Here is a 57,671-nt window from a genome sequence, read left to right on the forward strand (position 1 = left end):
GGTCCATCGGACGCTTGGTCAGCGAGGCATCACCGGTCAGCTCGGTGTCGAAGGCCTGACCGGCCAGCAGACCGGCGAACAGGCGCATCGCGGTGCCGGAGTTGCCGACATACAGCGGGCCCGGCGGCTGCTTCAGGCCGTTGAGACCCACACCGTGGATGGTGACACGCCCCTGATGCGGGCCCTCAATGACCACGCCCATGTCACGGAAGGCCTGCAGCGTGGCCAGGCTGTCTTCCCCTTCCAGGAAGCCTTCGACTTCGGTCACACCGGTCGCCAAGGCGCCCAGCATGATGGAGCGATGCGACATGGACTTGTCGCCCGGCACACGAATGCGCCCCTGAACCTGCCCACCCGGCAGTGCACGGTACCGCACGTTCTGCTGTTCCATGGTCTGATAACTCGTCTGTTTCAAGAGGGTATTGAAGTAGTGTCGGGCGTGGCTTGCGCGGGTGAATATCCCCAGCATCGCCTCACCATCGCCCGCGGTCACGGCAGCGCGCACCCGCGCTACCCCGGCCTCGAATTCATCCAACGCCTCCAGCACCGCATCGCGGTTGGCCAGATAGACGTCGCGCCACATCACCGGGTCACTGCCCGCGATGCGCGTAAAATCACGGAAACCGCCCGCCGCGTAGCGGAAGATCTCCAACCGCTCATCCTGGCGCGCCAGGCTGTCGACCAGCGAGAACGCCAGCAGGTGCGGCAGGTGGCTGGTGCGCGCCAGCACTTCGTCGTGGCGCGCCACGCTCATGCTCAGAAGCTGAGCGCCACATACCGACCACATGGCCGCCACGCGCGCCACGGCCTCGACATCGCTGTCCGGCTCCGGCGTCAGGATCACCTTGTGATCGCGATAGAGCTCGGGGTTGGACGCCGCGACACCGCTCTTCTCGGAGCCGGCGATCGGGTGACCGAGCACCAGATTCGGCGGCATGCGACCGAAGACGCCGAGCGCCGCATCGCGGATCGCGCCCTTGGTGCTGCCGACATCGGTGATGACGGCGTCATCCTCCAGCAACGGCGCCAGTTCGGCCATCACGCTCTGCATCGCCATCACCGGCACGCACAGCACGATCAGCGAGGCACCCGGCACCAGCGCCGCCAGTTGCGTGCTGCCACCGTCGATCAGCCCCATGCGCTGACCGAGGCAGATCTCGTTGGAGTCACGATCACAGGCGAGAATCTCGCCGCGATGGCCCGCCGCGCGCAATGCCGCCGCCAGCGAGCCACCGATCAAGCCCAGTCCGACCAGCAGGATACGCCGCTCGCCGGCCAGGCGCTCCGCTGACGGCAGCGAGGACAGCAGGTCTGACGGCGCAGCATGGCGCGTGTGGTCAACCTCGCTCACAGCACACCGACCGGGTAGGACCCGAGCACCTTGACGTCCGCCGCGCACTGACGCAGCTCTTCCAGCGTCGCCGTGATGAGCGGGTCATCGCGGTGGCCACGGAAGTCGATGAAGAAGACGTAGTTCCAGGCACCGGAGCGCGATGGGCGCGTCTCGACGCGGGTCAGGTCGATCTGGTGGCGGTGGAACGGCGCCAGCAGGTCGTGCAGCGCCCCCGGCTGGTTGCGCATCGCCACCACGATGGAGGTCTTGTCATCGCCGGACGCCGGCACCGAGCTGTCACCGATGATCAGGAAGCGCGTGGAGTTGTCGGGGCTGTCCTCGATCTTCTCCTCGACCTTCTCCAGCTCATAGAGCTTGGCCGCCATGTCACCGGCAATCGCCGCACTGTGCCACTCGGTGCGCACCTGACGCGCGGCCTCTGCATTCGAGGACACCGCGATGCGCTCGGCGTGCGGGAAGTGGGCATCCAGCCACTTGCGGCACTGGGCCAGCGACTGGGCGTGGGAATAGATGCGCGAGATCTTCTCGCGACGCGTATTCGGGCCCACCAGCAGGTGGTGGTGAATGCGCAGCACCACTTCGCCGGAGATCTTGAGCTGCGAGCCCATGAACGAATCCAGCGTGTGGTTGATGACGCCCTCGGTGGAGTTCTCCACCGGCACCACACCGTACTGCACCGCGCCCGCCTCCACTTCGCGGAACACCTCGTCGATGGCGGCCATCGGCTTGGTCACGGCGCTGTCACCGAAGTGCTTGAGCGCGGCCTGCTGGGTGAAGGTGCCTTCCGGGCCGAGATAGGCCAGGCGGATCGGCTGTTCCAGCGCCAGACAGGCGGACATGATCTCGCGGAACAGACGCGCCATCTCCTCGCCTTTCAGCGGGCCGGGGTTGTTGGCCATGATGCGACGCAACACCTGGGCTTCGCGCTCCGGGCGGTAGAACTGCACCTGGCCATCCTCGCCCACGTCACCGGCCGCCAGCTTGACCTCGGCGACCTGCTGCGCGCAGCCCGCGCGCTCGCTGATCAGGTTCAGCAGCTCGTTGTCGATGGCGTCGATGCGCTGACGCAGGTCGTCCAGCGTCACCGCCTTGCCCGCCGCCTGCGGCGCAGGGCTCTCCTTGGAATCCGACATCTCACCTCCTCCCTTAGCCGTGACGGCGCGCGAAGTCGCCCATGAAGTCCACCAGCGCAGTGACGGCAGCTTCCGGCACGGCGTTGTAGAGGCTGGCACGCATGCCACCGACGCTGCGGTGACCGGCCAGATTCAAGAGACCCGCCGCTTCGGACTCGGCGAGGAAGGTCTTGTCGAGACGGTCATCGGCCAGCACGAACGGCACGTTCATGCGTGAGCGGTTCTCGGTGACGATCGGGTTGGAATAGAAGTCGCTGCCATCGATGGCCGCGTAGAGTGCCTGCGCCTTGCGATCATTGATCGCGTTCATGGCGGCGAGGCCACCGACCTCGTCCTTGAGCCACTCGAATACCAGCCCGGAGAGATACCAGGCGTAGGTCGGCGGCGTGTTGAACATGGAGTTGGCCTCGGCGGCCGTCTTCCAGTTCAGCATGGTCGGGCAGTCCTTGCGGGCACGATCGAGCAGGTCTTCGCGCACGATGACCAGCGTCAGACCCGCCGGACCGATGTTCTTCTGGGCGCCGGCATAGATGACGCCGAAACGGCTGACATCCAGCGGGCCAGACAGGATGGAAGACGACATGTCACACACCAGCGGCACGCCATCCGCTGCCACCTCGGGGATGTAGTCGAACTCGAGGCCGCCGATGGTCTCGTTGGCGGTGTAGTGCAGATAACCCACATCGCCCGAGAGCTGGATCGCGTTCTGGCGCGGCACGGCGATCAGGCCATTGCTCTCGCTGGAGGCCGCCACGTGGCTGCCCACCGCCAGATGCTCGGCTTCCTTGATCGCCTTCTTGCCCCAGATACCGGTATACAGATAGTTGGCACTGCCGCCCGCGCCCAGCAGGTTCAGCGGCACACCCGCAAACTGGGTCGAGGCGCCACCCTGCATGAACAACACGCGATAGTTGGACGGAATCTCGAGCAGTTCGCGCAGGTCCGCCTCGGCCTTCTCGGCGATGGCCACGAATTCGTCGGAGCGATGACTCATCTCCATGACGGACAGTCCGCGGCCCTGATAATCCAGCATCTCGGCGCGGGCGCGCTCCAGGACAGCGGTCGGCAGTGCAGCAGGACCGGCGCAGAAGTTGAACTTGCGTGTCATGTCGTCTTATTTCCCGAAAGTGAAGCGACCGCCCCGAAGGCGGTCGCAATCCAGCGTCTTATTCCGCGTCTGTCGGCGGGGTATCCGTCGACTCGGCGTCATCTCCCGCCTGCACCTGTTCGTCGGTGCTCAGCGCCTCTTCGTCCAGCTCATCCTGCACCACGACGACCTCTTCCGGCTCGTCGACACGCACCGTCGTCACCAGACGCTCCTCTTCCGCGGTGCGGATCAAGGTCACGCCCTGCGTGTTGCGCGAGGTGGTGGACACCTCGGCGACGCGGGTACGTACCAGGGTGCCGCGATCGGTGATCAGCATCAGCTCGTCGTTGTCGCTGACCTGCACCGCGCTGACCAGGTCACCGTTGCGCTCGCTGGTCTGCATCGCGATCACGCCCTGGCCACCACGGCCACGCAGCGGGAACTCTTCCAGACGCGTGCGCTTGCCGAAGCCATTGGCGGACGCGGTCAGGATGTAGCACTGCGGCACCTCACCGCTGGCGACGCTGTCTTCCGTCACGCCCTCGGTGGTCGCCACATCAGCGCTCTCGACGCCTTCCGCCGTCGCGTCCGCGGCGTCATCGACCTCGATCTCGTTGTCATCGATCGCGGTGGTGCGCGGAATGATCAGGCTGATGACCTGTGCATCGTCGAGCAGACGCATGCCGCGCACACCACGAGCGGTACGGCCCATCACGCGCACGTTCTGCTCTTCGAAGCGGATCGCCTTGCCGTTGGAGGACACCAGCATGACGTGGTCGGAACCGGACGTGATGTCGGCACCGATCAGGCGGTCACCTTCCTCGATGTCCAGCGCGATCAGGCCGACACTGCGCGGACGCGAGAACTGGCTCAGCGCGGTGCGCTTGACCGTGCCGTTGGCGGTGGCGAAGAAGATGTAGCTGTCGGCGGCGTAATCGCGCACCGGCAGGATGGTGGTGACCCACTCGCCGTCGTCCAGCGGAATCAGGTTGACCAGCGGCTTGCCGCGCGAGCCACGTGACGCCTGCGGCATCTCGTAGACCTTGAGCCAGTACACCTTGCCCTTGTTGGAGAACAGCAGCACGGTGTCGTGGGTCGAGGCGACCAGCAGGTGCTCGATGACATCCTCGTCCTTCATCGAGGTGGCGGACTTGCCGCGGCCACCACGCTTCTGGGCCTGGTAGTCAGACAACGGCTGGGTCTTGGCATAGCCGCTGCGCGAGACCGTCACCACCATGTCTTCCTCGTTGATGAGGTCTTCGATGGTCAGGTCACGACGGCTGGTCATGATCTCGGTGCGGCGCTCATCGGCGTACTGGGCACGCACTTCGCGCAGCTCTTCGCGGATGACTTCCATCAGGCGGTCGGCAGAGGACAGGATCTCCATCAGCTCGGCGATGCGCTCGAGGATGGAGGAGTACTCGGCCAGCAGCTTCTCGGTCTCGAGACCGGTCAGGCGATGCAGGCGCAGCTCGAGGATGGCCTGAGCCTGGGCCGGCGACAGACGGTAGTGCTTGGCGTCTTCAGACAGCCCCAGACCTTCCGGCAGATCTTCCGGACGGCAGGAAGTGGCACCGGCGCGCTCGAGCATCTCGACCACCTGGCCCGGCTGCCATTCGCGATCGATCAGCTTTTCCTTGGCTTCCGCCGCGCTCGGCGAGCCCTTGATCAGCTCGATCACCTCATCGATGTTCGAGATCGCCACCGCCAGACCTTCAAGAATGTGGCCACGTTCACGCGCCTTCTTGAGTTCGAACAGGGTACGACGGGTAACGACTTCACGACGGTGACGGATGAAGGATTCCAGAATCTGCTTGAGATTCAGGATCTTCGGCTGACCTTCGTGCAGCGCGACCATGTTGATGCCGAACACGGTCTCGAGCTGGGTCTGGGAGAAGAGGTTGTTGACGACCACTTCACCGGACTCGCCACGCTTGGTCTCGATGACCACGCGCAGACCGTCCTTGTCGGACTCGTCACGCAGCTCGGCGATGCCCTCGATCTTCTTGTCCTTGACCAGTTCGGCGATCTTCTCGATCAGACGCGCCTTGTTCACCTGGTAGGGAAGCTCGGTGATGATGATGTGATCACGGCCGTTCTTGTCGTTGTGCTCGATGGTATGCACGGCACGCACGTAGATACGACCACGACCGGTGCGGTAGGCATCGAGGATGCCGGCACGGCCGTTGATGATACCGGCGGTCGGGAAGTCCGGCCCCGGAATGAATTCCATCAGCTCATCGATGGTCAGATCGCCGTTGTCGATCAGCGCCAGACAGCCGTCGATGACCTCGCCCATGTTATGGGGCGGGATGTTGGTGGCCATGCCCACGGCGATACCGGAGGAGCCATTGACCAGCAGGTTCGGGGTCTTGGTCGGCAGCACGGCAGGAATGCGCTCGGTGCCGTCATAGTTGTCGACCCAATCGACGGTGTCCTTCTCGAGGTCGGCCAGCAGCTCGTGCGCCAGGCGCGCCATGCGCACCTCGGTGTAACGCATCGCCGCGGCGCTGTCGCCATCGATGGAACCGAAGTTGCCCTGACCATCCACCAGCACATAACGCATGGAGAAGTGCTGGGCCATGCGGACGATGGTGTCGTAGACCGCACTGTCACCGTGCGGGTGGTATTTACCGATCACATCGCCGACGACACGGGCAGATTTCTTGTAGGCCTTGTTCCAGTCATTGTTCAGCTCGTGCATCGCGAACAGTACGCGACGGTGAACCGGTTTGAGGCCATCGCGAACATCCGGCAAGGCACGCCCGATGATGACGCTCATCGCGTAATCGAGATACGACTGCTTGAGCTCGTCCTCGATGTTGACTGGCAGTATCTCTCTGGCGATCTCACCCATGATTCGTCAAATCCTTGAACTCAACTGTTGGCGCCACTGCAGCAACGACGCATGCTCCGTCGGTACTGCAGCGCGGCAGTGGCGTGAAGCAGACACGGGGTGCCAGCTCCGCGGCACCGAAGTGGCGGCATTATATCACTTGCGAGCGCGCCTAGCAGCTCACACGACGCCGCAAGGACACCTCAGTACGGTAGTACGGCCGTCAATATGCGCGGCCTGCTGGCTCATGCCTCGCCGCTGAGGGCGATCAGGCCGTTTCTTCACTGACCAACGCGCCCAGCAGCGCGCCGATCTCGCCGTCCAGCGGCATGGCGCGACCGGTGTCGGTATTCATCAGCACGAAGGTGAAGTCGGCCCTGGAAACCAGCGCCCCGGAGCGCGGATGCACCTCGCCCATGCGCCGCTCGCCCAGATGGATCTCCTGGCGCATGATCATCTTGCGGCGCCCGAGCTCGGCCAGCCGCGTGGTGATGACCAGCTCATCATGCACGGTGGCGGGATAGTGCCAATCCAGGTTGAGGTTGACCGCCACCATCGCGATGCCTTCGCGCTTGAGTGCGGCCAGATCGAGATGCGCGAGCATGAACTCCCAGCGCCCTTCCTCATAGAACTCCAGATAGCGGGCATTGTTGACGTGCCCATAGCCATCCAGATGATAGCCACGCACCGTCAGGGTCGTGCGACTGACGACGCCTGCGTGATTGCCGACGTCTGTGTGAGTGCCGACGTCTGCGTGAGTGCCGACGTCTGTGTGACTGCCGTCCGCTGCCTGCGGTGGATTGCTGTCGTGTTGCATCCCTGCCTCCCGTCCGTGAAACGATCGCGCCGTGTGGCCATCGTCAGCTGATCTTATGCCGGTGACGGACAGAAAAACAAACGCTTGGCTGAATGATGGCGCCTGCCCTGCTCGCCATCCCGGCAAGTCGGCTACTCGCCTGGCGGACCCTGCGGTGGCCTCTCGCCGCCCTCCTCGTCGAGGAAGTGCCCCTTCTCGCCCATGAAGCAGCCGAAGATCTGGTTAACCCCCGGCGCGGAGGCATGATAGTGATAGCCACGCACCGGGTCGCTCTCGCCTCCACACTCGTCCAGGTCAGCGGGAATATTGCCGTCCTTGTCCTCTCTGGCATAGATGGCATAGCCATCCAGCGCATAGCCGATCATCGGCGAATGGCCATCTTCCTGAATGCCGATCTCGGAGCAGCCAGTGGCGGTGTGATAGTGATAGCCCTCATGCGGATTGGCATGCGCGCCACAATCATCGAGCACCCCCAGGGTTTGAGAGCTCAGGATCAGCTCCAGCGGCGCCGGCGGGCCGAACAGCACGCCATTGAGCGCCACGCCGGTGTTGGAGCGGCCGGCAAGCGAGGTCGGCTCGGCGGCCGGCACCGGCACCTTGGGAATCACGACAGTCTTCTCGATGCCACCGCCCAGTTCCTCAAGCGGGCACTCGAGACAGAAGTTGTCGAAGCCTTCGATGGGGTTCGGGTTCCCCGCCACCTCGCAGCCACGCGCGCCGTCGATCACGGTGATCTCGCCCGTGTTGACGTCGTACATCTGCCACTCCTTGTCCTTGTAGAGAGTGGCCAGATTCTTGATGAACTCGCCGTCCACCTGATAGAGGGTGCCCTCACCATCCATCCAGGTGCCGCCTTCCTCCTCACCGGAGTGGATATTGGGCGGGCAGAAAGGCCCCTCCGGCGAGGTTTGCGGGTCCGCGGGCGCACCGGCCACACGGAACTGATAGCAGGTCGTCTGCGTGCCGCCGCTCAAGGTGCAATCGACGGTCTCGACCTCGCCGACGATCGCGCCCTCGGCAAACATCTCAGGCTCCAGCCCGAGCGCCGCCGGCCCGGATTCGCCGTCAGCGGCTGCCTCTTTCGTGACCGTTGCACTGGTCTCGGCCGCGCTGGCCGCCTTGTCGTGGGCGTCATGCTCCCCGCTGCAGCCGAACAGCAGCAGGGTCAGCGCCGCCAGCGTCAGTGGTCGTGCCCGTTTCAGCGCGCTCGCGTCCGAAGCTCTGCTCTCCAAAACATTCTCCACAGCAGTCTCCACAACAACGTCGTCGATCACTCTGCCGCCCTCCGCGTCTCAAGTCTGATGGTCTATGCCTGCGGGTCGATGCCTGCTGATCGATATCTACTGGTCGATGCCTGCTGGTCGATATCTGTCGAGCGATACCGCAAACCGCCAGACCGCGCACCGCCAGGTCGACTCAAGACTAGCGCCACAGCGTGCACACAGTATGTCTTTGCGCTCGCGCGCGATGACCGGCAACCGCAGTGTGACGCAGGGTCACGTCCACGGCGGATGACCCGCCGCATGAGTTTCGCCATAATATGCGCCATTCAGACGGGCAGCCCCCGTTCACCGGACTCAAGGACTGGTCGCATGTGGTTCAAGAACCTGCAACTGTATCGCCTGCACGATAGCGCACCGCTGGAAGAGGGTCGTCTCGCCGACGCCCTGCCGGAGCATGTCTTCCGCCCGGTCACCGGCGTCGAAGCCAAGCGTATCGGCTGGGTGGCACCTGGCGGTCGCAACAGCGACCTGCTGGTACACGAGATTCAGGGCCATTTCCTGATCAGCGCCCTGCGCCAGGAGCGCGTACTGCCCTCCGCCGTGGTCAAGGAAGAACTCGAGGAGCGCGTGGCCGAGCGCGAGACCGCCGAAGGCCGTCCGCTGCGTCGCCGCGAGAAGCTGACTCTCAAGGAGCAGATCTACGAGGAGCTGCTGCCGCGCGCCTTCACGCGCTCCTCGCGCACCGACCTGTGGTGGGACAGCCGGCGCGGCCTGATCGCCGTCAACGCCTCGAATGCCAAGCGCGCCGAGGAAGTGCTGGACCTGCTGCGCCAGACACTGGGCACGCTCAAGGTCACGCCGCTGGCCGTCGCACAGCCGCCTTCCCAGGTGATGACCACCTGGCTCAAGGATGTCAGCTCACGCCCGGAAGACCTGATCGTCGGTGATCAGGTCGAACTCAAGGCGCCGGGCGGCGAAGATGGCGTGCTGCGTGCGCGCCAGTTCGACCTCGACGGCGAGGAAATCCAGACGGCGCTGAATCTGGGCCGCGTGGTCAGCAAGCTGGCGCTGGAAGTCGATGGCCGCGTCGCGCTGGTGCTCGGTGAGGACATGGCGCTCAAGAGCCTCAAGTTCGCCGATGCCGTGGTCGATGAAGCCAACGCCCAGGATGACGGCGAAGACCCCATCCTGCGTCTGGAGACCGACTTCGCGCTGATGGCCCAGGTGCTGTCCGGCGTGATCGAGCAGATGACCGCCTGGCTGGGTGGTGAAGCCCAGCCCGCCAGCTGAGCCTTGGGCCCGCTGCCGACCTTCTCTTTTTTCAGAATGACAAACCCGGATGACGTGCGTCGATGACTGACACTGCAACACCCAAGCCTGCCACGACCAGCGAACAGGACCCGTTCGCCGATATTCGCCCCTACCACGACGACGAGGTAGCGGAGGTGCTGGTACGCCTGGAGCAGGACCGCGAGCTGCTCGACACCCTGACTCGCTTCCGCCTGCCGGGCCTGACCCAGCGTTTCCCGTGGCTGGCACGCCAGATCGCGCGCCTGGCCATCAAGCGCGAGATGATTGGCGTCAAGGATGTTGCCAGTTTCCAGAGCCGCATCGCTGTCTACATGGCGCGCATGATCCACACCACCACCACCAGCTTCGAGACGGTGGGGCTGGAGCGCCTGTCCCCGGACACGCCGTATCTGTTCCTGTCCAACCATCGCGACATCTCGCTGGACCCGGCCTTCGTCAACTACGCCCTCTATCGTCACGGGCGTGACACGGTACGCATCGCCATCGGTGACAACCTGCTGCAGAAGCCCTTCGTCACCGACCTGATGCGCCTCAACAAGAGCTTCATCGTGCCGCGCTCCGCCAAGGGCAAGCGCGCGATGCTGGCCGCCTATCAGTCGCTGTCGGGCTATATCCGCCATTCGCTGACCCACGACCAGCACTCCATCTGGCTGGCCCAGCGTGAAGGGCGCGCCAAGGACGGCCGTGACGGCACCGAGAGCGCCATCATCAAGATGCTGACCATGGCGGCGCGCACCGCCGACAAGACGCGCCCGTTCAGCGAGGCGGTCAGCGAGCTCAACATCGTGCCGGTGTCGATCAGCTACGAGTTCGACCCCTGTGACCTGCAGAAGGCGCGCGAGCTGGCGGCCGTCGCCAATGAAGGCCGTTACGAGAAGGTGCAGTACGAGGACATCAAGTCCATCGCGGCGGGCATCAGCGGCCACAAGGGGCGCGTCAAGCTGGTGTTCGGCGAGCCGCTCAAGGGCGACTTCGAGACCCCGGAAGACGTGGTGAAGGAAGTCGACCGCCAGGTGCTGGCCTACTACACCCTCTACCCGAGCCATCAGCTGGCACTCGAGAAGCTAACCGCCAGCCGCCCGCAGCTGCGTGAGGAGCCGCGCCTGGCCTCGGCGCTGGATGTCTCGGCGATCAGCGGTGCCGAGCGCGCCACCTTCGAGAACCGCCTCGCAGAGGTGCCCGCAGAGCTCAAGGACTGGTGGCTGGTGCAATACGCCAACCCGATTCTCAACCGCGAAGGGCTCTCCATCGATCTCGATGAGAAGCTCGATGCCGCCGAGGCGACGGACGGCGAGAAGGTCGCGCAGTAAGACGGCGCTGCGGGACAAGACACATCGCCCCCGCACTTGGCACGACCAAAGCCACGAAAAAGCCACCGTCAATCGACGGTGGCTTTTTCGTGGGTCGCTACTTGCGCCAGAAGCTGGGCGAGAACAGCACCAGCACGGTCAATATCTCGAGACGCCCCATCAGCATGCCGATGCACAGCAACCACTTGGCACTGTCCGGCAGGCTCGAGAAGTTGCCCGCCGGGCCGATGATCTCGCCCAGCCCCGGGCCGACGTTGGTGACGGCCGTGGCGGCGCCGGTCACCGCGGTGATCAGGTCCAGCCCGATGAACGACAGCGCCAGCGCCAGGCCACCGATGGTGATGAAGAAGAAGAACGAGAAGGCGATCACGGCGCGCACCACCTCATCGGGCAGCGCGCGGCCGTTGTAGCGCTGCGAGAAGACGCCATTGGCATGGATCAGCGAGCGCAGATGGTTGCCGAGCATGATCAGGCCGATCTGCAGGCGGAAGATCTTCATGCCGCCGCTGGTCGAGCCGCTGCAGCCGCCGACGAAGGTCAGATAGAAGAAGGCCACCACCGCAAAGGGCCCCCAGGCACTGTAGTCGTCGCTGGCGTAGCCGGTGGTGGTCACCACCGAGATGACATTGAAGGTCACCTGGGTCAGTGCCGTGAAGATGGCCTCGCCATTGACGACGCGATACAGCGTCAGCAAGGCGATCACCCACCCCAGCAGACGCAGGAAGCCGCGTACCTGGGCATCACGCCACAGGACGCCGGTCTGGTCCTGCCAGGCGCGGATGAACAGCACGAAGGGCAGCGCCCCCAGCAACATGAAAGCCGAGGCCATCCACAGCAGATAGGGCCGGTCGGAATAGACGCCCATCGAGCTGTCGTAATTGGAGAAGCCGCCGGTGGCCAGCGACGTCATGCCATGCACCAGCGCATCCAGCCAGTGCATGCCGCCCAGCCAGTAACAGACGATGGCCAGCAAGGTCAGCCCGACGTAGACCAGCCCGATGGCCTTGGCCACGCCACCGGCACGCGGCAGCACCTTGTCGGACCAGTCCGAGGATTCGGTCTGGAACAGGCGCATGCCGCCGACCTTCAGAAACGGCAGGATCGCGATCGCCATCACGATGATGCCGATGCCGCCGACCCACTGCATCAGGCCGCGCCACAGCTTGAGGCCATCCGAGAGCCCTTCGATGTCAGACAGCACGGTCGAGCCGGTGGTGGTGATCGCCGACACCGATTCGAACACGGCATCGGTCACGCCCAGGTGGGTGGCACCGAAGATCAACGGCAGGCTCGAGTAGGCCGACACCAGCACCCAGCTCAGCGTCGTCAGCACGAACATCGCACGCGGCTTGAGCTGCAGCTCCACCTTGCGCGATACCGTCAGCATGATGGCCGCCGAGCCGAGCGTGATGCCCAGCGAGATCAGGAAGGCGCTGGCATCCGCATCCGCTTCACCGAGCAACACCAGCAAGGGCGCCAGCATCATCAAGGCCACCACGCACAGCAGCAGGCCGAGTACCCGGACGACCGGCAACCACTCCGAGAGCGAAAGAAGGCGCATCAGCGCCTGCGAGTGCGCTCGGGTCGCCTGCCCTGCGTGAGCCCGTCTACGCAGCAGGTCCCGCGAGCCACCCTTCATGCCACCGACCTGTTGATGACCGTCATCATTGTGCGTCCTCAGCGTTTTACCCCATGACGCCCCGGGCGCCAGTCTCAGTGCGGCGATACCCTACACCCTCTTCCGCCGCTGTCCAGCGCCGCCACAGCGGTGACCCGCCGCAGGACATCACGCCCCGGCACCTCACGTAAGGCGCCTTGTACCGCCCTGCAAGCTGCTATCCTGCCAACTACACGCGTAGCCACGCCGCCTGCTCAGTGCCAACACGCCTGAGTCCGGTTGGGCTGCCCAACCCCTGTGCGGTACACTGAGACCCCAATATGGCAACGATGCGTTCACGGACAAGAACCTCATGCGTCTGACTGATTGGCGAGCCTGGCAGGCGAGTGCGACCCGCACCGCCCACGACAGCCGCGTAGATATCACCCCCTCCCCGCGTGCCGAGCAAGTCCCGGCCATGCAGCGTCGTCGACTCAGCCCGGTCGGCCAGGCCTGCTGCAAGCTGCTGTTCGCGCTCGACCCTGACGCCGACCTGCCCATCATCCATGCCTCGCGCCATGGCGATACCGGCAAGATTCTCGCCCTGCTGGATGCCGCCACCCAGTCCGACGAAGCCCTGTCACCGGCGCGCTTCTCGCTCTCGGTGCACAACGCCGTACTGGGTATGTACTCGATCACCGGCAAGTCCCATCAGCCGCTGGAAGCCCTCGCCGCCTGCGGCAACGAATTCGAGGCGCTGATGAGCGAGGCGCTCGGCTATCTGAGCGAGCGCGAGGACGTCATCGTGCTGTTCTCCGATATCGCCGCACCGGAGGCCTTCCTGCACCACGGTGACTACCCGGCCTGCTCCAGCGCCGTCGCCCTGCGCCTGAGCCGAAACAGTGACGATGACAGCGCATGGACACTGAGCGCCACGCCTGGCGAATCGTTGACGGACAGCGCCCCGACGCCGCTTGAGGTCATCGCCTGGCTCGAGCAGGCCGGGGCTGAGACGCTCGCCTGTCGTCGCCATCACTGGCAGCTGAGCCGCGCTCACGCCGCCTCACCGACGCCGCCAGCAGACTGATGCCACGCATGCTGTCGTCACCCCTCGGACGCCTGTGGCGTGGCATCGCCACGGCCATCAGCTTCCTGACCTTCGGGCTGGGCGGCTTGCTGGTGGGGGGAATGTGGCCCCTGCTGACACTGGTGGTACGCCGCCCCGAGAAACGGCAGAAGCTCGCGCGCAGCATCATCCATCACTGCATGCGCGGCTTCGTGGGTCTGATGCGCGGCCTGGGCGTGCTCGACTATCGCCTGCACGACTGCGAGCGCCTGCAACGTCCGGGCCTGCTGGTGCTGGCCAATCACCCGACGCTGATCGACGTGATCTTCCTGCTCGCGCTGATTCCCCACGCCGACTGCGTGGTCAAGGGGCGGCTGGCACGCAACCCCTTCACCCGTGGCCCCATCCGCGCCGCGGGCTACATCACCAATGAAGAGCCGCAGGGCGTGCTCGAGGCCGCCGGCGCGAGCCTGGCGCGCGGCAATGCCTTGATCCTGTTTCCGGAAGGCACGCGCAGCGTGCCCGGGCGCGCGCTGAAATTCCGCCGCGGCGCCGCCAACATCGCGCTGCGCACGCCAAGCGAGATCACCCCCGTGCTGATCGACTGCCAGCCCAGCACCCTGACCAAGGGCGAGCCCTGGTATCACATCCCGGCCCGGCGGGTGATGCTCAATATCAAGGTGCTGCCGGACATGACGGCACATGTCGCACCGCCACCGGCAACAGAGGATGAGGTACCGCTGTCACGCGATGCCCGCCAGTTGACGCGCCGCCTGGCCAGCGACTTTGCCGCTGAACTGGCCGCCTTTCAGCAACGGATTCGCGAGTCATGACGACGCGCGGCGCCGTACTGCCCTGATCTTGATGTTGATCAGATAGCGAGAAAAACGGATTAAGATATTCGGCCTTCCCGCCGTTAATAAAGCCTGCTGCCATTCATACCGGCCATTATCGGTACGCCGACACGAGGAATACTCATGAGCGATAGCGCCAAGCTGGAACTGGAACTCAAGCAACTGATCATCGACACCCTGGAGCTTGAGGACATCACGCCGGACGACATCGTCGCCGATGAGCCGCTGTTCGTGGACGGCCTGGGGCTGGATTCGATTGACGCCCTGGAACTCGGTCTCGCGCTGCAGAAGCAGTACGGCATCACGCTGGACGCCGAAGCCGAGGACACCCGCGCGCATTTCGCCAGCCTCAATGCCCTGCGTGAACTCGTGGAGGCCCGTCGTGAGCGCTGAGCAACAGACCGCGTCCCGCGAAGAGATCTATGCCCATGTACGCAGCACCCTGATCGAGCTGTTCGAGATCGATGCCGCTGATATCCACCCCGAGGCGCTGCTCTATGAAGACCTCGACATCGACAGCATCGATGCGGTGGACCTGGTGGTCGAACTCAAGAAGTTCACCGGCCGCCGCATCGAAGCCAATGACTTCAAGAGCGTACGCAGCCTCGATGATGTCGTGACCGCCGTCGAGCAGCTGATGCAGCGCCAGGCATGACGTCATTGTCCTCTGGTCGAGGGCGGCGCCCGTCACTGCCAAGGCTGCTGCTTGGCGGGCTGGGCGTCGTGGCTGCCGTGTGCTGGCCACTGCTGGTCTATGCCCTGCTCTCGCGGCTGACGGCAGACCCGGCGGGCGACGCGACCAGCGGGCATGTCTCGTCCTGGGTGTGGGCGCTGATCGCGCTGGGCGCCTTGCTGATCCAGCGTCTGCCCCTGCCCTTGATCCTGCGCCTGTCGCTGGCCGCGCTGCTGATCGCCATCAGCCTGCTCAGCGAGGCGGAACTGGGGCTGCGCGCCTATCCGGTGCTGGTCAATCTGGCCATGCTCAGCGTGTTCGCCACCAGTCTGTGGCGCGGCATGCCGGTCATCGAGCGTCTGGCGCGTCTGCAGGAGCCTGATCTGCCCGCCGCCGGCGTGCGTTATACCCGCAAGGTCACCCGAGTGTGGTGCGGCTTCTTCGTCTTCAATGCCAGTGTTGCCGCGGCCACGGCGCTGTATGCCGACCTCGCGACCTGGACGCTCTACAACGGCCTGGTGAGCTACGTGCTGATGGGGCTGCTGTTCTGCGGCGAATGGCTGGTACGCCGTCGCCTGCGCCGCGCCGATGGCTGAGCTCGGTTATCGATGAGCTTGGTTATCGATGAGCTCGGCTATCGATGAGCTCGGCTATCGATAGCTGAGTCCATGCATGGATACGCCCGGCGTGGATTTGCCCGGCGTGGATACGCCCCCAGATGAATTCGACTTTCTGAAGAGTTGCCTGCCTCACATGTCTGATGCCCGCCAGCCTGCCAGCCGCGCCACCGCACGCTCCACTGAGCAAGACGCCGCCCAGCGCGCCACCTCCCTCATCCATCAGGGTTGGCGCCAGCTCACCCGACTCGCGCCCGCGGCGCCGGCCTGCTGGCTGGCCAGTCCCGGTCAGCCGCTGCGCCCGCTGAGTCGTGCCGAGCTGATGGCACGCGTTGATGCCTGGCATCAGTGGCTGGACAACCTGCCCGCTGCGCATGCTGCCCGCCGGCCCGGTGCGCGCTGGGTGTTGTTCCAGCCCACGGCGCTTGGCGCCTGCGTGCAGCTGCTGGCGCTGTGGGAGCGCGGCATGCTCGCCGTGCTGCCCGGCGATGACCGCCCGGAAACCCTGGCCCGCCTGGCCGAGAGCAGTGATGGCAAGCTGCCCGAGACCAGCGCCGCTGGCTGGCCGCCGGAGCAATCCGGCGCTGTCAACTCTACCGGCTCTACCGCCGCACCGAACACACCGTTCGAGATCACACCCGACGGCGCGCGTCTCGCGCTGGAACTCTGCACCTCCGGCTCCACCGGCGAGCCGCTGCGCATCACCAAGCGCTTCGATCAGCTCGAGGCCGAACTGGCCGTGCATCGCGCGTTATGGCCGCTGGCGTCAGACACTGACTCAGCGTCTGAGCCAAGCACAGCCACCGTCAGCCTCAGCCAGGTCAGTCACCAGCACATCTACGGTCTGCTGGTGTCGCTGCTGCGCCCGCTCAGCGAAGGGGTGCCGTTTCTCAGCGAAGCCTGTCACTACCCGGAGCAGCTGGCCGCCGCCATCGCGCAGCTGTCCGGCCTCGGGCATCGCTGCCAGCTGGTCAGCTCGCCGGCCCAGCTCGCGCGCTTGCCTCAGGCCAGTGACGAGAGCCGCGTGGCGGGCCAGGCTCAGGTGTTGCGGGTCTTCTCTTCAGGTGCCCCGCTGCCAGCCGAGGCTGCCCGCCACGCCGAGAATTGCCTGCAGGCGCCGGTGATCGAGATCTACGGCAGCACCGAAACGGGCGGCATCGCGCATCGCCGCCAGCACGAGACGTCCGACTGGACACCACTGCCGGAGGTCGAGCTCCGCTTCTCGCCCGCCTTCGCCGTGCGCTCACCGTTTCTGGAGCAGCCGAACGAGTGGTGGCAGCAGGCCGACAACGCTGCGCCAGTGGCGGCTGAGACGCCGTCGCCACGCTTTCAGCTGCTGGGGCGCAGTGATCGGCTGGTCAAGCTGGCCGGCAAGCGGGTCTCGTTGAGCGCGGTGGAGCGCTGCCTGAGCGCGCAAGAAGAGGTGCTGGAGGTACGTTGCCTGCCGATGCCCACCCGCGATCATCGCCTGGGCGCGGTGGTGGTGATGGAAGAGAGCGCGCTGCCGCAGGACCACGCCAGCCGCCGTGATCTGATCGCGCGGCTGCGCCGTGCGCTGATGCCGGGCTTCGAGCGCATCGCCCTGCCGCGCTACTGGCGATTCGTCACGCGCCTGCCGCTGAATGCCCAGGGCAAGTTCACGGCGGACTCCGTCGCGCGACTGTTTGCCGATCTCGACGATCATCGTCTGCCACGCTGGCTGGGTGAAACCTCCAGCGGCCCGCAGCAGCTGACGCTGGAAGCCGAGGTGCCCGACAGCCTGTGCTACCTCGAGGGGCATTTCGCCGCCCAGCCACTAGTGCCCGGCGTGGTAATGCTCAAGTGGGCTCGCGATCTCGGTCGCCGCCTGCGCCTGGCGGGCGTCGGCGTGCAGGAAAGCCGTTTTCAGCGTCTGGAGCGCATCAAGTTCTCCAATCTGTTGCTGCCGGGCATGCGCTTCACGCTGGCCGCGACACTGGTCGCCGACAGCCACGGCCTGCGCGTCGACTTCCGCCTGGAATCCCGCGCGGGCCTGCACGCCAGCGGCCGCTTGCGCTACGGTGCTGAAACCGATAGCGCACCTCTCAGTTCGCCACTTAGTTCGCCACTTAGTTCACCCCAGACGACACCCACACCGGAGGCGTCATGAGCCAGCCCCAGGCGCCGATGACCGGCCACACATCCTCTCCCCCCGTCAGCGAGTCGCCACTGCGCGCCTGCGTGGTGATTCCGGTCTACGACCACCCCGCCACCATCGCCGGCGTGTGTGCGGGTCTGGCACCGCTCGGGCTGCCCATCGTGCTGGTGGATGATGGCTGCAGCGCGCCCTGCGCCGAGGTGCTGGATCAGCTGGCGGCCGAGGGTCATCACCTGGTGCGTCGCGAGCAGAATGGCGGCAAGGGTGCTGCGGTGCGCAGTGGGCTGCAGGCTGCCGAGCAGCTCGGCTTCACCCATGCCCTGCAGGTGGACGCCGATGGACAGCACGACGTCAGTGATCTGCCCGCCTTCCTCAACGGCATGCAGGAAAATCCCGACTGCCTGCAGATCGGCTATCCGCAATACGACGCCAGCGTGCCGCGCATCCGCTTCTATGGCCGCTACGCCTCGCACATCTGGGTGTGGATCAACACCCTGTCGCTGGCCATCCGCGACACCATGTGCGGCGTGCGCCTCTACCCGCTGGCCGCCACCAACCGGCTGCTGGCACGTCATGACTGTGGCGATCGCATGTCCTTCGACACCGAGGTGCTGGTGCGCTGGTACTGGGCCGATGGCGAGGTCGCCAACCTGCCGGTGCATGTCAGCTATCCCACCGGAGGCGTCAGCCACTTCCGCCCCGGTCACGACAACCTGTTGATCAGCGCCATGCACACGCGGCTGTTCCTCGGCATGCTGCTGCGCTCACCGAAACTGGCCTGGCGCACGCTGTCGGGACGCAATGGCAAGACATCATCCACTCATGTCAGTCGCCCCTCGCAGCCTGACGACGCGAAGGGAAAACACGAATGACCCATTGGGCACGCCTGTCGGAAACCGGCTCCACCACTGGCATGCGCCTGATGGTGACGATTCGTCGTCGCCTCGGTGCCTGGCCGTTTCGCATCGCGCTGTTCCCGGTGCTGGTGTGGTACTTCCTGCTGCGCGGGGTGGCGCGGCGCGCCTCCTTCGACTTCCTCAAGCGCCTCGAGCCAGAGCTTGGCGGCGTGCGTCTGTGGGCGAGAAGCTTTGCCCACTTCATGCAGTTCGGTGAGGCGATCATGGACAAGGTCTCGGCCTGGAGCGGCGAGATTCCGCTGTCCTCGCTGACCGGCACCGGCCCGGAAGACCTGCGCGACGCCGCGCTGCGTGGCGAGGGCGGCATCATCCTCGTCGCCCACCACGGCAATCTGGATGTGATCAATGCCATCGGCGAGCGCCACGACATCGACTTGTGCGCGCTGGTGCACACGCGCCACGCCGAGAAGTTCAATCAGCTGCTGGAGCAGGCCACCGGGCGCAAGCCGCCGCAGATGATCGAGGTCAGCGAGATCACGCCCGCCACCGCCATGGCGCTGGGCGATCGCGTCAATCGCGGCGGCTTCGTGGTCATCGCCGCCGACCGCGTGCCGATTCCGCCCACCGTCGACGATGCCAAGGCAGATGCCAACTCGGTAGAAGCCAACACGGCAGAAGGCAGCAGACCCGCGTCGCCAGCCAGTGCCGCGGCCTCACCGCGCGTGCTGCACTGTGACTTCATCGATCAGCCCGCGCCCTTCCCGCAGGGGCCCTTCATGCTGGCCGCGCTGCTGCGCTGCCACGTCTACACCCTGAGCTGCATTCGCGAACAGGGCGGCGCCCATCCGCGTTTCCGGGTCGATTTCGCGCCCTTCGATGACAGCCGCGCCGTCAAGCGCAGCGGTCGCGAGTCGTGGATCCAGCAGGCCATGCAGCGTCACGCCCGTCATCTGGAAGCGCGCGTGAAGCGCCATCCGCTGCAGTGGTTCAACTTCTTCGACTTCTGGCATCAGGCGCCTGACAGCACGTCGAATCCAGCCAGCGCGTCGGCTCCGAAACAGGACGCCTGATCCGCGCCGGGCCTGCGACAACGCTGCTTCGCGCCCGGCTCTGCGGCCTTCACCTTGTTCGATCTTCACGTTCAGCGCATTTTCACGCTTCTCTCTTCGCCAGGTACCTCGTCATGTCACAGCCCGCCACCTCTTCCTCCGCCCTGATTCTCGACGGCAGTGATATCACCCTCGAGCAGTTGATCGATGTCGCCGAAGGCCGCCGTGACGTGCGCCTGACTTCGGATGCCGCCTTCCGCGCCCGTATCGAGGCCGGCCCGGCCCTGCTGGAACGCCTGCTGGAAGAGGAAGGCGTGGTCTACGGCGTCACCACCGGTTACGGCGATTCCGTGACGCGTGCCGTGCAGGGGGCAGAGGACCTCGAAGCCCTGCCGCGCCACCTCTATACCTTCCACGGCTGTGGCATGGGCGCGGACCTGGATGTGGTCAGCAGTCGCGCGGTGGTGATGGTGCGCCTCGTCTCGCTGTGCCGTGGTGTCTCCGGGGTCAGCATGGCGCTGCTGGAGCGCCTCGTATGGCTGCTCAATCACGACATCCTGCCGCGCATTCCCGAGGAAGGCTCGGTGGGCGCCAGCGGCGATCTCACCCCGCTGTCCTATGTGGCCGCCGTGCTGTGTGGCGAGCGTGAGGTCTGGGTGCGCCCCGGCGCAGGCCAGCCCCACGCGCTGCGCCCGACGGCGGATGTCTTCGCGGCACACGGCCTGACGCCCTATGTGCTGCGCCCCAAGGAAGGCCTGGCACTGATGAACGGCACCGCCGTGATGACGGCCCTCGCCGCGCTAGCCTATGGCCGCACCTGCTACCTCAGCCGCCTGAGCGCGCGCATCACCGCGCTCAGCGTGCAGGCGCTGGAAGGCAACCCCTACCACTTCGATGCCGACCTGTTTGCCGCCAAGCCGCATCCCGGTCAGGCCCGCGTGGCCCGGTGGCTGCGCGATGATCTCGCCCACCCGGCGGCGCCGGAAGTCGATGCCACGCCGATCAACTCGCCGCGCCTGCAGGACCGCTACTCGACGCGCTGCGCACCCCACGTCATCGGCGTGGTCGAGGACAGCCTCAGCTGGTGGCGCAGCTTCCTGGAGACCGAGCTCAACAGTGCCAACGACAACCCGCTGATCGATGTCGAGGCCGGCAAGATTCTCCACGGCGGCCACTTCTACGGCGGCCATGTGGCGATGGTGATGGACAGCCTCAAGACGGCGGTCGCCAACCTGGCTGACCTGCTCGACCGCCAGCTGGCACTGCTGGTCGACAGCCGCTACAACCGTGGCCTGCCCAGCAACCTCAGCGGTGCCACGCTCGAGCGCGCGCCGCTCAATCATGGCTACAAGGCGGTGCAGATCGGCGCCTCGGCCTGGACGGCGGAAGCCCTCAAGCTGACCATGCCCGCCAGCGTCTTCTCGCGTTCCACCGAGTGCCACAATCAGGACAAGGTCAGCATGGGCACCATCGCCGCGCGTGATGCGCTGCGCGTGCTGACACTGGTGGAACAGGTCGCCGCCGCCACCCTGCACGCCGCCGTGCAGGGCAGCGAGCAGCGCGCCGACATCACGGGCCAAGCCGCCACGCCGCCTAGGCTGGCCGCCTTCACCCGTGAGCTGCGTGAAGACATCGCGCCCCTCGAGGAAGATCGCGCTCTGGAAGCCAACCTGCGCCTGCTGTGCGCGCGCATCCGTGAGCGCCATTGGACCCTGAGCGCCGGCGAGGCCCACGCATGAACGAGAAAGAAGCCTTGAGCAAGAAAGAAGCTATGAGCGGGGCAGCCTTGAGCGAGGAAAAAGCCTTGAGCGAGAAACAAGCCATGAATCAGCCAGCCGACACCCCGATGCCGAGCGCCACGGTTGAGATGGAAGTGCCCTTCCACGACGTCGACATGATGGAAGTCGCCTGGCACGGCCATTACGTGCGCTATCTCGAGATCGCCCGCTGCAAGCTGCTCGACATGCTCGACTACAACTACCCGCAGATGCGCGATTCCGGCTACGCCTGGCCGGTGATCGACCTGCGCCTGCGCTATGCCGGCCCGGCACGCTTCGGCCAGCGTATCGCCGTCACCGCACGGCTGCGTGAGTGGGAAAACCGCCTCAAGCTCGACTACGTGATCCGCGATGTCGAGAGCGGCAAGCGCCTGACCCGTGGCTACAGCGTGCAGGTCGCGGTCGGGTTGGAGGATGGCGAGATGCTGCTGGCCTCGCCCGCCGCGCTCAGCGAGCGGCTGGCCGCCTGGCAGGCCAGTCAGTCGCAAGTCAGTCAGTCACGCTCCAGCGACAAGGATGCGCCTGCCACCCCGAACCCGACACAAGGAACGCCGTGATGACTTCGCGCCTTGCCATTGCCGCCACTGCCCTGCTGCTGACTGCCGGTGCCCCCTGGGCCAGCGCATCCGAGACCAGCACTTCCGAGACCAACGACGCCAGATTCGACGCCCGCGCCCTGACGCAACAGCTGGCACGCACCGCGCCAGTCTGCGGTGATTTCCAGCAGACGCGCTGGCTCGAGGATGTCGGCGCAGAGCTCGAGAGCCGGGGTCATTTCCGTCTGATCGGTGACCCGAACGCACCCGAAGGCCTGGTGTGGGAAACCACCGCGCCGATTGAAGACCGTCTCGAGATGCGCCCCGATGCCAGCGAAGGCCCGAATGGCGAACCGCTGCCGGCCGATCAGCAGGCGATGGCGGAGCTGCTGATCAACTTCTTCCATGGCGACTGGCAGGCGCTCGAGGAGCACTTCTCCCTCACGTTGACGGGTACGCCGGATGACTGGCAGGCCAGCCTGACGCCCAGCGATGCCCGGCTGGCCGAGGCCATCGAGCGTCTCGAGATCGACGGTGGCAGCTGGCTGGAACACGTGAACCTCGACAGCGGCGATGGTGACCGCCTGGAGCTGACGCTCACCGCCGGCGGTCACTGCGAGCGATGACGTCACCCAGCCGTGAGCCGCGCAAGGGGCTGGATCGCGCCATCTGGCGCTGGCTGTGGGCCGCCGCCCTGCTGCTGTGTGCCTTGCTGCTGGCCGTGAAGATCGCCCCGCAGAGCCCATGGCGTGGGGCGATCGACACCCGCATCACCGCCATGCTGCCACAGCAGGAGCGCAGCCCGCTGGCGGCGCGCGCCGAATCGCTGGATGACACCGCCAACCGGCTGGTGATTCTGGTCGGCAGTCGCGATGCCAGCGCCGCCGCACGCAAGCAGCGTGACGCTGCCGCCCAGGCGCTGCGTCAGGCGCTCGCGCCCATCGCGAGGCTGGATGACGGCAAGAGCCTCGAAAGCCTGCGCCTGCCGGCAGAGGTCCAGCCGGCGCTGATCGCCCCGTCGCTTGCAAGCCTGAGTGACGATGACTGGCAGGCGCGCGCCCTCAAACAACTGTTCCAGCCCGGCGGCCAGCGCGACCTGATCCGTGATCCCTTCGGCCTCGCCGGCGCCTGGCAGAGCTGGCTGACGCCCGCCAACCTGTCGCTGTCCGGCGGCCAGCTGTTGCTGCGGGCACCGGCTTCCACTGGCTCAGTCAGTAACAAACAGCACAGCGACAAACAGCACAGCGACGAACAGGGCAGCGACGGAAAGGGCAGCGATCAGCCCGGCAACGGCTATCGCCTGATCAGCGCCACCCTGACGGGCAGCGCCTACGCGATGAGTGACCAGCAGGCGCTGGAGCAGGCCGTGAATGGCGTGAAGGCCGACTATCCCGACGTCCGGCTGCTGCGCTCCGGACTGGTCTTCCACGCCAGCAACGGCGCGCAGCAGGCCAAACAGGAGATGTCGACCATCGGGCTCGGCTCGCTGATCGGCGTGCTGCTGTTGCTGTGGGCGGTGTTCCGCACCCCACGGCGGCTGCCATTGCTGCTGGTGCCGGTGGCCACGGGCGTGCTGTTCGCGCTGCCGCTGACCTGGTGGGCCTTCGGCGGCCTGCATGTGCTGACGCTGGCCTTCGGCGCCAGCCTGATCGGCATCTCCATCGATTACGTGCTGCATCTGGAGTGCATGCGCCGTCTGGCGACGCATGGCCGTGGCGGGCTCGCCGCGCTGTGGCCGGGCCTGACGCTGGGGCTGTGCTCCAGTCTCGCCGCCTATCTGGCCATCACCCTGACGCCGATGCCCGGCCTGCGCCAGATGGGCATGTTCGCGGCGCTCGGCTTGATCGGTGCCTGGCTGAGCGTGCGCCTGTGGCTACCGCAACTGCCACTGCCGGCACAGGCCACCCGCGAGGACTCCCCCGCCGCCCGCGCCGCAGGATGTCTGGCGCGCGCCATTCCCGGCAAGCGCAGCTGGCAGGCACTGGGTCTGCTGCTGATGGCCGCGCTGGCCAGCCTCTACGGACTGCGCAGCGATGACCGCCTCACGCAGCTCAACCCCTCGCCTGCGTCTCTGATCAACGAGCAACGCGAGGTCCAGCGCCTGCTCGCCGAACCGGATGGCCTGCGCTACCTGATCGTGCAGGCCGAGACTGACGCCGCCCTGCTCACGCGCCTGCATGCGCTGGAAGGCACCTTCCAGCAGCTGAATGCACGCCAGCAGCTGGGCCACTGGGCGAGCCTCGCTCAGCAACTGCCGACACTTGCGCAGCAACAGGCCAACCTCGGCGCCATGCGTGAGCGCACCCGCACCCTGCTGCCCCAGGTGCTGAGCACCGCAGGCCTGCCGCCCGAGCTGGTCAAGCGTGCCGAGCAGGCCATCGCAGGCGCCCACCCGCTGCGCCCGGCCGATTGGGTCGCGCTGCCCGCCGGTGAGATGGGCCAGCGACTGTGGCTCGATTCGCGCACCGCCGCCATCGGCATCGTGCGCTTCGGGGATGTCACGGCTCACGGCAGCGCAGCACTTGCGCGCCTCGCCGCGGATGACGAGAGCCTCGAGTATGTCGATCAGGTCGCCAGGCTCTCGACGACACTGGGCAGGATTCGCAGCGAGATGGCCTGGCTGGTCGGCGGCGCGGTGGTCTTGATCAGCCTGCTGCTGGCGCTGCGCTATCGCCGCAGCACCTGGCGAGCCCTGCTGCCGCCACTGGGCGGACTGGTACTGACGCTGGCGGCCCTGACGCTGGCTGGCGTCGGCCTCAACCTCTTCCACCTGCTGGGCCTGTTGCTGGTACTGGGGATTGGCCTGGATGCCGGCATCTTCTGTGCCGAGCATCCCGCGCGCAGTGCAGAGAAAGGTAATCCCACGCGCAGCGCGAATGAAAAAGCCGAACAAGGCAAATCAGAGGCCAGCACCAGCCGTGCATCGCAGGCCAGCCTGCTGGCGATTTCGCTGTCGTGCGCCTCCAGCCTGCTAGCCTTTGGGTTGTTGAGCTTCAGTCAGACACCGGCACTGGCGGCACTGGGGCTGGCCTGCCTGCTGGGGCTGAGCGCCACCTGGTGCCTGGTGCCCTTCGCGCGCAGTTGATTCGGGCCATAAGCGAGAGGCAAGCAAGCCGCAGGGAACGCAGCGCAGCATGAACACATAACGATAACGATATCGACGACGACAGGGGACGATGCCATGGAATCGGCAGATCGCAGCAACAACCCATCACGCAAGGAAGTCATCATCATCGGCGCCGGACCCGCCGGTGCGGCGGCGGCGGCGTGGCTGGCACGCGCGGGCCATGCGGTGCGCGTACTGGAGCGCAGCCACTTCCCGCGCTTCTCCATCGGCGAGAGCCTGCTGCCGCGTTGCATGCAGCATCTGGAGGCCTGCGGCTTGATGGAGGCCGCGGCCGCCGGTGGCTATCAGCGCAAGACCGGTGCGGCCTTCACCCGCCGCGGCGAGCATCGCGTGATCGACTTCCGCGACAAGTTCAGCGACGGCCCCGGCACCACCTGGCAGGTGGAGCGCGCCGACTTTGATCAGCGCTTGATCGAAGGCGCGCGGGCGGCGGGCGCCGAGGTCGAATTCGGCGTCACGGTCACGGGCTTCACTCCCGCTCGCGCCGCGCAGAGCGACGTCACCAGCCATGCACAGGGGCCACGCCTCACACTGGCGGATGGCCGCGAGCTGGAGGCCGCCTTCGTGCTGGATGCCAGCGGCTATGGCCGCGTGCTGGCGCGCCTCGAATCGCTTGAGCGTGACCCGCGCCTGGAGCCGCGCATGGCGCTGTTCGGCCATGTCCACGATGGCATCGCCGACCTCGCGCCGCCCGCCGAGGGCTATCGCCGCGACAATATCCTGATCGCCTCGCATCCGACGCATCCCGATGTCTGGTACTGGCTGATTCCCTTCGCCAATGGCCGCGCCTCGCTGGGCGTGGTCGGCCCGCGCGAGCTGATCGAGCCTGCCGCCGAGGACGATGCGCAGACGCGCCTGTGGCAGTGGGTGATGGAAGAACCGCGCCTGGCGGAGTTGCTGCGTGATGCTCGACCGGCCAACGCCGTGCAGTCGCTGGGCGGTTACAGCGCCGATGTCAGTCGCCTGCACGGCCCGGGCTATGCGCTGCTCGGCAATGCCGGAGAGTTTCTGGACCCGGTGTTCTCCTCCGGCGTGACCATCGCACTGGAATCGGCGCTGCGTGCCGCGCCACTGGTCGCGCGTGAGCTTACCGCGACCCGCGATGAGCAGCGCCCCGACTGGGCCAGCGAATACGAGCAGCCGCTGCGCCGTGGCATCGAGGTCTTCCGCGAATTCGTCACCGCCTGGTACGACAGCCGTCTGACCGACATCATCTATCATCCCGAGCCGCATGCGCGGATTCGCCAGATGATCAGCGCGGTGCTCGCCGGTTACGCCTGGGACACGGCCAACCCCTTCGTCAGTGCCAGTCGCCGCCGCCTGACGGCCCTTGCCAGACTGACCGCGCCCGGGCAGGCACTCGCGCCTGACACGGTGCAGGAAAGCGACCCGGTGGCTGACCTCAGCGCCTTCGGCCGCGCAGCAAGCGTCGGCGAGAACAGGTAAAGTAGCGTCATGAAAAACATGTCTTTCGCCTCTCACGCTGATTCCACAGGACTGCTCTCAGTCGGGCTGCGTTCAGCAGGGCTACGCTCTACTGGGCTGCGCAGCCGCCTCGGGCTGGCCAGCCTCGCCGTGGCCGCCACGCTGCTGTTGAGCGGCTGCAGCCTGCTCGCCCCACAGCCGCTGGAGGCTGCCAGCCCGATGCCGACGCTTGCGAGTCTCGAGCAGACCCGCACCCAACGTCTGATTCTGCGTGTGGCGCGTATAGAGAGTGATGACAGCGCAAAGCGGACTGTCGATGTCGATGCCGATGAAAGGGCCGACGCCGATGCCGAGGCTGGCGAGGGTGCGCAGGAGCAGAATCTGCCGCCTCTCATCGGCGTACTGCGCCAATCGCCTGAGGCCATGCGGCTGGTCATGCTTAGCGTGCAGGGCCAACGCCTGCTGACGCTGGTGCACGACGCCGATGGCAGTCGTTTCGAGAAGGCACGCCCCGAGGTGCTCGAGAAGCTGCCCTTCACCGCCGACTGGCTGGCGCGGCGTATCGCCTGGGTGCACTGGCCGCAGGCCGCGATCGATACCGCCTTTGCGAACACAGGCTGGCAGCTGGTACAACGCGGCGACTGGCAACAAGGTCGCCAGCCCGCGCAGCGCATCATCACGCAAGATGGTGTGACCATCGCCGAGCTGACCCGCGATGCCAGCGGCCGCGTGACCCTGCGCGACCCGGCAGCCGACATGCAGCTGACGCTGGAACCGCTGGCAGCGCCCAGCACACAGAACGCCCCTGACGACTCACCGGAAGCTCCCGCGCATGACTGAATCTGTTGCAACCGTGGCCACCGCTACCACAAAGGGCCGCGACACTGGCAACGCCTGTCGCCTGTCTCGCCCCGGCATCGTCTGCCCGCTGGGCGCAGACCACGGCCTGATCAGCAGTGCGCTGTTCAGCGCCAGCCGTGGCCTGCGTGTCAGTGATGACTTCAGCCCCGGCACGCCGCTGTCGCTGGGACGCGTCACCGCGCGGCTGGTGGATGACAGCGACTGGCCGGCCCCGCTGCGCTCACGCAACAACCGCCTGCTGGCCACCGCGCTGGAGCAGCTGGCACCGGAGCTTGAAGCCCTCAAGCGCCAGGGCATCGCGCCGGAGCGCATCGGCGTGGTGCTCGGCACCAGCACCTCCGGCATCGGCGAGACGGAAGCCGCGATGGACGCCCAGCGCGCCGCCGTCGCCCAGGGCACGCCGAGCGCCGACAGCTGGCCGCAAAGCTTTGAATATCGTCGTCAGGAACTGGGCGCACCCGCCGAGTGTGTTGCCTGGCTGAGCGGCGCGCGTGGGCCGGTCTACACCCTGTCCACCGCCTGCACCTCCAGCGCCAAGGCCCTGGCCAGCGCACGGCGCCTGCTGGCCTCCGGCCAGTGCGATGCGGTGATCGCCGGTGGCGCCGACAGCCTGTGCCACATGACGGTGAAAGGCTTCATGAGCCTGGAGGCCGTCAGCCGCAAGGAGAGCCAGCCGCTGGGGGCCGAGCGTGATGGCATCAATCTGGGCGAGGCCGCGGTGTTGTTCGTGGTCACGCCGGAGCGCGGCGGTGTACAGCTGACCGGCGTCGGTGAATCCAGCGATGCCCACCACATTTCCGCGCCCTGCCCCGATGGCAGCGGTGCCGAGGCCGCCATGCGCGGCGCGCTCGCCAGTGCCGGGCGCGCCCCCGGCGAGATCGACTACATCAACCTGCACGGCACCGCCACGCCGCTGAATGATGCGATGGAAAGCCTCGCCATCAGCCGCCTGTTCGGTACAGTTGCCGGTGCTGATAACGGTTCTGATGCCGGTGCTGATACTGACGAGCCCCGTCTGCCCGCCGTCAGCTCGACCAAGGCCCTCACCGGCCATACGCTGGGGGCCTGCGGGGCACTGGAAGCCGCCTTCTGCTGGCTGGCGCTGGAACATGGCCGCCTGCCGCCGCACGCCACGCCGCGTGAGGCGCTGGACCCGACACTGCCTGCGCTCAACATCGTCTATCGTGACCGCCCCGAGACCCCGCCGCTGCGGGTGATGAGCAATGCCTTCGCCTTCGGCGGCAACAATATCTCGCTGGTGCTGGAGCGCCACACCACCGACCCGGAGTCCTCTGCATGCTGACCCCGAGCACCGACTCAGTTTCCCCTTCTGGCGCTGAGGTGCAGCCCCGTGAGGCGCGCTATCCCGCCATGCCCTGCGCCATCGGCCCCTATGTGCCCCATGATGCCGGCATGTGCCTGCTGGATAGCGTGCTGCGCTGTGACGAGCATTCGCTGAGCGCCGACATCACCCCGGCGCCAGACAACCTGTTCGCCGAGCAGGATGGCGACGGCCAGGCCGTGATTCCCGCCTGGGTCGGGCTTGAGTGGATGGCGCAGGCCATCGCCGCCTGGTCGGGCCTGCAGGCCGCACGTAGTGGCCAACCACCGCGAGTCGGCTTTCTGCTCGGGAGTCGCCGCTATGAGAGCGAAGTCGCCGCCTTTTCCTGCGACTGTCGCTGGCAGATTCATGTTCAGCTCGACTATCGTGCCGACAACGGTCTGGGCGCCTTCGAGGCCACCATCAGCGACGAGCACGGCGCCACTGTCGCGCGTGCCGGCGTCAATGTCTTCGAGCCGGCGCCCGAGGCGCTGCCCTCCACGGCGTCTACGCAAGACACCGCACAAGAATCCTCACCCGGACAGCAGGATGCTGCCGGTGCCTCATCGCAAGGTAATGTCTGATGTCTGTCACACCCCCCGCTACTGAAACTGCCACCGCCGCCCCTGAAGCGCGCGAGTGGATTCTGGTCACCGGCTCCAGCCGTGGCATCGGCCGCGCCATCGCACTGCGTCTGGCCCGCGAAGGCTACAACCTGGTGCTGCATTGCCGCTCGCGCCGTGACGCCGCCGAGGAGGTCGCGCGCGAGATCAGCGCCCTGGGCGGCGAATCGCGCATCCTGAGCTTCGATGTCGCCGACCGTGAGGCCGCACGCAGCGCGCTGGAAGCCGATATCGAGGCCCACGGCTGCTACTACGGGGTGGTCTGCAATGCCGGTATCCATGCCGACAACGCCTTCCCGGCGCTCACCGATGAAGACTGGGACAGCGTGATCCGCACCAACCTCGATGGCTTCTACAACGTCATCAAGCCGCTTTCGATGCCGCTGGTACGCCGCCGCAAGCCGGGGCGCATCATCGTGATGTCCTCGGTGTCGGGCATGATGGGCAATCGGGGTCAGGTCAACTATTCCGCCGCCAAGGCGGGGCTGATCGGCGCGGTCAAGGCGCTGGCGGTGGAGCTGGCCAAGCGCCGCATCACCGTCAATGCCGTCGCACCGGGCGTCATCGCCACCGAGATGACCGAAGGCGTCGAGATGGAAGAGGCGCTGAAGATGATTCCCATGCGCCGCGCGGGGGAAGCCGAGGAAGTCGCCGCCACCGTGGCCTTTTTGTGCTCGAAGGACGCCGGCTACATCACCCGCCAGACCATCGCGGTGAACGGGGGGATGTTCTGATGACAGCTTCCTCTCAGGCACTGCGCGGCAGACGTGTCGTGGTCACCGGCATGCATGGCTTCTCGCCCATCGGCAATGACTGGCCGACCCTGCGCGCCAATCTGGCCGCCGGGCGCACCGGCATCCGCTATATCGAGGACTGGGACAAGTACGACGGCCTCAACACCCGCCTCGGCGCGCCGGTCAACGATTTCGAACTGCCCAGTCACTACAACCGTCGCGCGCTGCGCAGCATGGGGCGTGTGGCGCAGCTGGCGACCCGCTCCAGCGAGCTGGCGCTGGAGGCGGCCGGCCTGAGTGACAGCCCGCTCAAGGAGAGCGGCCAGATGGGCATCGCCTACGGTGCCTCGGCCGGGGAGCCGGATGCGGTGGCCGACTTCGGCAACATGCTGATCAACCACTCCACCGACGGGCTCAGCGCCAATTCCTATATCCGCATGATGGCGCACACCGCGCCGGTCAATATCGGCGTCTTCCTCGGCATCAAGGGGCGAATTCACACCACCTCCAGCGCCTGCACCTCCGGCAGCCAGGGCATCGGTTACGCCTATGAGGCGATCCGCTTCGGCCGCCAGACCGCGATGGTCGCCGGTGGCTGCGAGGAGCTGTCCGCCGCCGACGCCGCCGTGTTCGATACCCTGTTCGCCACCAGCACCTGCAATGAGCGCCCGGACCTGTCACCGCGGCCCTTCGATGCCGAACGTGATGGCCTGGTGATCGGTGAAGGCGCCGGCACGCTGATTCTGGAAGAGCTGGAGCACGCCCTGGCGCGCGGCGCGACCATCCACGCCGAGATTCTCGGCTTCGGCACCAACTCCGATGGCCGTCACGTCACCCAGCCGGACGCCAACATGATGGAAGCCGCGATGCGCATGGCGTTGGAGGATGCCGGTGTCGAGGCCTCAGAGATCGGCTATGTCAGCGCCCATGGCACCGCCACCGAGCGCGGTGATATCGCCGAGAGCCACGCCACCCATGCGGTGTTTGGCGATTCCACACCGATCAGCGCCTTCAAGAGTTATACCGGCCATACCCTGGGTGCCTGTGGCGCGCTGGAGGCCTGGATCGCCATCGAGATGATGCGCGATGGCTGGTTCCACGGCACCGCCAATCTCACCAGTCTCGACCCGCGCTGTGCGCAGCTCGACTACCTCACCGGCGCAGGCCGCGAGATCGAGACGGACACCGTGATGAGCAACAACTTCGCCTTCGGTGGCATCAATACCTCGCTGATTCTGCGTCGCTGGCAGGGTGAGTGAGTCACTGGCAATCTGATCTGGCGCCAGTCACCACGCTTCGCGCTGACGCCTTTGCAGGGTGTCGCCAACGTACGACTTTGCAGCGGGTCGGATCTGGCGCAAGATACGCGCCCGCTGCATGGTCTATGGTGTGATTGGCTCACGCCCCTGGCTGGCTGACGGCGATATTCACTGGCGTCGCGCCAGTCAATCACCCTGTTAGGAGAGGTCTCAGATGGCGTCACGTTCTGCTCAGTCGCTCGCATCCTCGAAACGTTCCGCGGCACCTGCCACGCGCGCCCGCTCGGGTCGCGCCTCGCGTGTGCTGACTCTGGTATCTGCGTTGCTGCTTGGCTCTGCGGGGCTTGTGGCCTCCGCTCCGGCGGTGGCACGGGACACGCAGCACTTCCTGCCGATCATGCCGGTGATGGCCAGCACCGCGGCCAGTCAGCGACTGGGCAAGGACGTGGCCTTCTTCTTCGGTGACAAGCAGCCCTACGAGCGAATCGAGAAGCGCGGCTGGGCGCGGGTGAACCCGAAGACCAACGCGACCAACAAGAGCGATGCGGAAGCCTGTCGCTGGGTGTTCCTGTCGGCGCTGCGTGAGCTGCAGGAAAAGGCGCGCGAATACGGGGCCAATGCGGTCATCAACATCCGCAGCGACTATGACAAGGTGCCCTACTCCAGCAGCGAGAAGTACGAATGTCATGCGGGCAATATCGTCGCGGGCGTCGCGTTGCGTGGGGATCTGGTGATCCTGCATCCGAAGAACTGATTCGCACTGATGATGGCCAGGCAAGGCAAGGATGTGAGCGAGACAAGCGAGCCGGTTGAGGATAACTCGGCAATCGAGCCTGCGGTGCGCCCGACCGATCACCCCGCCTACCGCTGCGTGGTGCTGGGGCATGCTGCAGCGGATGACTCCTGTTCGCCGAGCGCTGGTTCACTGAGCTCTGGTTCGCTGAACACTGATTCGCTGGGCAGTGGTTCGCCAAGCCTTGAGCCGCTGAGTGCCGAGCCACTGAGTGTCGAACCGCCAAGCACCGAGCCGCTGATCTCGCATGATCCCCACGCCCTCGCCGCCTCCTTGGCATCTGCGACTGGCAGCGCTGCCTGCGCCTTGCCGAATCACTGCTCTGAATCATCCTCTCGGCCAGCCCGCCTGTGGCTGGCCGAGGCGTGTGTGCTGCCAGCATCCTGTGTTGATTCGGCTGCTCCCTCTATCAACTCCTCGACTGGGGCTTCCCGCCGTCGCTCGCTGCGCGCACGCCAGCCGGATGTGGATAACGCGGACACCCCCGTGTCATCTGCCAAGGCCCGCCGTCGCCAGCAACGTGAAGCCGAATCACACCTCGCCCGCCTTCTGCTCGGTGAACTCGCCGCGGCCCAAGGCATTGTGCTGCCACTGGCCGACTGGTCGCCGCGTGGCCAGGCGCCCCACCATCCTGCGCTACCGGCAGGCTTCTACGTCTCCATCGCCCACCGCCACGGCCATGTGCTCGTCGGCCTCGCCACCGCCCCGCTCGGGCTGGACCTCGAATACCGCAACCCCCGCCACGCCCACGACCTCGACGCCCGCATCGCCATGCTGCCCCTGGACGCACGCGAACGCCTCACCGAGGCATCACACCTCAGCGAGACAGAACGACTGGACGGGTTTTATCGGGAATGGGTGAGGTATGAGGCTATATTTAAGTTAACACACAACCATTTAAATATTAAATTTACTAACTATAAATATTTGTGATTTTTTCAAGCATACGTACAGAAATCTGAAACTCCCTGCTATTAATATGATTTAGTGCTTCATAGGGTTTTGAACCAGCACCACGAGATAATCCTAACTCTTCCTCTATGTCATTAACAAGAGCCAAGCCATAGCCTACTTCATCTTCAATTGCATCCAAAATCTTTTGCGTAGAAATGTCAGCAGCATTCACAGCATCTCTACTCTTGTCTAATTGATGATCTAGATCATATACCGCAACATATGGAATCAGGAAACAGTTTAAAAGCTTGATATATTGGGGAATACTATTTTTCGAACCACAATCAATTGCGGCATACTCATAATTAAATATATTAAACCTTTTTGCTAACGCAGGGATAACCGCTTTTTCAGTCGCGCCTTCTAAGAGTATCACTTTTTTGGCAAAAAACAATTCATTCCTATCCGGATTTATCCAATACGTGAGATTAAAATCTCTTTTTTCATTACCTTCAAATATATCGCCCGCGCACTTCCTTACAACAGTACCTGATTCATCATTACTTTTATCAGCAATATATATAGAGCGATATCTTTCCAAATCAATAAGACCGCTTGAGTGGGTACATATAATTACTTGACTACCTAAATCCGAAAGCCTTACAAAAGAATCAAAAAGCTGCCTTTGTGCTTGCGGATGTAAATATAATTCAGGCTCTTCAAATATAAAATACTTTGAATTTGATATTCTGACATCTTCATCGGTATGTATCCTTCCTGGAGTCTCTTTAGCCAATACTTGTACCAAAGCAAGTGTCAATGCTCTTTGAAGGCCATGACCTTTTCTCACTATATCCGTTCTTACACCATCGTCGATCCAGATCTGAGTATTCGACTTTATAACACTATCAATGTCAGGTTCCTTTATTTCAATATCTATCTTTGTACCCCAGACGCTAAGCTCACGAGAAAGAGAAAGTTCAAGTTCAGTTATTTCCTGAGGCCTTCTTTCATGATGCTCACCATCATCATTTATATTGAAAATTGAAAACAATTCAGCCAACCTTTCTTTAGCCATCCGCCAATCATTATTGCTTTCAGACATAGAGGATATTACACCTGAATAAATTCTACCAAAGACACTAGACTCTTTTGAGATAAAATCAGACACAGCATCTTTCACAGCGGGTATGAAGTACAATTCTCCAAAACTACTTGCAGCAACAGACTTCAAACCCAAGAATTCAGTCTCTTCTTTTTGGTAAACAAATTCTAGCTCCCCTCTATGCTCCTCAATATACGAAGTTTGAGCATTCACTACATCTTGCTTAGTAATCCGCCCTTGAGCAGGTAAGAAATCTATTAAAGGCGTATCTTCAACATTTTCTCTTTTTGTATAACTAGAAGCTTCCTCTTCTCTAAGCCACTCTATAGTACACTTTTCAACAAAACCTCTATATTCAAAGCTTCCTCCTTTGTATGCGGTCTTACGTACAGTTATTTTATTATCAGAAGTCAAATATTTGGTAAACCTGGATTTTTCTTCATTCGATAAATCGTTAAAAACTATCTCAACAAACAAAACTTCAGAGGCACAGTTGAAATCTAAATCCTGGTGTTTTAATTGACTGAAGAAAAACAGTATTGCAGATAATATATTTGACTTGCCGTGATTATTTCTTCCAATAATCACCATTAAATCTTGCGCTTCGATATCTATCTCTTTGATGGACCTCCAATTAGATATCTTCAGAGAATCAAATCTCATAAAAATCTCCTTTAAAATAGAAAATTTTAATCTACTTAAAGAAGTTAACAAGAATAAAAAAACCCGCCAGAGAAATCTCTGACGGGCTTAGAAAAACCATACTGCGAGTTACTTAACGGCGGCGACCACGGTAATTTCACACAGCAGTTCCGGGCTGGCCATGGCGGCTTGTACGCAGGCGCGGGCGGGGGCGTGGCCTTGTGGCACCCAGGTGTCCCAGATGTCGTTGAAGGTCTTGAAGTCATCCATTGTCTTGAGATAGACGGTGGCGGAGAGCAGGTGCTCGCGGTCGGTGCCGACTTCTTCCAGTAGCGCATCGACACGCGCGAGCATGCTGTTGGCCTGGTCCGTGATATTCCCGAAGCGGTGGTCCGGACCGGCGACCTGGCCACACAGGTAGATGGTGTTGTTGTGGATCACGGCGCGGCTCATGCGCGGCTTGGTGTCATGGCGTTGGATGTTCATCGAGAGTGTCCTTGTGCTGTTCTTCTTGGGTAGTGAAAAAATGCCCCCAGCGGTGCTGATACAGAAAAGACCGCTGGCGATACAGGGTGAGGTCAGTCCTTCAGCGTTCCAGATTCGCGCGAGCGGCGCAACGCGACCTGCGGGGAATATTACCCTGTACCAGAAGAACCTGTGGTTTCAGTTATGGGGGCTCTTGTGGTGACACCTGTTGTTTCACGCGTGCTGCCGGTGATGCAGGAAAGCGTGCGTGAATTCTAGACTGCCGGTATACGAAGACACCCGCCAGACAGCAAGACGCCGCGCCCGAGAGATTACGGAAGCGCGGCGTCACGGCAATGATGAAACGGCTCGCTCTCAGCCAATGCTCAGAGAGCCGCCTGAGCGACTCAGACACGGCTCAGCGCAGGATCAGCAGCGGCACCGTGGCGTTGCGAATCATCTCGGTGGTGGTGCTGCCGACCAGCAGCTGACGGATGCGCGAGTGGCCGTAGGCACCCATCACCAGCATGTCGATGGCGTGCTCCTTGGCATATTCGCGCAGACAGGCTTCCACCTCCCCTGCTCTGAAGCTGGCCTGCACGCTGAAACCTGCCGCGGTGAGGGTGTCGCGCGCGGCGTCCAGTGGGGCCTGATGCTCCACCGACTCCGCGCCGACCATCACCAGATGCAGCTCCGCGCCTTGCAGCAGCGGACTGGCCGCCAATACCTCGACGGCGCGCTTGATGGTGGTGCTGCAATCGAAGGCGATCAGCACCCGCGTCGGCTGATTGAACTCGCCCGGCACCACCAGCACCGGACGATGCAGGCTGCGAATCACGCGCTCCAGATTGCTGCCCAGGTGCTCGCTGGCCTGCTCCGCCCCTTCGCCGCGCTTGCCGATCACCAGCAGGCGAATCTCGTCTTCAAGCTCCGCGAGGGTCTCGACCAGCTCGCCATTGCGCTGGCGTGGGCGCGGCTCCGCGATACCCGCCTGCACGGCGCGCTCGTAGGCGGCCTCCAGCATCAGGCGGCCCTGCTCCTGGGCGATACGCCCGCGCTGCTCATCCAGGGTGGCGAGTTCTTCCAGCAGGTGCTCGCGCGCGCCGAGCCCGATGCTGCCGGAGAGATCACTGCTGGCCTCGCCCGCCCCTTCCTGGCGGTCGATCACATGCAGGAAGCTCAGCGGCGCCGAGAGACGCTTGCTGGCCCATACGGCGGCATCACACACGGAGACGGCAAAGGCGGAGCCGTCAATGCAGGCGGTGACCTTGTCATGGCCTGTCAGGGCACTGGCAGAGGATTGGCTCATGGCGTGCTTCCTTATGCTGACGATCAAGGTGGCGCTTCAGGCGCCTGTTTCGAGATTACCACTTTCCGACCCCACCAACGCAAACGGCGGGCAGCCCGTGAAGGACTGCCCGCCGTCTTTACGCATCAATCACGCTGCTGGCGCCGCCGCCCTCGTTCAGGCGGGTGGCGCCAACGGGATCAGTGACCCATCAGCTTCTCGACCGCATCCGGCTTGTCATGCACCGCGAAGCGATCCACCAGCGTGGCGCTGGCTTCGTTGAGGCCACGCACCTCGACCTCGGTACCCTCGCGGCGGAACTTGACCACCACGGTGTCCAGCGCGCCGATGGCGGTGATGTCCCAGAAGTGTGCACGGCTGACGTCGATGACGACACGCTCGACGGTCTCCTTGAGGTCAAAACCGGCCTGGAACTGCTCGCTGGAGGCGAAGAACACCTGACCGACCACGCGGTATTCGCGGGTACGACCATCGGCATTCATGTCGCTGCCGATGTGCAGCACCTGACCGATCTTGTTGGCGAAGAACAGCGCCGAGAGCAGCACGCCGACCAGCACGCCGATCGCCAGGTTGTGGGTCGCGACCACGACGGCCACGGTGCCCAGCATGACGATGTTGGTGGACATCGGGTGGGTCTTGAGGTCACGGATCGACTGCCAGGAGAAGGTGCCGATGGAGACCATGATCATCACCGCGACCAGAGCGGCCATCGGAATCTGCGAGACCCACGGGCCGAGGAACACGACCAGGATCAGCAGCACGACACCCGCCACCATGGTGGAGAGACGCGTACGACCGCCGGACTTCACGTTGATCATCGTCTGGCCGATCATCGCGCAACCCGCCATGCCGCCGAGGAAGCCGGTGACGACGTTGGCCGCGCCCTGGCCCTTGCACTCACGGTTCTTGTCGGACGGCGTATCGGTGAGGTCATCGACCAGCGTGGCCGTCATCAGGGATTCCAGCAGACCCACGACCGCCAGCGGCAGCGAGTACGGCAGGATGATCCACAGGGTTTCCAGATTGAAGGGGATGTCCGGAATCAGGAACACCGGCAGGCTGTCCGGCAGCTCGCCCATGTCGCCGACGGTGCGGATATCCAGACCGACGACCATCGCGAAGATGGTCAGCACGATGATGCAGACCAGCGGCGACGGCAGCAGCTTGCCGACCTTCGGCACCAGCGGCAGCAGGTAGATGATGCCGAGACCGGCCGCCGTCATGGCGTAGACGTGCCAGGTGACGTTGGTCAGCTCCGGCAGCTGGGCCATGAAGATCAGGATCGCCAGCGCATTCACGAAGCCGGTGACCACCGAGCGCGACACGAAGCGCATCAGCGAGCCGAGCTTGAAGTAGCCGAAGATGATCTGGATCACGCCGGTCAGCACGGTGGCGGCCAGCAGGTATTCCAGGCCGTGGTCCTTGACCAGGTCGACCATCAGCAGTGCCATGGCACCGGTGGCGGCGGAGATCATGCCCGGACGGCCACCGGCGATGGCGGTCACCACGGCGATGGAGAAGGAGGCATACAGGCCGACCTTGGGGTCGACACCGGCAATGATGGAGAAGGCGATGGCTTCGGGGATCAGGGCCAACGCCACCACCAGGCCGGACAGGATGTCGGGCCGGAGGTTGGAGAGCCACTGCTGTTTGAGGCTGCTTGTCATCGAGTCGTCCGCAACAGGTTGGGGAAGGTGGTGTGCGTGCTGAATCCTGGCGCTGTCGAGTCAGTCTGGCGTCCGGTTGTTGCAATCTTCATCACTGCCGTCAGGGGCAGTGCCGCTCGCGCCTGGCTCGCGTCGTGAAGTCGCCGTCGTTTCCGGTCGCCCTGTGGCTTTCTTCGCGCCATGAGCTATTCGCTCCGGTCGCCGTGAGGCGTCCAGAGGGCTGTCATTTGACAGTGAATAAACTCGGGGATGGGCGGGATTGTATCAGCTGCCGCCCGCAGACGCATCCGCAGAAGGCGTGCGCGTGGCCTGCAGGTGACGCAGCCGGCGGTCGATCAGGCTCTTGATCAGCATCGCGCCCAGCACCATGGCGCCGCCCGCCCAGCCGCGCAGGGTCAGCGACTCGTCCAGCACCCACCACACCCACAGGATGCCGAACACGCTTTCCAGCAGCATCAGCAGCGCCACCTCGGCGGACGGCAGATACAGCGGACCACGCTGGATCAGCGTGAAGCCCAGCGGCGAGAGCACCAGACACAGCAGCACCAGCCAGCCGGCGCGCTGTCCGAAATCATCGCTCTGCGAGGGCCATAGCTGGGTGAGCACGCTCTCGAGGCCCTCTGCTGCACCCTCGCCTCCCCCTACCCCAGAGACTGCCAACCATGTGCAGGCCAGCAGGCCACACAGCGCGGTCAGCAGTCCCGACAGCGTCAGCATCGGGCTCATGTCGAGGCCCGGGCGCGTGCGACACAGCGTGAAATTGCCCGCCAGTGACAGGCTGCAGCCCAGCGCGAGCAGATTGCCGGTCAGCGAGCCGCTGCCCGCCTCGTCCATCACCAATAGCGTGATGCCCGCCAGCGAGACCAGAATCGCGCCCCACACATGGCGCGGCTGGCGCTCGCCCAGCCATAGCCGCGACATCAGCGCCGCGAACAGCGGACTGGCGGCGAGGATGATCAGCACATTGCCGGCGCGGGTGTATTGATTGGCGAGCACGAAGCCCAGCGTGGAGCCGGTGAACAGCAGCGCGACCCACAGCCCCGTGCGCCCGCAGCCACGCATGCGCGCCAGCGCACTGGCGAAGCGCTGGCCTGGCCCGCCGCGCTGGGTGAGCAGCAGAATCAGCGCAAAGCCGATGGCCGTCAGCAACCCCCGCCAGAACACCAGCGGACCATCGGCGACATCGGCGAGACGCAGCAACAGCGCATCCGGCGAGATCAGCAACACGCCCAGCGCCGTCAGCGCGACGCCACGCGCCTGCAGGGCTCTGGCATCCGGGCCGTGATCGCGGGAAAGGTGGGAGTCAGTCGACGGCTTCATGCACGCTCAGTCCGATTCGATGGACAGGTGCGACTGACGCCAGTCGACCACCGGCCAGCCACGCGCTTCGGCGAACTGGCGCAGCGGCGCATCCGGCTGGGTGGCGTGGGGATGATCGACCCGCTCGAGCAGCGGCAGGTCGTTGTGGGAATCGGAATAGCCCCACAGTGCCTGCGGCGCACGCTTGAGCTGGCTTGCGTCTTCCAGCCAGGCATCCAGCGCCGCCAGCTTGCCTTCGCGGAAGGTGACGATGCCGGTGGTCTCGCCGGTGAAGCGGCCCTGATCATCGAAGGCAGGATGGGTGGCCAGCGCGCCATCGGCGGTCAGGCGACTGGCGATGGGGCCGACCAGATGATGCATGGAAGCTGAGATGATCAGGGTGCGATGGCCCGCCTCGCCGTGTTCGGCCAGCCGTGCGATGCCGCCTTCCAGCAGACGCGGCATCACCATTTCTTCCACGAAATCATCGACTTCACGACGCACCTCATCGCGATGCCGCCCGATGAGCGGGCTGAGCAGATGGCCGGTGTGCTCGTGGATATCCAGGGTGCCGGCGTGATACTCGCTCTGGTGGCGCTCGCCGATGGCCATGAAGGCATCGACATCCTCGATCCAGCCACAGGCGGCCATCCAGCGCATCCACATGCCGGTGCAGTCGCCATCGAGCAGGGTATCGTCGAGATCGAACACCGCCAGCGGGGAATCCAGCTGGCAGAAATGGCGCAGATACCCCTCACCCGGCGGGGATAACGGTGGCAGCAGCGTCACGGCATCGCAGTCGGCACAGAGATCCGCCAGCGGCGAGCGGCGGGCCTCTACCCCGGGGGCAGCATTGAGGGCGCGCGGCGCAGCAGAGGGTGAGGGCATGGTTCGAGTCACGACAGGCTCCGAGTGGACGAGGGAGTCAACGGCTTCCTGCCGTTACTGCGTGACCCTCGCATGCGGCGCCGCGCTGGGCAAGTCCGTCGCGCCTTCATGACCCGCTGTCGCTGCGTGCGGCGCTAGCGCTGGGCGAGTCGAGCCAGCGCCAGGCTGGCAATCGCGGTGTCCTGCACGCCGGTGCCGGTAAGGTCTGCCACCGTGATGAGGGTATCAGTGGCGGTTTCAGCCTGTTCACCGCTGTTCTGGTCACCCTCACGCAGACGACGCACATCGGCCAGAAGCTTGCCCAGCTCGTACACCTCGCATGCCTTGGCCTGGTCTTCATCCAGCCCCTTAAGCTCCCCATTGATTTCCGACTGGGCGCGGCTGTCACACACGAAGTAGTCGCAATCGGTCAGCACGTCGGCTTCCAGCTCACGCTTCTCGGGGCTGTCGGAGCCCATCGCGGTGACATGCACGCCTTCCGGCAACATCGAATATTCCAGCAGCGGCGTGTGGGACGGCGTGGCGGTGATGATGATATCGGCGTTCTGACACACCGCATGCAGGCTGTCATGGCTGCGCACGGTGAGGCCCAGGCGCTGCTCGGTGTCGCGTGCGAAGCGCTCGCCGCGCTCCTTGTCACGCGCCCAGACATCGACACTCTCGATATCGCGTACCAGCCGCAGCGCTTCCAGCTGCAGGCTTGCCTGTTCACCGGCGCCGATCAGCGCGACGCGCTTGCTGTCGGGGCGTGACAGGGCCTCCGCCGCCACGGCACCGGCCAGTGCGGTGCGAATGGCGGTGAGATAGCCGCCGTCATCCAGCAGGGCCTTGGCCAGCCCCGTCTCGGCGGAGAACACCACCATCAGGCCATTGAGGCTTGGCAGGCCGCGGGCGGGATTGTTGAAGAAGCCGGGGCTGATCTTGATCGCGAAGTGCTTGAGCCCCTGGATATGGGCGGTCTTGACGTCCACCTCGCCGTTGGCCTCCTCGATGGCCATCGACAGGATCGGCGGCTGCACCACCTTGCCTTGGCCCAGCGCGATGAAGGCATCGCGGATGGTGCCCAGTGCCGTGGCGTCCAGCCCCACGACCTGCTCGATCTGTTCACGGGAATACGTCTGCATGCTTTCTTGAGTCGGTTCCGTCATGCGCCCTCCTCCTGGTGTGCCGTCATCTGTCCCACGCTGTGAGCCATGGGCGAATAAATCACTGCTGAGCGTCCGCCAGCAGCGCTCGGGCCTGATCGAAACTCTCCAGACTGACACCATTGCCGCTGATGATCAGCGCGACACGCTGGCCGCGGATCGACTCGGCCAGCGCCGGGTCGGTCTCGCCCAGTCGCGAGGCCTCGAGTGCGGCAAGCCCGACCACGGCGGCGCCCTCGACCAGCAGCTTCTCCTCTTCCAGCAGCATCAGCATGGCGCGGGCGATGGCGCGCTCGCTGACCTGATGGTGTTCATCCATCACGCGGCGCACCAGCGGCAGCGTGGTGTGATTGCCAAGCCCGATGCCGCCGCCCAGCGAATCGGCGAGGCTGGCGACCTCTTCCACCTCCACCGGTGTGCCCGCCTGCAGGCTGTGCCACATGGCCGCACCTTCGGTGAGGCTGACGCCATGCACGCGGGTCTCGGGGCGAATCGCCTTGAGCGCCGCCCCGATACCGCCGAGCAGGCCGCCGCCGGACAGTCCGACCAGTACCTGATCGAGCTGCGGGCAATCCTCCATCAACTCAAGCCCGATGGTGCCCTGACCGGCCGCGATCAGCGGGTCATCGAAGGGTGGCACCGCCAGCATGCCCTCCTCCTCGACCAGCCGATTGACCTCGTGGAAGGCCTCGTCCTGGCTGCGCCCGACCCGGCGCACCTCGACACTGCCGCCAGTGGCACCGCCCAGCTCACCCAGCGCCTCGATGGCACGCACCTTGTTGGCGGGCACCTGCTCGGAGAGACAGATGACCGCCCTGAGGCCACGGCGCATCGCGGCGTAGGCCAGCGCGCGACCATGGTTGCCGGTGGAGGCGGTGGTCACGCCGCGCTGGAGGCGCTCGTAGGCCTCCCCAAAGGCCTGCTCCGCCACGGCGGCCAGCAGATTGCTGGCCCCGCGCAGCTTGAAGGCGCCGGTGGGCTGGCGGGTCTCCAGCTTGAGCAGAATCTCGGCATCGAAGCGGCGCGACAGCGCCGGTGAAGGCACCAGCGCCGTGCGTTCGACACCCGTGGCCGTCGATGAATGAAACAGCCGCTGGCGCGCGGCATAGATATCGGCCAGCGCCAGCGGCGTTTCCCGTGTGCTCCTGAGCGGGGGTAAGGTCAATGCCATGGCTTACTTGTCACCAGAAATCAGGTCGCCATTGTCGACAAGCTCCTGATGCACCTTGTCCACGGCGCGACGCGCGCGGGCGACGATGTCATCGATTTCCTCAGGCGTGACCACCAGCGGCGGCGCGAAGCCGAGGATGTCGCCCTGCGGCATGGCGCGAGCCACCAGGCCTTCCTCGAGGGCTGCCGCGGAGATGCGCGGGCCGACCTTGAGCGCTGAGTCGAACGCCTTGCGCTGTGACGGCTGCGGCGAGAACTCCAGCGCCGCCAGCAGGCCGATGCCCCGCACATTGCCGACGATGGGGTGATCGGCGAAAGCCTCCTGCATGGCGTTCTGCAGATAGGCGCCGGTATCGCGGGCGTTGTCGACCAGGCCCTCGCGACGGATGATCTCCAGGTTGGCGACACCGGCGGCGGCGCCCAGCGCATGGCCGGAGTAGGTCCAGCCGTGGCCGATGGGGCCGAATTCGCCGGTGCCCTGCTCCAATACCTTCCACACACGGTCACCGACGATGACCCCGGACAGCGGCTGATAGGCGCTGGTCAGGCCCTTGGCGATGGTGACCAGGTCCGGCTTGATGCCGAAGTGCTGGTAGCCGAACTGGCTGCCGATGCGCCCGAAGCCACACACCACCTCATCGCAGATCAACAGGATGTCGTGGCGCTTGAGCACGGCCTGGATGGCCTCCCAGTAGCCCTCCGGCGGCGGCACGATGCCACCGGTGCCCAGCACCGGCTCGCCGATGAAGGCGCCGACGGTCTCCGGCCCTTCGGCCTGGATCATCGCCTCGAGCTTCTCGGCGCACCAGGTGGAGAATTCGCGCTCGCTCATCTCGGCGCACTCGGCGGGACGGCGGTAATAATCCGGCGCCTCGGTGTGCAGGATGCCCGGAATCGGCAGATCGAAGTGATCATGGAAGGCCGCCAGCCCGGTCAGCGAGCCTGAGGCGATGCCGGAGCCGTGATAGCCGCGCCAGCGCGAGATGACCTTCTTCTTCTCCGGCTTGCCGATCACGTTGTGGTAATAGCGCACCAGCTTGAGCTGGGTCTCGTTGGCATCACTGCCGGACATGCCGTAATAGACCCTGGACATGTCGGGGCCGGCCAGCTCGAGAATCTTCTCGGACAGCGCGATCTGCGGCTCGTTCGAGTGGCCGACATAGGTGTGGTAGTAGCTGAGCTTGAGGGCCTGCTCGTGGATGGCATCGGCGACTTCCGTGCGCCCATAACCGATGTTGACGCAGTAGAGGCCGGCGAAGCCATCGATCAGCTCACGCCCGTCACGCTCGCGGATGCGGATGCCTTCGCCACCGGTGATCACGCGGCCCGGTGCATCGCCCTGGGCGTAATCGCGCAGGTGGGTCGAGGCATGGAAGGTGACCTTGCGATCACGGCGAATCAGCTCATCGGTCGAGGTCGCGTCGTCGAAGCTGGCGGCCTGACTCAGGGTGTTATCGGTGCTCATGTGACTCTCCGAATGCTCAACTAGGGGCGATCGACCGGTGGTGCTCAATGGCCACCGGTCGCCATGATCGACATGTGACAGTGAAGGATGTCCGTCTCAACTTCCGGAGGCGCTTTCCAGTCCCCCCAGACAGTAGTACTTGATATCGAGATATTCCTCGAGCCCCTGACGGCCACCTTCGCGACCCAGACCAGATTGCTTGACGCCGCCGAAGGGAATCGGCGCGCCGGTCATCTTGACGGAATTGACCGAGACCATGCCGAAGCGCAGGCCACGCATCAGTTGCCAGATGCGGCGCACATCATGGGTATAGACGTAGGCGGCGAGGCCGTATTCGGTGTCGTTGGCCATCGCGATCACCTCTTCCTCATCGTGCCAGGCGGTGATGCCGGCCACCGGCGAGAAGGTTTCCTCGCGCCAGACGCGCATGTCCGGCGTGATGTCGGCCAGCAGCACCGGCATGAAGAAGTTGGGGCCCGGCGCCATGCTCTGGTCGCCGTGGATCAGCCGCGCGCCACGCTCGACGGCGTCATCGACGATGGTCTGCGCCTTGGCGACGGCGTCACGGTGGATCAGCGGGCCAAGGTCGATCCCCTTCACCTGGCCATTGCCGACCTTGAGCTGCTTCATGATGCGCGCGAAGTGGCTCAGGAAGTCCTCGTAGAGGCTGTCGTGGACCAGGATACGGTCGGCCGCGAGGCAGTCCTGACCGGAGGTCTGGAACTTGGCATCGACGGCGGCGCGCGCAGCCTCCTCCGGGTCCATGTCCGGCCCGACGATGAAGGGCGCATTGCCGCCCAGTTCCAGCGAGACGCGCTTGACGCTGTCGGCGCACTGCTTCAGCAGCAGACGCCCGACCCGCGTGGAGCCGGTGAATGACAGCCCGGCGACGCGCGGGTCATCACACAGCTGCCTGGAGACCTCGGAGGCCTCGCCGGTGATGACGCTGAAGACACCAGCGGGAATGCCGGCACGCTCGGCCAGCTCCGCCAGCGCCAGCGCCGAGAACGGCGTCTCGCCGGCCGGCTTGACCAGCACCGTGCAGCCCGCCGCCAGCGCGGCCGCGGCCTTGCGAGTGATCATCGCCAGCGGGAAGTTCCACGGCGTGATCAGCGCCGCGACACCGATAGGCTCACGCACGGTGCCCAGCGCGGCATTTGGGATATGGCTGGGAATGGTCTCGCCGAAGGCACGATTGCCCTCCTCGGCGAACCAGTGAACGAAGCTGGCGCCGTATTCCACCTCGCCACGCCCATCGTCCAGCGACTTGCCCTGCTCACGCGTCATCAGCATGGCCAGGTCTTCCTTGTGGGCGCGGATGAGGTCGTACCAGGCATCCAGCAGCTCGCCGCGCTGGTCGACGCGCAGCTTGCGCCATTCACGCTGGGCCGCATCGGCGGTGGCGATGGCGGCGTCGATCTGCGCCTCCTCGAGCCACGGCACCTGGCCGAGGCGCTCGCCGGTGGCGGGGTCGAAGACCGCCTCCTCGCGTCCGCCTTCGCCATGCACCCAGCAGCCATTCACGTAGGCGAGCTGGCGAAACAGGCGCGGGTCTTCCAGGGCAATGCCTTGGCTGGCGAACTGGGTGGGCTCGGACGTCGCTCCGTCCTGGGAAGTTGCCCACTGTCGTGCAAGAGATTGAGCACTCATCGCTTGTCTCCCGGGCCGCACGGCCGTCATCTGAGAAGGCGGAACACCGCCAAAGACAACGCCCACCGAAACGCGGCGGGCGTCATGTGATGACCTCAGTGTGGGGGAGATGAGACGTGGAGACTTTCGGAATACCCGCCAACGACTTGGCGTTCTTTCTGTTGTGGCGGGCAAAGTGCGGATTCTTTCTGTGTGGCGAGTTCCTGACTAGACCGTTATAGATCGGACCGAAAGGGCTCAGGCGGTCACGACGTCACTCTCGGTCAGCTCGGCGTAGAGTTCCGGGTAGGCTTCCTGGAGGCGCTCAAGTTCGGTGCGCGCATGCGGGATGGCATCGGTCAGCTGCTGCCATTCCTCGTCACTGAGGTTGTCGCGCATCAGCGGGAACAGCTCCTGGCGCTCGGCACGCAGGTAGTCACGGTGTGCCTCCACATACTCGCGCAGGTCGGCATTGAACTGGTCCATCGGGATGATCTGGTCCATCAGGATGCTGTCGAGATTGTCGGACAGCTTGTCCAGACGCTCGTGCAGGGTGCGATATTGCTGGATGAGGCGCTGACAGAGTGGCGCGGCGTCTTCGGAGCGTTCGCACAGCATCTGGGTGCATTGACGCTCCAGCGGAATGATGAAGCCCTGCATGTAATCGAGAATGTAATCCACCACCTCACGCATCATGCGAAAGTCGGGACGCTCACCACTGACGAGCGTCTTGTGGCGGTGCGAAAGCACGTGCAGCAGACGGGCCATGTTGGCGTGGTCCTGGCGCAGCTGAGTCACATTGGGCATGACTTCCTCCTCCTTACGGAACAGGTGGCCGATGCTGGCAGACAGCGCTGCCGCCTCGGGCATTGCTACCGAATGTAGCAATGTCGTCACCTAGAAGTGTAGGACACATCCCCCGAGCGCCAGTTAGACGTTGGGTGGGATTGCCTAAATGAGCGTGTCATGCTGTCAGGAAAACATGACAGTCTGGTGCAATGCCACGCGCGGCCTGAGGCCGCTGACTGAGCGCGCTGCCCCTGCTGATTTGTACAGGCCTGCAGGATCGGCCATGATGAGCGCAATACTGCCCCACGCCTGCCGGAGCCAGACTCGCCGATGGATCTTTTTGCCGATACCGCCTCGAATTCCCATGCGCCACTGGCCTTCCGCATGCGTCCGCGCACCCTGGATGACTACATCGGACAGACAGCGTTGGTCGGGCCTGACATGCCGCTGCGCCAGATGGTGGCCTCCGGCGTGGTGCGCTCGATGATCCTGTGGGGGCCGCCGGGGGTCGGCAAGACGACGCTGGCCGAGATTCTGGCCAAGGGCTGTGATGCGCATCTGGAGCAGCTCTCGGCGGTGATGGCCGGCGTCAAGGACATCCGCGAAGTGGTGGAGCGCGCCAGACACTTCCAGGCCAGCGATCGCCAGACGGTGATGTTTCTCGATGAGATCCACCGCCTCAACAAGAGCCAGCAGGATGCCCTGTTGCCGCATGTGGAATCCGGCCTGCTGACGCTGATCGGCGCGACCACCGAGAACCCGTCCTTCGAGGTCAACTCGGCCTTGCTGTCACGGGCGCGGGTCTATGTGCTCAAGGCCCTGGAGACGGATGACCTGATCGAGGTGCTGACGCGCGCCCTGCAGGATGAGGTCAACGGCCTCGGCAAGCGTCATATCGAAGCCAGCCGCGAGACGCTGACCCGCATCGCGCGCTCGGCCTCCGGCGATGCACGCCGCGCCCTTGGCCTGCTGGAGACCGCCTGTGACTTCGTGCGTCGTGAGCCAGACGCTCAGGGGGGAACGCGCGAGATACTCGAGGACAGCTCGCTGGAGGCCGTGCTGGGCCATCAGGCCTCCAGCTTCGACAAGCAGGGCGATGACTATTACGACCTGCTGTCGGCGATCCACAAGTCGATACGCTCCTCGCGGCCCGACGCGGCGCTGTTGTACATGGCGCGCTTCATGGATGGCGGCGGCGACCCGCTGGATGTCGTGCGGCGTCTGACGGCGATTGCCTCCGAGGATGTCGGCAACGCCGACCCACGCGCCCTGCCGCTGACCATCGCCGCCTGGGACGCCTATCTTCGCCTCGGTGACTACGAGGGCCAGCGCGCCATCGCCCATGCGGCGATTCATCTGGCCATCGCGCCCAAGAGCAATGCCATCGAGGTGGCCTGGAAGGAAGCCAAGGCCTTCGTGCGCCAGCAGCCCCACTTCGGGGTGCCGGTCTACCTGCGCAATGCCCCGACCACGCTGATGAAGGAGCTGGGCATGGGCGAAGGCTATCGCTATGCCCACAACGAGCCCAATGGCTATCCGGCCGGCCGCTCCCACGATGCCTGGCCAGAAGAGCTGCCGACCCAGCAGTTCTATCGCCCGACCCAGCATGGTGGCGAGAAGCGCTTCGCCGAGATAGAGCGCTGGCGCCGCGAGCAGGACGCCGCCGCAGACCGTGGCGAGACGCCCGGACAGAGCTGATCAGCGGCGAATCCTGCGCGCACATGGCTGCCAAGTCGCGACTGGCACAGACAAGAACGCCCGGACCAGATGGTCCGGGCGTTCTTGTTTATTCAAGCGTATTCAGGATTTGCGCTGCACCTTGGGCGTGATCACTGCTCGCGAATGACGTCGGCGCCTTGCGGGATCTGGAACACGAAACGGCTATCCTGCAGCGACGGGTTGTACTGCACGTTGCTGAAGTCGATCGCCGTGCGCTGGCCGGTGGAATCCGCCATCTGCAGCATGTCGAGCTGCTCGCTGTCGAAGGTCAGCTTGAGGCTTTCAAACAGCGTATCGGCCTGTTTGGGCGTCAGCGTGAAGGTCTCACGTGCGCCCTGCTGCTGACGCTTGACCGCATAGTTGGCGGTCAGCTCACTGGCACGACCGGACAGCAACAGCGCCGGCGTATGGGTGACACGCTCATCCAGCGGCTGCACGGTGACCTGCTCGAGGTCCGGGTCATGCAGATAGACTTCCTTGCCATCCGACACCACTTCCTGACGGTACGGCGCATCGACGCTCCAGCGGAACTTGCCCGGGCGCGACAGCCACATCTTGCCCTTGGCTTCCTGCAGACGCTGACCGGAGGCATCGAGGATCTGCTGATCGAAGTCGGCAGCATAGGTCTTGAGCGGCTCCAGCAGGCGCGACAGGCGATCGCCTGCCGATTCCTCGGCGTGCGCTGGCAGAGCGGCCATGCCCAACATCAGCGCGGCGCCCAGCCCCTTGGCCAGACGAGCGGTCAACGAAGAAGCGAAAGAACGGGACAATGTCTTCATGAAACTCCTTGCGATGAGGAAGACCAGTGGCAAGCCTCGGCAACGGGCACCGATGCCCTGCACCTGACCATCATCATTTCAGCGATTCGGGATGATCACTGCCAATATCCTGCTGGCAGTGATCTGTTATCTGACGTCTTTGACACGAAGGGGAGCAAAAAGCTCCCCTTCGTGTGTTCCAGCGTGCAGCGACCAGGCCTGCGGCGGCTAGCCGCTGTGGTTGGGCGCGATCACTTCCCGCGAGCCATTGGTGCCCATCGCGGAGACGACACCGGCCATCTCCATCGCCTCGACCAGACGCGCGGCGCGGTTGTACCCGATCTTGAAGCGACGCTGCACGGCAGAGATGGAGGCACGACGCGACTCGACCACATAAGCCACGGCCTCATCGTAGAGCGCATCCTGCTCGGCATCGCTGTCCTCGCCTTCAGCCTCGAGACCGGCCAGCGCATCCGCCTGCACACCACCGGTGAGGATCTCCTCGATGTACTCCGGCGAGCCGCGACGCTTCCAGTCATCGACCACACGGTGAACCTCGTCATCATCGACGAAGGCACCGTGAACGCGCGTCGGCATGCCGGCACCGGCCGGCAGGTAGAGCATGTCACCGTGACCCAGCAGGTCCTCGGCGCCGCCCTGATCAAGGATGGTGCGCGAGTCGATCTTGGAGGAGACCTGGAAGGCCATACGCGTCGGGATGTTGGCCTTGATCAGGCCGGTCACCACGTCCACCGACGGACGCTGAGTGGCCAGAATCAGGTGAATCCCCGCGGCGCGCGCCTTCTGGGCCAGACGTGCGATCAACTCCTCGACCTTCTTGCCGACGATCATGAACATGTCGGCAAACTCGTCGATCACCACCACGATGTAGGGCAGCTTGGCGAGCACCGGCGGATGCTGGTGCATCTCCCAGGGCTGCGGCTCCCACAGCGGGTCAGCGATCTGGGCACCATGTGCCTCGGCTTCATCGATCTTGGCATTGAAGCCGGCCAGGTTGCGCACGCCCATGGCGGCCATCAGCTTGTAGCGACGCTCCATCTCGGCGACACACCAGCGCAGGGCGTTGGCGGCCTCCTTCATGTCGGTCACCACCGGCGCCAGCAGATGCGGAATGCCGTCATAGACCGACAGCTCCAGCATCTTGGGGTCGACCATGATCATGCGCACTTCGTCCGGCGTGGCCTTGAGCAGCATCGAGATCAGCATCGAGTTGATGCCGACTGACTTGCCCGAACCGGTGGTACCGGCGACCAGCAGGTGTGGCATCTTGCCGAGGTTGGCCACGACAGGGGCGCCACCGATGTCCTGACCCAGTGCCAGGGTGACCGGAGATTCCGCCAGCTGATAGGCATCGGAATCGAACACTTCACGCAGGCGAATCATGGCGCGGTTGGGGTTGGGAATCTCGATGCCGACCGTCGGACGGCCCGGAATCACCTCGACCACACGCACGCTCTTGACCAGCAGCGAACGCGCCAGGTCCGTCGACAGGTTGGAGATCTTGGACGCCTTGACGCCCGGTGCCGGCTGAATCTCGAAGCGCGTGATGACCGGTCCCGGCCAGACATCCGCCACCTCGGCCTTGACGCCATACTCGCGCAGACGCACCACCAGCAGCTCGGCCATCTGGTCGAGTTCTTCTTCGCTGTAGTTGGGCTTCTGGGCGTCCGGCGGCGTCAGCAGACTCAGCTGTGGCAGGTCCCCTTCCGGCTCGTCCTCGTGATCGGCACCTTCATGGCGCTGACTCTGCATGTGCTCCACGGTCCACAGTGTCGGGCCGGAGGGGTCACTGGCAGCCGCCTGTGCATCCTCCGCCGTCGCCAGACGACCGCCGCCCGGCACCATGCCGGACTCATCGCCGTCATAGGCCCAGGAAGGACGATCGGCCGGCGCGGGGGTCGCTTCCGGCGTGGCTGTCGGCGCCTCGAAAGGCGGCACATGCTCGGCCTGAAGCGCAACGGAATCGGGCTCCGATGGCACGACCGGCTCGGCCGGTTGATGAGGCGCTGCAGGCTGACGCGACTCAGGGGCATGCTGCTGCGGCGTCGTGGCAGACGGGCTGCTCGGCGCCGCAGGCGCGTCTGCCGGTGTCGGGGCGTTGCCCGCCGGCTGCTCGAAGGCATCATCCCAGGAGACGACCGCCTTGCGAGCGGGAGTCTCGGATGAGGCCGCCGCGACACCGGCAGCCATCACACCCGCACCGGCTGCCAGCCCTGCGGCCGTGGCGAATTGACCACCACTGCCGGGCAGCGGCGCATCATCGTCGTCCCTGGGCTCCGGCGGCTGATTGCGGCTATCCGGCGCGGCATCGCTGCGCTCGCGCGCAAGTTGCGCGTCGCGCTCACGCTGTGCCTCTTTCTCGAGCTGCGCCTGTTTCTCGAGCTGCGCTTGTCGCTCTGCCGCTTGCTGCTCGGCTGCACGCTGCGCTTTCTGTTCTGCTTCGCGCTGTGCTTTCTGTTCTGCTTCGCGCTGCGCTTCCTGCTCTGCCAGACGCTGCGCTTCCTGATCAGCCAAGCGCTGCGTTTCCTGCTCGCGAGCCAGCTCTTGAGCCTGAGCTTGTGCCTGAGACGGAGCCATGTGAGCTTCGGCCTCGCCCTGCACCTGAGCGTCTTGCGCCGTCTCGTGACGAGCCGTGTCGTGTCGAGCGGTCGGCGCAAAGGCAGAGGCGGCGTCCCAGGCAGCAGGGGCAGCCGTGCTGTCGGAGGCTGATGCCGTGTCTTCGACGGCTGGGGCTGGCGTCGCCGCCTTGGGAGCCTGTGTCGTGGCTGAGGCGTCAGCATGACGCTGGCGCTCGGCCTCAATGGCAGCGGCTTGCGGCAGACGGGAGCGCGTGACATCGGCATGCGCGACACGCGGCGCGGAGGCGGCCTCTGCCGCCACGGCGGTCTTCAGGGCCGCTGCCAGATCAACCCCTTCGATGCTGACATTGGCGCTCTGCACCGTCATGCGCTCGGTGTAGGCAGCGCCCGGCACCTTGGCGGAGGGCGTGGTTTCAGCGGTCTGCCACGGGATATCGGTGCTGCGGTCATCCGCGAAGTCATCGCGAGCGCTGATGGCCTCGTCGGTGCCGCCATCCAGAGACGGCTCGACACGGCGCTGGCCGCGCGGCTCGGCGGCGATGCCTTCTGCCTCCTGACGGCGACCAAGCAGAATCTCGTCGCTGTCCTCGCCCCACTCCTCCTCGCGGGCACGCCGGCCCGGCAGCAGACGCTGCCACCAGCTCAGTCTGGGGGCCGGGTCGCGATCCGAGTCATCCTCTTCACCGTCCTCGTGCGTCAGCGACTCTTCGGCGTAGGCTGCCTCGTCATCGTAGCCGTCCTGATCGTCGCGGCGGCTGTTGAAGCGCTCGGCGAACCAGCCGGACACCCGCATGCAGCCATTGCCCAGCTCATCCATGACCGTCAGCCACGACATGCCGGTAAACAGCGTGAAGCCGCACAGGAAGCTGGCCATCGCGACCAGTACCGTGCCGCCCATGCCGATCAATGGCGTCAGTGCCCCGGCGATGCCCTTGCCGAGGATACCGCCCGCGCCGTTGGTCAGCTGGCTGTCGGGGCTGTAGAACTGGATATCGCCGATGACGCAGGTCGCCATGATCAGCAGGAACAGGCCGCCAGCGCGCACCGCGATGGTGGTCGGATCCCACACCAGCTCAGTGCTGGGCTGACGCATCAGACGCCAGGCACCGAAGCCCAGCATCGCCGGCCACCACAGGGCACTGCCGCCAAACAGCGAATACAGTACGTCTGACAGCCAGGCGCCGATGCTGCCCATCCAGTTGCTGGGAGTGAGTTCAGGGCCGCTGTAGGACCAGCCGGGGTCCGTCGGCGCATAGCTGAACAGCGCCAGCAGCATGAATACGCATAGGCTGAGCATGAGAATGACCACGCCTTCACGGCTGACGCCCTGCAGGGTGGTGGTCAGGCGTGACGGTGGTCGCGCTGCCTTCTCCGCACGCTGCTCGGCGCGGATGGCCTGGCGTTCGGCGCGTTCGGCCTGACGCTCGGCGCGGCGCTGGGCTGCAGGGCTCTCTTCCTGCACGCGCGGCTTGTTTCTGGCCTTGGCAGCAGGCTGGCCGCTGGCGTCCTTACTCGCGGGCTTGCCCGAGACGCGCGGCGTCTTGCGTGCCGGGCTGGACTCAGTGGCCGAAGCACCGCGCAGACGCGCGAAGAAGCCCGGCGAGTCCGCTTTCTGACGGGCACGCTTCCTGGGTGTTGCTGCCGCACGGCGGCTACGGGTTTCAGGCTTGGCCTGTTCCCGACTTGTCTTTCTGGCACTCTTGGCAGTCAAGTCGCCATCCCCCTTGCACCTTGTGGGCGATTTTCCATGTACCTTCAGCCGGTTATCATAACCATTCGATGGCAGTGACGTCATAATTGCCGATTCACGTCTGCTCATGACGCCAAGGCGCCAGGAGCCCATTGCTCCGTGCATGTTCCCGAACCGACAAGAGGCTGCCCATGCTTCCCTGGCTTCCCCCTGCCCCTGTCCGCTTTCCGCATGCTTCCACCGCCCTGAGCGAGCCCGACGGCCTGCTGTGTGCAGGGGGCGAACTCAGTCCCGAGTGGCTGCTGGCGGCCTACCCCCGCGGCATATTTCCCTGGTTCAGTCCGGGTGACCCCATCCTGTGGTGGTCACCGGACCCACGCATGGTGCTCAAGCCAGAGGAAGTCCGTGTACGCCGCAGTCTGGCCAAGCGCCTGCGCAATGCAGGCCTGAGCTACAGTATCGACCGCGACTTTACCGGTGTGATCAATGCCTGTGCCAGCATTCCTCGCGATGGCCAGGCAGGCACGTGGATATTGCCAGAAATGCAGCAGGCCTACATCGCCCTGCATGCCATGGGACATGCCCACAGCGTTGAAGTCTGGCAGGGCGATTCTCTGGTGGGCGGCCTGTATGGCGTCGCCTGTGGACGCATCTTCTTCGGCGAGTCGATGTTCTCGCGCGTGCCCGATGCCTCGAAACTGGCGCTGGTGATCCTGTGCCAGGAATTGAAGGCACGGGATTTCCCGTTGATCGACTGTCAGATGCATACTCCGCACCTGGCAAGTCTTGGCGCCCGCAGCATCGCCCGCAGCGATTTCATCAGCTATCTTGACCAGTATGCCACTGGCCAAGGGCATGAGGGCAAGTGGTCACTGACATCCTGGCCCACGCAGCACGCCCGGGAATGATGGCCACGGCAATTCCAAGAGGGAGATGATGCAACGGTGAGCAGCAATACCCCCAAGCAACCGCAACGCGATCTGCGCTTCTTTCTGACGGTACCGCACGCCTGCAGCTATCTGGAAGGCCGCCAGGCGACCACGCTGTTTCTCGATCCGCAGGAAGCGCCCAATTCCGGTGTCTATGACGCCCTTGCCCTGCTCGGCTTTCGTCGCAGCGGCTCTCATCTCTATCGTCCGCATTGCGGTGATTGCCGTGCCTGCATTTCCGTACGCGTGCCGATCGCCGACTTCACGCCCAACCGCACCCAGAAGCGTCTGGTGCGGCGCAATGCCGACCTGGTCATCGAAGAGGGGCCGGCACTCTTCGACCCCGAGCATTATCGCCTGTACGCCCACTACATCCGCAGCCGTCATGCGGATGGCGACATGTTCCCGCCCAGTCATGAGCAGTATCGCACCTTCCTCACCTCCCGCGATGACTATGCCCGCCTGGTAAGCTTTCGCCTCGACGGCCGTCTGGTGGCCGTCGCCGCCATGGACCGCATGAGTCATGGCCTGTCCGCCATCTATACCTTCTACGATCCCGATGAGTCACTGAATCAGCGCTCGCTGGGGACCTACGCGGTGCTTTGGCAGATCGAGCAGGCACGCCGCGAAGGCCTGACCCACCTCTATCTGGGCTACTGGATCCGCGATTGCCGCAAGATGAACTACAAGCAGCATTTCCAGCCGCTCGAGTATCTGGACGGCAGCCACTGGCGGCGACGCATACCGGCCAACCATACCGACAGCCATCTGCCACTGAGCCTGGTCAAGCAAGGCGCGTCAGTGACGTCCGGCGAGTGACGCGCTGAGCTCATTCCATAGGCTTATTCCATGGGCTCTTTCGACGCGCTCTCCAGGCGCCCTCTCGACGCAAGCGCTCCGACAACGCTAAGGTGACGCAACGCTCAGCTGGCAGGGGCTCACCAGACAGCGCCGAGTGCCGACCAACCGCCTGCCGAGAGTTGCCCAGGCGCAAGATGCCGATTTTTATCTTCCTCCTGAGCTGCCCACAGGCGCTCAAGGAGCGTACAATCGCGCTTCGACTTTGCCTTGCCGCCGCCCTTACGGCACAATATCGCGTATCGAAGTCCCGAATCGGGCACTTTTTGTGCTGAGGCGGCTCGGAACTACCAGCAGTATTCCCTGTAATAAGTGAGGATCAGCCTATATGGCGCGTGAAGATCATATTGAAATGGAAGGCGTCATCGTCGACACCCTTCCGAACACCACTTTCCGTGTTGAACTGGAAAACGGCCACATCGTGACCGCTCACATCTCCGGCAAGATGCGCAAGAACTACATCCGCATCCTGACTGGCGACAAGGTCAAGGTTGAGCTGACTCCGTACGACCTGTCCAAGGGCCGTATCGTCTACCGTTCGCGCTAAGCACGGTCAGACTGCCCTGCCGGTTGCCATGCCATCGATCACTCTGCACGTCCTGGACCTGCATGCGATCATCATGACACCGGCTGGCTGAACCGGTCGTTCCCGGCACCTCAGGCACCAGCGTCACCTCCGCCTGAACCCTCCGCCCGGACCCGGAACGCATCGAGGTTGCAAGACTTGCCCTTCGCGGCGAGACACCCGCCACCTCGATGGCGTATGCCTGAGTATTCCGATGATGCCGCCTTGTCCCATGAATGCGTCTTGAGCCCGAACGCCAATCTGGTCTTCGCTCCCATTCAATGATGACAGGCGGCTCATCCCCGCTGGGCATTTTCTCCTCAATACGCATTCGCTTCCCCCGATACGCATTCGCCTCCTCCTGTACTCATCCAACTCCCCGCCCTTCCCTCGAGGATGGCGAGCCCCTTGGCGTGCGCGCGCATCAGGCCCTGGGCGATCAACTCGACGCCCGCCCAGTGCGGACAGCTTGCTGACTGACAGGCATAAAAAACGGCCAGTGCTTGAGCACTGACCGTTCATGTCGCCCCTTCAGGGCAGCAAGCTTAGCGTCAGATCACGCCATTTCCGCTTCCGTTTCCAGGTGCAGCTCGCCGTTGTCGACCGTGACATGCACGATGCCGCCCGACTCGGACAGGTCGCCAAACAGGATCATCTCTGCCAGCGGCTTCTTGAGCTTCTCCTGAATCACGCGTGCCATCGGGCGAGCACCCATTGCCGGGTCATACCCGAGAGTCGCCAGCAAGTCGCGCGCCTCGTCAGCGACATCCAGCTGCACGCGCTTCTCATCCAGCTGCGCCTGCAGTTCGACCAGGAACTTGTCGACCACATTGCGTACCACGGCGAGATCCAGCGCGCCGAACTGGATGATGCCATCCAGACGGTTGCGGAATTCCGGCGAGAACGTCTTGCGGATGACTTCCATGGCGTCGGTGGAGTGATCCTGGTGCTTGAAGCCGATGGAGCGACGCGCCACCTGCTCGGCACCCGCATTGGAGGTCATCACCAGAATGACGTTGCGGAAGTCCGCTTCGCGACCGTTGTTGTCGGTCAGGCGGCCGTGGTCCATCACCTGCAGCAGCAGATTGAAGACTTCCGGGTGTGCCTTCTCGATCTCATCCAGCAACAGCACGCAGTGCGGCTGCTTGGTGATGGCTTCGGTCAACAGACCGCCCTGGTCATAACCGACATAGCCCGGCGGTGCCCCGATGAGGCGCGAGACGGTGTGACGCTCCATGTACTCGGACATGTCGAAGCGCACCAGTTCGATACCCATCAGCGCCGCCAGCTGACGGGCGACCTCGGTCTTGCCGACGCCTGTCGGGCCAGCGAACAGGAAGCTGCCCACCGGCTTGTCCGGCGCCTTGAGGCCTGCACGCGACAGCTTGATCGCCGCGGACAACCCGGTGATGGCGTCGTCCTGCCCGAACACCAGCATCTTGAGATCGCGCTCGAGATTGGACAGCAGCTTCTTGTCGGAGCTGGAGACCGTCTTCGGCGGAATGCGGGCGATGGAGGCGACGATCGCCTCGACCTGCTCGGTATCGATGGTGTCGACGCGGATGCTCTCCGGCAGCAGGCGCTGGTGGGCACCGGCCTCGTCGATCACGTCGATGGCCTTGTCCGGCAGCTGACGGTCGTTGATGTAGCGGTCGGCCAGACGCACTGCCGTTTCCAGCGAGGCATCGGTGTACTTGATGGCATGGTGCTCCTCGAAGCGACCACGCA

47 protein-coding genes (2 of these 47 running past the window's edge) are annotated in these 57,671 nt (G+C 64.6%); 26 read left to right on the top strand and 21 right to left on the bottom strand.

The window, feature by feature from the left end; genetic code table 11:
* The 6 genes from R1T44_RS14980 to R1T44_RS15005 form a co-directional block, all read right to left on the bottom strand.
* On the bottom strand, positions 1-1,279 hold the 5' portion of the coding sequence (locus R1T44_RS14980; RefSeq protein WP_284726704.1) for a bifunctional prephenate dehydrogenase/3-phosphoshikimate 1-carboxyvinyltransferase. The gene continues 953 nt to the left of window position 1, outside the view; only the first 1,279 of its 2,232 coding nucleotides appear in the window; it begins with the start codon at positions 1,277-1,279; its stop codon lies off the left edge, out of view.
* A gap of 68 nt (positions 1,280-1,347) precedes the next feature.
* Positions 1,348-2,487 carry a prephenate dehydratase gene (gene pheA, locus R1T44_RS14985; protein ID WP_052384256.1) on the bottom strand — a complete coding sequence of 380 codons (1,140 nt, stop codon included), beginning with the start codon at positions 2,485-2,487 and terminating at the stop codon, positions 1,348-1,350.
* 13 nt (positions 2,488-2,500) lie between these two features.
* Positions 2,501-3,595, bottom strand: a complete 1,095-nt coding sequence (serC, locus tag R1T44_RS14990) for a 3-phosphoserine/phosphohydroxythreonine transaminase (RefSeq protein WP_054555590.1) — start codon at positions 3,593-3,595, stop codon at positions 2,501-2,503.
* Positions 3,596-3,653: 58 nt separating this feature from the next.
* On the bottom strand, positions 3,654-6,431 hold the full coding sequence (gyrA, locus tag R1T44_RS14995) for a DNA gyrase subunit A (protein WP_284726641.1): 2,778 nt from the start codon (positions 6,429-6,431) through the stop codon (positions 3,654-3,656).
* A 247-nt stretch (positions 6,432-6,678) separates the two neighbouring features.
* Positions 6,679-7,227, bottom strand: coding sequence for an acyl-CoA thioesterase (locus tag R1T44_RS15000; protein ID WP_284726642.1), 549 nt, complete (start codon positions 7,225-7,227; stop codon positions 6,679-6,681).
* Between the two features lie 131 nt (positions 7,228-7,358).
* On the bottom strand, positions 7,359-8,459 hold the full coding sequence (locus R1T44_RS15005; protein WP_317292260.1) for a YHYH protein: 1,101 nt from the start codon (positions 8,457-8,459) through the stop codon (positions 7,359-7,361).
* Between the two features lie 360 nt (positions 8,460-8,819).
* Here R1T44_RS15005 and R1T44_RS15010 point away from each other — a divergent pair, with 360 nt between their 5' ends.
* The gene (locus tag R1T44_RS15010; protein ID WP_043331446.1) at positions 8,820-9,740 is read left to right on the top strand and encodes a recombination-associated protein RdgC; all 921 of its coding nucleotides are present in this window, start codon (positions 8,820-8,822) and stop codon (positions 9,738-9,740) included.
* Between the two features lie 62 nt (positions 9,741-9,802).
* Positions 9,803-11,071, top strand: coding sequence for a 1-acyl-sn-glycerol-3-phosphate acyltransferase (locus R1T44_RS15015; RefSeq protein ID WP_317292261.1), 1,269 nt, complete (start codon positions 9,803-9,805; stop codon positions 11,069-11,071).
* A 97-nt stretch (positions 11,072-11,168) separates the two neighbouring features.
* Here R1T44_RS15015 and R1T44_RS15020 read toward each other — a convergent pair whose 3' ends face one another.
* The gene (locus tag R1T44_RS15020; RefSeq protein WP_284726644.1) at positions 11,169-12,632 is read right to left on the bottom strand and encodes a TrkH family potassium uptake protein; all 1,464 of its coding nucleotides are present in this window, start codon (positions 12,630-12,632) and stop codon (positions 11,169-11,171) included.
* A 409-nt stretch (positions 12,633-13,041) separates the two neighbouring features.
* Here R1T44_RS15020 and R1T44_RS15025 point away from each other — a divergent pair, with 409 nt between their 5' ends.
* The 20 genes from R1T44_RS15025 to R1T44_RS15120 all read left to right on the top strand — a co-directional run bounded on the left by R1T44_RS15025 (position 13,042) and on the right by R1T44_RS15120 (position 33,290).
* A complete protein-coding gene (locus R1T44_RS15025) occupies positions 13,042-13,755 on the top strand; it encodes a beta-ketoacyl synthase chain length factor (protein WP_284726645.1) in 714 nt (237 codons plus the stop codon).
* Positions 13,756-13,763: 8 nt separating this feature from the next.
* Positions 13,764-14,567 (top strand): lysophospholipid acyltransferase family protein, encoded by an 804-nt coding sequence (locus R1T44_RS15030; RefSeq protein ID WP_284726646.1) that lies wholly within the window; start codon positions 13,764-13,766, stop codon positions 14,565-14,567.
* A gap of 144 nt (positions 14,568-14,711) precedes the next feature.
* Positions 14,712-14,981: a phosphopantetheine-binding protein gene (locus R1T44_RS15035; protein ID WP_043331448.1), complete on the top strand. Its 270-nt coding sequence runs from the start codon at positions 14,712-14,714 to the stop codon at positions 14,979-14,981.
* Positions 14,971-15,243: an acyl carrier protein gene (locus R1T44_RS15040; RefSeq protein WP_043331449.1), complete on the top strand. Its 273-nt coding sequence runs from the start codon at positions 14,971-14,973 to the stop codon at positions 15,241-15,243. The genes R1T44_RS15035 and R1T44_RS15040 overlap by 11 nt, the downstream gene beginning before the upstream one ends.
* Positions 15,240-15,857: a COG4648 family protein gene (locus R1T44_RS15045; RefSeq protein WP_284726647.1), complete on the top strand. Its 618-nt coding sequence runs from the start codon at positions 15,240-15,242 to the stop codon at positions 15,855-15,857. Before R1T44_RS15040 ends, R1T44_RS15045 begins: the two co-directional genes overlap by 4 nt.
* A 157-nt stretch (positions 15,858-16,014) precedes the next feature.
* Positions 16,015-18,006, top strand: a complete 1,992-nt coding sequence (locus R1T44_RS15050; RefSeq protein WP_284726648.1) for an AMP-binding protein — start codon at positions 16,015-16,017, stop codon at positions 18,004-18,006.
* Positions 18,003-18,866 (top strand): glycosyltransferase family 2 protein, encoded by an 864-nt coding sequence (locus R1T44_RS15055; RefSeq protein ID WP_284726649.1) that lies wholly within the window; start codon positions 18,003-18,005, stop codon positions 18,864-18,866. Before R1T44_RS15050 ends, R1T44_RS15055 begins: the two co-directional genes overlap by 4 nt.
* On the top strand, positions 18,863-19,921 hold the full coding sequence (locus tag R1T44_RS15060) for a glycosyl transferase (protein ID WP_284726650.1): 1,059 nt from the start codon (positions 18,863-18,865) through the stop codon (positions 19,919-19,921). Before R1T44_RS15055 ends, R1T44_RS15060 begins: the two co-directional genes overlap by 4 nt.
* A 113-nt stretch (positions 19,922-20,034) precedes the next feature.
* Entirely contained in the window at positions 20,035-21,639 is a 1,605-nt protein-coding gene (locus tag R1T44_RS15065) for an HAL/PAL/TAL family ammonia-lyase (protein ID WP_284726651.1), read from the top strand.
* Positions 21,636-22,235 carry an acyl-CoA thioesterase gene (locus tag R1T44_RS15070; protein ID WP_284726652.1) on the top strand — a complete coding sequence of 200 codons (600 nt, stop codon included), beginning with the start codon at positions 21,636-21,638 and terminating at the stop codon, positions 22,233-22,235. The genes R1T44_RS15065 and R1T44_RS15070 overlap by 4 nt, the downstream gene beginning before the upstream one ends.
* Positions 22,235-22,840, top strand: coding sequence for a LolA-related protein (locus tag R1T44_RS15075; protein WP_284726653.1), 606 nt, complete (start codon positions 22,235-22,237; stop codon positions 22,838-22,840). Before R1T44_RS15070 ends, R1T44_RS15075 begins: the two co-directional genes overlap by 1 nt.
* Complete coding sequence (locus tag R1T44_RS15080) at positions 22,837-25,299, top strand: MMPL family transporter (protein WP_317292262.1); 2,463 nt, start codon at positions 22,837-22,839, stop codon at positions 25,297-25,299. Before R1T44_RS15075 ends, R1T44_RS15080 begins: the two co-directional genes overlap by 4 nt.
* Positions 25,300-25,395: 96 nt before the next feature.
* Positions 25,396-26,787 carry an NAD(P)/FAD-dependent oxidoreductase gene (locus R1T44_RS15085; RefSeq protein WP_284726655.1) on the top strand — a complete coding sequence of 464 codons (1,392 nt, stop codon included), beginning with the start codon at positions 25,396-25,398 and terminating at the stop codon, positions 26,785-26,787.
* 9 nt (positions 26,788-26,796) lie between these two features.
* The gene (locus tag R1T44_RS15090; RefSeq protein WP_284726656.1) at positions 26,797-27,606 is read left to right on the top strand and encodes a DUF3261 domain-containing protein; all 810 of its coding nucleotides are present in this window, start codon (positions 26,797-26,799) and stop codon (positions 27,604-27,606) included.
* Complete coding sequence (locus tag R1T44_RS15095; protein WP_284726657.1) at positions 27,599-28,930, top strand: beta-ketoacyl-ACP synthase; 1,332 nt, start codon at positions 27,599-27,601, stop codon at positions 28,928-28,930. Before R1T44_RS15090 ends, R1T44_RS15095 begins: the two co-directional genes overlap by 8 nt.
* The gene (locus R1T44_RS15100) at positions 28,924-29,532 is read left to right on the top strand and encodes a hotdog family protein (RefSeq protein WP_284726658.1); all 609 of its coding nucleotides are present in this window, start codon (positions 28,924-28,926) and stop codon (positions 29,530-29,532) included. Before R1T44_RS15095 ends, R1T44_RS15100 begins: the two co-directional genes overlap by 7 nt.
* On the top strand, positions 29,532-30,305 hold the full coding sequence (gene fabG / locus R1T44_RS15105; RefSeq protein WP_052384269.1) for a 3-oxoacyl-ACP reductase FabG: 774 nt from the start codon (positions 29,532-29,534) through the stop codon (positions 30,303-30,305). Before R1T44_RS15100 ends, fabG begins: the two co-directional genes overlap by 1 nt.
* A complete protein-coding gene (locus tag R1T44_RS15110; protein ID WP_225996303.1) occupies positions 30,305-31,564 on the top strand; it encodes a beta-ketoacyl-ACP synthase in 1,260 nt (419 codons plus the stop codon). The genes fabG and R1T44_RS15110 overlap by 1 nt, the downstream gene beginning before the upstream one ends.
* A gap of 214 nt (positions 31,565-31,778) precedes the next feature.
* The gene (locus R1T44_RS15115; RefSeq protein ID WP_213114480.1) at positions 31,779-32,318 is read left to right on the top strand and encodes a heavy metal-binding domain-containing protein; all 540 of its coding nucleotides are present in this window, start codon (positions 31,779-31,781) and stop codon (positions 32,316-32,318) included.
* Between the two features lie 9 nt (positions 32,319-32,327).
* On the top strand, positions 32,328-33,290 hold the full coding sequence (locus tag R1T44_RS15120) for a 4'-phosphopantetheinyl transferase family protein (RefSeq protein ID WP_284726659.1): 963 nt from the start codon (positions 32,328-32,330) through the stop codon (positions 33,288-33,290).
* Here the strand turns inward: R1T44_RS15120 and R1T44_RS15125 are convergent.
* From R1T44_RS15125 to R1T44_RS15175, 11 genes are all read right to left on the bottom strand, one after another.
* The gene (locus R1T44_RS15125) at positions 33,271-35,019 is read right to left on the bottom strand and encodes an ATP-dependent nuclease (RefSeq protein ID WP_317292263.1); all 1,749 of its coding nucleotides are present in this window, start codon (positions 35,017-35,019) and stop codon (positions 33,271-33,273) included. The genes R1T44_RS15120 and R1T44_RS15125 overlap by 20 nt on opposite strands.
* Before the next feature lie 108 nt (positions 35,020-35,127).
* Positions 35,128-35,484, bottom strand: a complete 357-nt coding sequence (locus R1T44_RS15130; RefSeq protein WP_043331456.1) for a RidA family protein — start codon at positions 35,482-35,484, stop codon at positions 35,128-35,130.
* A gap of 397 nt (positions 35,485-35,881) precedes the next feature.
* Positions 35,882-36,772, bottom strand: a complete 891-nt coding sequence (locus tag R1T44_RS15135) for a universal stress protein (RefSeq protein WP_284726661.1) — start codon at positions 36,770-36,772, stop codon at positions 35,882-35,884.
* A 179-nt stretch (positions 36,773-36,951) separates the two neighbouring features.
* Positions 36,952-38,439, bottom strand: coding sequence for a SulP family inorganic anion transporter (locus R1T44_RS15140; RefSeq protein ID WP_054555610.1), 1,488 nt, complete (start codon positions 38,437-38,439; stop codon positions 36,952-36,954).
* Between the two features lie 264 nt (positions 38,440-38,703).
* On the bottom strand, positions 38,704-39,759 hold the full coding sequence (locus tag R1T44_RS15145) for a DMT family transporter (RefSeq protein ID WP_284726662.1): 1,056 nt from the start codon (positions 39,757-39,759) through the stop codon (positions 38,704-38,706).
* A gap of 6 nt (positions 39,760-39,765) precedes the next feature.
* The gene (locus tag R1T44_RS15150; RefSeq protein ID WP_284726663.1) at positions 39,766-40,626 is read right to left on the bottom strand and encodes an HAD family hydrolase; all 861 of its coding nucleotides are present in this window, start codon (positions 40,624-40,626) and stop codon (positions 39,766-39,768) included.
* Between the two features lie 134 nt (positions 40,627-40,760).
* On the bottom strand, positions 40,761-41,774 hold the full coding sequence (locus R1T44_RS15155; protein ID WP_284726664.1) for a cyclodeaminase: 1,014 nt from the start codon (positions 41,772-41,774) through the stop codon (positions 40,761-40,763).
* Between the two features lie 58 nt (positions 41,775-41,832).
* Positions 41,833-42,942, bottom strand: a complete 1,110-nt coding sequence (locus tag R1T44_RS15160) for a pyridoxal-phosphate dependent enzyme (protein ID WP_284726665.1) — start codon at positions 42,940-42,942, stop codon at positions 41,833-41,835.
* A gap of 3 nt (positions 42,943-42,945) precedes the next feature.
* Positions 42,946-44,406, bottom strand: a complete 1,461-nt coding sequence (locus R1T44_RS15165; RefSeq protein WP_284726666.1) for an aminotransferase — start codon at positions 44,404-44,406, stop codon at positions 42,946-42,948.
* Between the two features lie 96 nt (positions 44,407-44,502).
* Positions 44,503-46,056, bottom strand: a complete 1,554-nt coding sequence (locus R1T44_RS15170) for an NAD-dependent succinate-semialdehyde dehydrogenase (RefSeq protein ID WP_084589215.1) — start codon at positions 46,054-46,056, stop codon at positions 44,503-44,505.
* Between the two features lie 237 nt (positions 46,057-46,293).
* Complete coding sequence (locus R1T44_RS15175; protein WP_043331576.1) at positions 46,294-46,842, bottom strand: hemerythrin domain-containing protein; 549 nt, start codon at positions 46,840-46,842, stop codon at positions 46,294-46,296.
* 312 nt (positions 46,843-47,154) lie between these two features.
* On the opposite strand from R1T44_RS15175, the gene R1T44_RS15180 reads away from it, so the two are divergent.
* Complete coding sequence (locus tag R1T44_RS15180; protein ID WP_153636423.1) at positions 47,155-48,522, top strand: replication-associated recombination protein A; 1,368 nt, start codon at positions 47,155-47,157, stop codon at positions 48,520-48,522.
* 131 nt (positions 48,523-48,653) lie between these two features.
* On the opposite strand, the gene lolA is transcribed toward R1T44_RS15180, so the two are convergent.
* Positions 48,654-49,322 carry an outer membrane lipoprotein chaperone LolA gene (lolA, locus tag R1T44_RS15185; protein WP_054555615.1) on the bottom strand — a complete coding sequence of 223 codons (669 nt, stop codon included), beginning with the start codon at positions 49,320-49,322 and terminating at the stop codon, positions 48,654-48,656.
* A gap of 207 nt (positions 49,323-49,529) precedes the next feature.
* On the bottom strand, positions 49,530-53,612 hold the full coding sequence (locus R1T44_RS15190; RefSeq protein WP_284726667.1) for a DNA translocase FtsK: 4,083 nt from the start codon (positions 53,610-53,612) through the stop codon (positions 49,530-49,532).
* 170 nt (positions 53,613-53,782) lie between these two features.
* Between R1T44_RS15190 and aat the strand changes: the two genes are divergently transcribed.
* The 3 genes from aat to infA all read left to right on the top strand — a co-directional run bounded on the left by aat (position 53,783) and on the right by infA (position 55,925).
* Positions 53,783-54,499 (top strand): leucyl/phenylalanyl-tRNA--protein transferase, encoded by a 717-nt coding sequence (gene aat / locus R1T44_RS15195; protein ID WP_043333849.1) that lies wholly within the window; start codon positions 53,783-53,785, stop codon positions 54,497-54,499.
* Between the two features lie 36 nt (positions 54,500-54,535).
* Positions 54,536-55,339: an arginyltransferase gene (locus tag R1T44_RS15200; RefSeq protein ID WP_054555616.1), complete on the top strand. Its 804-nt coding sequence runs from the start codon at positions 54,536-54,538 to the stop codon at positions 55,337-55,339.
* Positions 55,340-55,706: 367 nt separating this feature from the next.
* A complete protein-coding gene (infA, locus tag R1T44_RS15205; RefSeq protein ID WP_024953359.1) occupies positions 55,707-55,925 on the top strand; it encodes a translation initiation factor IF-1 in 219 nt (72 codons plus the stop codon).
* Between the two features lie 574 nt (positions 55,926-56,499).
* Here infA and clpA read toward each other — a convergent pair.
* Positions 56,500-57,671, bottom strand: the 3' portion of a protein-coding gene (gene clpA, locus R1T44_RS15210; RefSeq protein ID WP_043333850.1) for an ATP-dependent Clp protease ATP-binding subunit ClpA. It continues 1,093 nt past the right edge of the window; 1,172 of the gene's 2,265 nt are visible here — the last part of the coding sequence; its start codon lies off the right edge, out of view; it ends in the stop codon at positions 56,500-56,502.

The organism is Cobetia amphilecti (genome assembly GCF_032923285.1).
GTDB classification, from domain to species: Bacteria; Pseudomonadota; Gammaproteobacteria; order Pseudomonadales; family Halomonadaceae; genus Cobetia; species Cobetia amphilecti.

Bases quoted from the DNA above. Each gene is read 5' to 3' on its own strand.
- R1T44_RS15055 (WP_284726649.1), top strand. From the start codon at position 18,003: ATGAGCCAGCCCCAGGCGCCGATGACCGGCCACACATCCTCTCCCCCC.
- infA (WP_024953359.1), top strand. From the start codon at position 55,707: ATGGCGCGTGAAGATCATATTGAAATGGAAGGCGTCATCGTCGACACC.
- pheA (WP_052384256.1), bottom strand. From the start codon at position 2,487: ATGTCGGATTCCAAGGAGAGCCCTGCGCCGCAGGCGGCGGGCAAGGCG.
- R1T44_RS15155 (WP_284726664.1), bottom strand. From the start codon at position 41,774: ATGACGGAACCGACTCAAGAAAGCATGCAGACGTATTCCCGTGAACAG.
- R1T44_RS15100 (WP_284726658.1), top strand. From the start codon at position 28,924: ATGCTGACCCCGAGCACCGACTCAGTTTCCCCTTCTGGCGCTGAGGTG.
- R1T44_RS15000 (WP_284726642.1), bottom strand. From the start codon at position 7,227: ATGCAACACGACAGCAATCCACCGCAGGCAGCGGACGGCAGTCACACA.
- R1T44_RS15085 (WP_284726655.1), top strand. From the start codon at position 25,396: ATGGAATCGGCAGATCGCAGCAACAACCCATCACGCAAGGAAGTCATC.
- R1T44_RS15010 (WP_043331446.1), top strand. From the start codon at position 8,820: ATGTGGTTCAAGAACCTGCAACTGTATCGCCTGCACGATAGCGCACCG.
- R1T44_RS15020 (WP_284726644.1), bottom strand. From the start codon at position 12,632: ATGCGCCTTCTTTCGCTCTCGGAGTGGTTGCCGGTCGTCCGGGTACTC.
- R1T44_RS15170 (WP_084589215.1), bottom strand. From the start codon at position 46,056: ATGAGTGCTCAATCTCTTGCACGACAGTGGGCAACTTCCCAGGACGGA.
- R1T44_RS15035 (WP_043331448.1), top strand. From the start codon at position 14,712: ATGAGCGATAGCGCCAAGCTGGAACTGGAACTCAAGCAACTGATCATC.
- R1T44_RS15025 (WP_284726645.1), top strand. From the start codon at position 13,042: ATGCGTCTGACTGATTGGCGAGCCTGGCAGGCGAGTGCGACCCGCACC.
- R1T44_RS15115 (WP_213114480.1), top strand. From the start codon at position 31,779: ATGGCGTCACGTTCTGCTCAGTCGCTCGCATCCTCGAAACGTTCCGCG.
- aat (WP_043333849.1), top strand. From the start codon at position 53,783: ATGCTTCCCTGGCTTCCCCCTGCCCCTGTCCGCTTTCCGCATGCTTCC.
- R1T44_RS15030 (WP_284726646.1), top strand. From the start codon at position 13,764: ATGCTGTCGTCACCCCTCGGACGCCTGTGGCGTGGCATCGCCACGGCC.
- R1T44_RS15080 (WP_317292262.1), top strand. From the start codon at position 22,837: ATGACGTCACCCAGCCGTGAGCCGCGCAAGGGGCTGGATCGCGCCATC.
- R1T44_RS15015 (WP_317292261.1), top strand. From the start codon at position 9,803: ATGACTGACACTGCAACACCCAAGCCTGCCACGACCAGCGAACAGGAC.
- serC (WP_054555590.1), bottom strand. From the start codon at position 3,595: ATGACACGCAAGTTCAACTTCTGCGCCGGTCCTGCTGCACTGCCGACC.
- R1T44_RS15110 (WP_225996303.1), top strand. From the start codon at position 30,305: ATGACAGCTTCCTCTCAGGCACTGCGCGGCAGACGTGTCGTGGTCACC.
- R1T44_RS15095 (WP_284726657.1), top strand. From the start codon at position 27,599: ATGACTGAATCTGTTGCAACCGTGGCCACCGCTACCACAAAGGGCCGC.
- R1T44_RS15175 (WP_043331576.1), bottom strand. From the start codon at position 46,842: ATGCCCAATGTGACTCAGCTGCGCCAGGACCACGCCAACATGGCCCGT.
- R1T44_RS15060 (WP_284726650.1), top strand. From the start codon at position 18,863: ATGACCCATTGGGCACGCCTGTCGGAAACCGGCTCCACCACTGGCATG.
- R1T44_RS15125 (WP_317292263.1), bottom strand. From the start codon at position 35,019: ATGAGATTTGATTCTCTGAAGATATCTAATTGGAGGTCCATCAAAGAG.
- R1T44_RS15050 (WP_284726648.1), top strand. From the start codon at position 16,015: ATGTCTGATGCCCGCCAGCCTGCCAGCCGCGCCACCGCACGCTCCACT.
- R1T44_RS15130 (WP_043331456.1), bottom strand. From the start codon at position 35,484: ATGAACATCCAACGCCATGACACCAAGCCGCGCATGAGCCGCGCCGTG.
- R1T44_RS15140 (WP_054555610.1), bottom strand. From the start codon at position 38,439: ATGACAAGCAGCCTCAAACAGCAGTGGCTCTCCAACCTCCGGCCCGAC.
- R1T44_RS15145 (WP_284726662.1), bottom strand. From the start codon at position 39,759: ATGAAGCCGTCGACTGACTCCCACCTTTCCCGCGATCACGGCCCGGAT.
- R1T44_RS15135 (WP_284726661.1), bottom strand. From the start codon at position 36,772: ATGAGCCAATCCTCTGCCAGTGCCCTGACAGGCCATGACAAGGTCACC.
- R1T44_RS15180 (WP_153636423.1), top strand. From the start codon at position 47,155: ATGGATCTTTTTGCCGATACCGCCTCGAATTCCCATGCGCCACTGGCC.
- R1T44_RS15065 (WP_284726651.1), top strand. From the start codon at position 20,035: ATGTCACAGCCCGCCACCTCTTCCTCCGCCCTGATTCTCGACGGCAGT.
- R1T44_RS15075 (WP_284726653.1), top strand. From the start codon at position 22,235: ATGACTTCGCGCCTTGCCATTGCCGCCACTGCCCTGCTGCTGACTGCC.
- R1T44_RS15045 (WP_284726647.1), top strand. From the start codon at position 15,240: ATGACGTCATTGTCCTCTGGTCGAGGGCGGCGCCCGTCACTGCCAAGG.
- R1T44_RS15165 (WP_284726666.1), bottom strand. From the start codon at position 44,406: ATGAGCACCGATAACACCCTGAGTCAGGCCGCCAGCTTCGACGACGCG.
- fabG (WP_052384269.1), top strand. From the start codon at position 29,532: ATGTCTGTCACACCCCCCGCTACTGAAACTGCCACCGCCGCCCCTGAA.
- gyrA (WP_284726641.1), bottom strand. From the start codon at position 6,431: ATGGGTGAGATCGCCAGAGAGATACTGCCAGTCAACATCGAGGACGAG.
- R1T44_RS15160 (WP_284726665.1), bottom strand. From the start codon at position 42,942: ATGGCATTGACCTTACCCCCGCTCAGGAGCACACGGGAAACGCCGCTG.
- R1T44_RS15090 (WP_284726656.1), top strand. From the start codon at position 26,797: ATGAAAAACATGTCTTTCGCCTCTCACGCTGATTCCACAGGACTGCTC.
- lolA (WP_054555615.1), bottom strand. From the start codon at position 49,322: ATGAAGACATTGTCCCGTTCTTTCGCTTCTTCGTTGACCGCTCGTCTG.
- R1T44_RS15120 (WP_284726659.1), top strand. From the start codon at position 32,328: ATGATGGCCAGGCAAGGCAAGGATGTGAGCGAGACAAGCGAGCCGGTT.
- R1T44_RS15150 (WP_284726663.1), bottom strand. From the start codon at position 40,626: ATGCCCTCACCCTCTGCTGCGCCGCGCGCCCTCAATGCTGCCCCCGGG.
- R1T44_RS15070 (WP_284726652.1), top strand. From the start codon at position 21,636: ATGAACGAGAAAGAAGCCTTGAGCAAGAAAGAAGCTATGAGCGGGGCA.